We start from the raw sequence: 57671 nt of genomic DNA on the forward strand, positions 1-57671 counted from the left end.
TCAACCAATCCCTTAATTGTAGTTGTTAACGACAAGTTATTATCAGATGATTTTTATTCTGCCTCAGCAAGTCAAGGGATGGTTCAATTTCCTAATCTTAGCCAACTTAAAAGGTTGATTCAACATCTAGGATTAACTCCATATGTGATTGGGATAAGTAGTAAACAGGCACGATTAGATGATTATAATCGTAAAGCAAATAATGAATTAATCATGTTAACCATCATAACAGTTTTATCACTGTTCCAACTATCCTTCATTATTTTATTCGTGAGTTCAACTTTCTTGCAAAGTCAACGGCAAAAAATGGCAATTTATCGAGTATTTGGTAAATCGAATACCAAACTTGTTACTTCGTTCTTATTTATCAATCTAGGATGTGATTTGTTAATCGTTACCTGTATTTTGATAAAATTAAAGTATTTAACTTTGATGCCAATAGCTTTAACATATCTTTTATTAGAAGGTTTAATTATCTTATTAATGTGGCACTGGGCGGAGAAAAATTTATTAATTACGCTTAATCATGGGAATTAGGAGTTACAAAATGCTTGAAATCAAATGCCTTACTAAAAAATTTAAAGAAAAGACCATTTTTGCAGATCTTACTTGCCGTTTAGGAACTGGTAAAAGTTATGCAATTGTTGGTAAAAGTGGTGCCGGCAAAACGACTTTTTTGAATGTTTTAAGCGGATTAGAACCACCAACAGCAGGTACGGTTAGTTTTAATGACATAGTAATCAATTCCAAAAATCGAAGAAAATTATACCGTGAAGATTTTGGATTTATTTTTCAAAACTTTGCCTTAATTGATACGCAAACAGTTAAGAAAAACTTGCTACTTGGTCTGGCAAACCAAAAATTGGCTAAAGCTGAAATAGATATTAAGATGAGACAAGCTTTAGAACAGGTTGGTTTAGACAAGTTGCCACTTAAGCAAAAAGTATACACGTTAAGTGGCGGTGAACAGCAACGCGTAGCATTAGCACGAATCATTTTGAAAGAACCACAGGTGATTTTTGCTGATGAACCGACTGGGTCACTAGATTCAGAAAATAGTCAAATTGTTTTAAATACTTTGTTAACTGGCTTTGATCCCAAAACAACGATTATGATTGCGACACATGACCCACAGGTTTGGCGGCAATGCGATTATGTGATTAAATTAAATAATAAGAAAATTGAAATTGATAAAAGTGAGGATTAAAAATGAAAAAAATAGTTTTTTCAATTATTGCTAGTTTAGTTGTTTTATTTACTTCTCCATTTTTTATTCATAACCAATACACTGACTATCTTAATCCAATGATTAAGATGAGAGTTGATTATGCCAAGGTTCCTAAGAATACGCAAAAATATTACAATGTACAGGCGATTGACAAGTCGGGCAAAAAATTACCTTATAAGATAATTTATGTTGGCGGTTATGATCCAACCATGCAGTACATTGCGATTCATCATAAAGGGCAATATGTCAAAGTAATTGATTATATTGCTAAGAAGAAAATGCCCAAATTAACTGCTGTTAATAAATAAATTAGAACTTAACAAGTTACTGATATTGCTAAAATCTTACATTTTATTTTGAGGCTTATTAGCTTCTTTTATTTATTACCTATGATATAATCCAATGATAAAAGTTTTATTAGGAGACAAAACATGAAAAGTAAAAAGATTTTAACTGTGTTGGCAGCTACCACAATCGGTGTATCGACCGCTTCTAGCTTAATTGCTACAAAAGCACAAACTTTGCAAGCAGCTAAAATAAAACAAGGCAGAAGAAGCAAAGTAAATAAACGTACCAAAGCAGTTAAGGTTGCTTTTGGAAAATCCTATACATTCCCAGACTCATTGCAAGGTAAATGGTATAGTAAAAATTTATTAAGAATGGAACCATTAGATTTTCATCAAACCGGTTTGGGATTGCCTACTAGCGGAGAATATGTTAATGCAGTTGTCAGTGGTAAATTAAAGGGCATCAAAAAATCTCCTTGGCAAATGTCAAGAAAATGGCAGGAAAAGAATAAAGAAAAACTTGCTAAGTTCGTTCGCATCAGTGAAAAGAAGATAAACGGTGATAACTGGATTATTGTTACCCCAGTAAGTAACAAAACAATTGATAATAGTTATGCCTTTACTTCTAAAGTTGAAGAAATTGATGGTAAGAAAGAAACTGTAGTTTTTGAAGGTAATCCGCAAGCTGGTACAGTAATCAACCAATACTTTCGAACTAAAGAGCTTTCTGATAAATATGATCAGAAAAAGTTTGATGATATGACTTATAGCAAATGGATATTATTAAGAAGCGATAAGTAAATTTAATAGTTAAAGCCACAGATTGTAAAACAATCTGTGGCTTTATTTTGTAAGTGGAACTAATTGAAATAGCTTTTATTCAAAATCCAAATTTAAATCAACCAATATTTGAAGGTTAATGTTGAAAATAAAGTTTAATACTAGGTTTATTGGGACAGATAGCTGGATGCTTTTGTCATTAAGTAATTGAGCATTAAAATTTACAATTTTAGCTAATTGTCATATACTTATTATAGTTTACAAATGTAAACATAAAACAAAAATTAAGATAAAAAGGAGAAATTATCATGATAAAGATTATCATCTTACTTGCTGGAATAGCTATCATTTCTTTTATTGCATGGTGGTTTTTCGGAAAGCATACAGTGCAAACAAAAATGGCTGAAGTATCTAAGAATAAGCAAAGTGTTGATATTGCTGTCAAGGGCGGTTACTCTCCTGAAAAAGTGATTTTGAAGCGTGGGATTCCTGCAACATTAAACTTTAAGCGACTTGATTCTGCTAGTTGTCTTGATCATGTAATCTTCTCCGATTTGGGAATTAATCAAAAATTGCCTGAAGGAAAAGTTGAATCAGTTAAGATAGATACAACCAAAGCTGGTGAGTACAATTGGCAATGCAGTATGAATATGTTTCATGGCAAAGTTATTGTAAAGTAAATTTGCGGGAGATTTAATATGAAAATTACAACACGATTTTGGACGTCGTTAATCCTATCAATACCAATGTTGTTAGAAATGATCATTTATCCCTTCACGGGTTGGATGCTCCCGGGTGGTAATTGGACAATGTTTGTGCTTACAAGCATTATTATGTTTCTTGCTGCTGGTCAATTTATCACAAGTGCTTGGGCTTCTTTTTTAAAGCATCATGCCAACATGGATACATTGGTTGCGCTTGGGACATTAACGACTTACATTTATAGTGTTTATGCAATGTTGACGAAGCGACCGGTCTTCTTTGAAACGGCCGCTTTTGTTATTACATTCGTTTTACTAGGTCAAGTGTTAGAAGAAAAAATGCGTAGCAATGCTTCTAGTGCTATAAGTAAACTAATTAACTTAAATGCAAAAAATGCTCTTGTTAAACGTGGGCAAGATTTTATCCAAATTCCCGTTAGTCAAGTCGTTAAAAATGATTTAATACAGGTAAAACCTGGTGAAAAAATTCCGGTTGATGGAAAGATAATTTCAGGTTCATCAAATATTGATGAGTCAATGATAACAGGTGAAAGCATGCCTGTGACAAAGACAGTTGGTGACAAGGTAATCGGAGCAACAATCAACCAAACAGGCTCGTTTGTTTTTACAGCTGAAAAAGTTGGTAATGATACAATGCTTGCTCAAATTATTGCAATTGTCAAAAAGGCACAAAGTAGTCATGCTCCAATACAAAAATTGACAGATAAAGTTGCCAATATTTTTGTACCAACTGTATTAATTATTGCTATTGCTACTTTTGTTGTTTGGAATGTCTTCTTAGGACAAGACATTCCAACTGCACTTAATTATGCCGTTAGTGTAATGGTAATTGCCTGTCCTTGTGCCCTAGGCCTGGCTACACCAACTGCTTTAATGGTTGGAACTGGCCGGGGAGCCAAGATGGGAATTTTGATCAAAAATGGTGAAATTCTTGAAGCTGCTAATCATATTGGAACAATGGTTTTTGATAAAACTGGCACGTTGACCGAAGGTAAACCTGAAGTAACTGATCTAATTGGTAACAAGCAACAGGTAGTGCCAATTGCTGCTGGATTAGAAAAGTTATCGGAACATCCACTGGCGGCTGCAATTATTACCTATGCCAACAAAGAAAAGATAGTACCTGCAGTTGTTAGTGACTTTCAAGTTCTAGAGGGACGCGGCGTTTGTGGTAAAATTGGGACTGAATCTGTCTACATTGGCAAATTAATATCTGCTGCTAATTTGAAAATTTCTGTAAGTTTGGCCAATGAGGCAGAGAGATTAGAGACAGCAGCTAAAACGGTTGTTGCTGTTTCAGTTCAAAATGAAGTCATTGGCTTAATTGCAATTCAAGATGCGCCAAAAAAGAACGCAAAAGAAGCGATTAGTGAGCTTAAACAAATGGGTTTGCAAACCGTAATGTTAACTGGTGATAATCAAAAAGTAGCACAGTCAATTGCCGAGCAAGTCGGCATAAATCGGGTAATCGCTGGTGTCTTACCCACCGATAAGTCAGATGTTATTAAAAAATTGCAAGAAAAACACTATGTGGCTTTTGTGGGTGATGGAATTAATGATGCGCCCGCATTAACACAAGCAAATGTTGGAATTGCAATGGGATCCGGTACAGATGTGGCAATAGATGCTGGTGGCATTATTCTAATGAATAATGATTTACTAGCAGTTGTTCGTGCACTCAAGTTGAGTCGGAAAACTTTTCAACGAATAAAACTCAACTTATTCTGGGCATTTATTTATAATGTTTTAGGCATTCCGATTGCCGCTGGAGTTTTTGCCGGAGTTGGTTTGGTTTTAAGTCCAGAGATTGCGGGTTTGGCAATGGCCTTTAGTTCATTATCAGTTGTTATTAGCTCGGTTTTGTTAGGCAAAAGCAAAATATAAATATTTAAGTGATAATAAAAAGCGAATACTGTTAAAGTATCCGCTTTTTTATTAAGCCATTTTTTAGTTTAAGTTGAAAAAGTAATAATTTACTTAATTGTATTTATGATGTCTGGTCTTTAAAACATGTTTGCTTTGTACGATATAAGTTATAATTCCAATTATTAACCAAATTATCGTAACTAAAATACTACTGCGTAAATCAGCATATTTAAACTTAATTAAATTGATAGGACCATAAAAAGGGAAAAGTAGAGCAATTTTTTCTAGCCATTTGGGATAGGCCGAAATAGCCACCAAAATTCCGGCTACTAGACTCATCACCGAGCTGATAAGATTTGACAGAAAATATGGGTCATTCATTTCCCAACTAATGGCCCAGGCAGTAAAGCCTAAAATTATGCCAAATAAACATAATAATGGTAAAACCATGATAACGCGGTTAATAATTACAAGTGGTGCACCAAAAATTAGGGCAAGGGCTAAGTTAGATGTTGCTAGAATAAAGCCAACTATCAAAGCCACAAAAATTTTATTTGTCCAGTAACGAAAGCTAAAGGGCCGTTGAGCAATCATTTCATAGTCAATTCCTAAGTTGGCGTCGGTAATTAGTGATTGGGTCATGGTTGTCATTGAAAGATGAGTGGCATCAATGGCAATTGATGCCAAAACGATGGACCAGTCAAAGTGCCCAGTATATTGCGCATTAATTAAAACTAAAAGTAGCATATCAACAAAAGGCGTGATAAAAAAGTAGACTAGGATAGTGCGCCAATTTGCCAAAAATGATAATGATGAAAATTGTGTTTTAAGCATCAGATTAAATTTAATTCTCCCTTCTTACGTGCTAACTGGTTAATTTTTTTAACCATTAAGATTATTAAAAAAAACCAAATTATTAAACTAGAAAAATAAGCCGACCAATTAAGGGTTGAACTAGTACCAGTTAAAGCAGCAATTGGAGTTGTCATGGGAATAAACCACTGGGCAATTTTTATAAGTGGTCGCAAAAAAACAGGATTTCCAAAGAGTCCCGAAAGTAGAACAAGTGGTGTACCAATCAAACTTTCATAAGTAATTGCATTGGGAGTGAGGGTAAAGAAAGAGGCAATAAAAATTCCCATAGTTGCCATGGCTAGCCATAATAAAATAACAGTTAAACTAAACTTGAAAGTAATTGCGCCAGTTGTAACCCCTAAAAGTTGGGCAAGAAACCAAGCTAGCGGAAAAGCTGCTAAGCCATATGTTGAAGCTGGCAATAATAAGGCAATTAAAGATAAGCGTTCATCGTAAGCGTTATTAATTAAATAAGGCAAAGTTCCCTTGTATCTTTCAAAGCCGATACTGCCAGCAGCTGTGGTACAAGAAGACCACATGCCAAAGATTGCACTTTGTAACCATATACTAGTGTTGGTTAATTGATGATTGGCATAGGCGAGTGTGTATTGCACCAAAAAGATGGACAGGGTACTCGTCAAAGTCAAAGTAACAAAATATTGATCTGACAGATATTCTTTAAAGTGAAACCAAAACAGGCGGATAAATCTCATATTATTTCCTCCGCAATTCTGGTGCTAAGGCTAAGTATGATTCTTCTAAAGTGGCAGGGCGATCGATATGGGTGACCCGTGATTCTTTAACAATATCAGCAACTGTTCCAGTTGAAAAAATTCGTCCCGCGCCAATTAAGATAATTTGGTCGGCCAAAGCTTCCACTTCAGACATGGTATGGCTGGTTAGTAAAATACTGATTCCAAAATCAGAAAGATTTTTAATTGTATCGCGAATGCTTTTAGCAATTTCGACGTCGAGTCCGCTAGTTGGTTCATCCAGTAAAAGAAGATGTGGGTTACCTAAAAGCGCTCGCGCAATATGCAGACGTTGCGTCATACCTTTAGAAAATTGCCCGACCTTTTTCTTCGCCACGTTGCTTAAATTAACAATTTCTAGTACGCGAGTGATTTCAGCTTTTTGCTGGCGATACGGTATTCGAGCCAAATCGGCAAAGAAAGCAAGATTTTGGGCGGCGGTTGCCCGATGGTAAAAACCGAGATCACCGCCAAAAGAGACACCTATATGCGGGTGATGGGTTGTGCCAATAATATTTTGACCATTAAGCAATACTTGTCCCTCGGTTGGCAGTAAATAGCCACCAATAATTGAAACAATCGTTGTTTTACCAGCACCATTAGGACCAAGTAAAGAAACAATTTGTCCTTTTTTAATGTTAAAAGATATATCTTCAAGGGCGTGAAATTTTTCATTCTTGCTATGATAAATCTTTTTTAAATGTTTTACTTCTAAAATATTTTCCAAAATAAATTCTCCAAAATTAGTTGTAAATTTAAGTGTCACTATTAAGGAAGGGTGACATCATGATTTTACAGGTTAATTTGAAGATTTGTTGATGATTTACATTAAAGCTATGTTAAAATTATAACATAAAAATATTATTTTGCTATTTAAATTAAGCAGTTTTTTATTTTGAGGTTTTAAAATGACTTCTCTAAAATATTTACAGCAAGTAACCGTTGGTCAAGTTGACCAAAATCAGTCGGTTAAGCTGGTTAAATATAACAATAAATGACCCTAATTTTTTCAAATTGAAAGGGAAAAAATTCAACAAGCTTTAGGTTCGACGGCTTTAAAAATTGAGCATATTGGTTCTACTGCCGTTACGGGACTTATGTCTAAGTCCATTATTGATATTTTATTGGTTGTTCTTAATCCTAGTGCTGAAGCAAGTTATGCTTTTCAATTACAACAAGCTGGTTATACTTTACGAATTCGGGAGCCGGAATTTCAAGAGCATTGAATGTTTCTTGGCATTGATCCTGATGTACACCTTCATGTATATGGTCCGGATAGTCAAGAAGCTAAAGACTTAATCCTCTTTCGTGATTAGTTAAGAAAAAATGATACCAATCGGTTAAAATATCAAGAATTAAAACAAAAACTAGCAACACGACGCTGGCCAACGGTTCAAGATTATGCTGATGCAAAGGGACCATTGATATATAAGATTAAGCAACGAGCAATTAATAATTGTATGAAAGATTGAATGATATAAATGATGATTAAAATAAAGAAATATTAAAAGCCAGATCCTAAATTATATTGGATCTGGCTTTTAAAAACAACTTCTTTTCTTTTAAGCTTAATCAACCGATTTTAATGCGTCTAGCATATCAAGATTTTTCAGTTTACTATTCACTATAAAGCCTAGAATAATAGTGATAATACCAATGACACCTAAAGGCCATAAAAAACTTGAAGCAGAAAGTGCCGGATTAAACATGACATTGGCAGGTGGAACAACGTAAAGAATATAACGATAAAGTAAATCGCCAGTTAGATAACCTACTAAAATCCCTATTCCCGTTAGTAAAATTGTTTCTCGATAAATATACATCGTGACTTCTTTATCATAGAAACCTAAAACCTTAATTGTTGATAATTCGCGAATGCGTTCAGCAATATTTATATTGGTTAAATTATACAAAATAACAATTGCCAAAAGTCCTGCTACTACAATTAAGACCAACATAATCATGTTTAAAGATTGAACGACAACATCTAATTCTTGGCTAATAGCAGTATTTTGAACTACCCCGATAACACCAGTCAAATTCATAAATTTAGCTGCCATTTTCTTAGTATTCTGGCGACTACCGTCATTAAGCTTAACTAGGTGTGCATTTGCTTTGTACCTTGAGCTAAAAATTTTTTCGTACTGTGTTCGATCCATGAAAACAAAATGTCCCATGTACATTTCAGTGATATCTGCGACTTTCATAGTGCGCTGATGGTTATTTTTATCAGTTAAAGTAATGTGATCGCCTTTAGTGACATTTAATAAACTCGCCAAGCGCTCAGAAATAACAACACCATGATTTGTTAGTGAAATTGGACGTTTAGATTGACGATCGTCTAAATGAACATAATTTTTGAGTTGTTTACTTGAATTAGGAGCAATCAAAGTAATATCTTGCGTATCAGCATTTTCCCCCGCTACTTTAGACATGGATTCATAATAAACTGATATTTCAGATTTAATATTAGAACCATGCAATCTAGAATTGAGATCTTGTTTCTCTTGAAGCGTAAGTGGTGTTTTTTGAGCGACGATCATGTTGTAATGAATTAACCCAGAAAACTGCCGATTATTCATATTACTGATTGAATTTTTGACAGCAAAACCTGCAAAAAGTAAAGTTGCAGATCCGCAGACACCAAAGATAGTCATTAGCATTCGTTTTTTATACCGAAAAATATTTCGTGCGGTCACTTTATGCGTAAAACTTAAATGATTCCAGATAAATGGAAAATGTTCAAGTATAATTTTAGCACCTACTGCTGGTGGTTTAGGCAGCAATAAAGCTGCTGGCTTTTCACGAAATTCATTTTTAGCTGTCAAATATGCCGGTAAAACGGAACTAATCCATGATAAGATTAATGCAACTAAACTAATTTGCCAGTGGAAATGCTCCTCAATTGGAGGGATTGTAATCGATTTATAGTAGGCATGATAAACGATTTGGGGTAATAAAGTATGCCCCAAATATACACCAATAATTGTTCCAATTGTGCCAGAAAGAAAGCCATAACAGATAAACTTATTGATAATGACATAATCGTCATAGCCAAGTGCTTTAAGTGTACCTGAATTAATTCTTTCTTCATCAATAAAACGATTCATAGTGGTGAAAGTGACCAAGGCAGCAACAAAATAAAGAAAAATAGGGAAGACCTTTGCTAAATCTTCAACTACTTGCGCTACAGTGGTATACACAACATTGCCTTCACCGCCTGGAACTTCGCGCCTATTATAAACATTGTAAGATGGCAAATTAAGATTATTTAATTGTCTGTTGGTGTTAGCTAATTTTCTTTTACCAGCTTTAATTCTAGGCTCAACTTCAGCAGCTTTTTGATCAAGAATTTGTTTCTTCTTTTGTAATAGCTTTTCTTTTGCTATTAGCTCTGCTTGCACTTGTTGCATTTCTAATGAGGGGTTTTGTTTTATTTGAGCAGTTAAAGTGGCTTTTTGTTGCTTTAATTGGTTTTGAGCTGCGTCAAGTTCCTGACGCCCTAATTGAAATTTTTGTTGTGTATTATCTAACTGACTTCTTTTTAGTTGAAGTTCTTTTTCAACAGAAGTAATGATTCGACTCTTTCGCTTAGAGGCTTCACTTCTCAGGATACTCTGTAATTCTTTTTTATGACTGCTGACTTTATTAGTATAATCCTTGCCATAAGAGTCCAATCTATTTAAATCTTGATAGGTCAAGTTGGCAATTGTATATACCTTATGGTTAAATGCTGTAGGCATAACGACGCCAAAGCCTTTTAACTCTCCCGTACCACTACTACTTTGTCCCAAATTTACATTCGACAAGATTTGACTGGAGCGTACAAAACCAACAATTTTAAAACGTCTTCGTTTTAGTAAAGTAAAGCCAAGAATATTTTTCTTCTCAGAAAAAGAAACTATTTGACCTAATCTGAATTTATTTGAGTAATGATCAGCTAAAGCAATTTCATTTTTGTGTTTTGGTAAGTATCCCTTAGTTATCTGGTATTTTCCGATTTTACTTGGCTTAGAAAAAATCCTAAAACTGTCATCACTATTTTTCAAGACAGTGTCTGTCATATAGCCAAATTCGACATCTTTTAGTCCTTTAACTTGACGAATTTTCTTTGTGTCCCCTTGATCAAGACCATAGTTACTAATAACAGTTAAATCAGGAGTATTTAATTTTTGCGCGTAATGATTTCCAGTAGATCGCATATCTGGACCAGTAACAAATAAACCAACTAATGCAAAAGCACCAATCATCATAAGACCAACGATTGATAGAAATTGCCCCTTCGTATGAGCAATTGACTGCCAAAAATTTTTCCAAATTATTTTTTTCATAATTGATCATTTCTACCATTTAATATTAGCAATATTTTCTGGATGAGCATTGTGTTCGATTTTAGTAACTTGTCCATCGTGAAAGTGTATTACGCGGTCAGCAATAGGTGCTAATGCACTATTATGTGTAACAATTACAACCGTAGCACCGTTGTTACGACTCATATTAGCAATTATTTGGAGAACACTTTTGCCGGTTTGATAATCAAGTGCACCAGTTGGTTCGTCACAAAGTAGTATCTTGGGATTTTTAGCTACAGCACGAGCAATTGCCACTCGCTGCTGTTCGCCACCTGATAGTCCAGCAGGAAAATTATTGATACGATTTTTAAGACCAACATTGATTAATGTTTGAACTGGGTCTAAGGAATCAGATACAATTTCGGAAGCTAGTTCAACATTTTCCTTGGCAGTTAAATTTTGAATTAAATTGTAAAATTGAAATACAAACCCAATATCATTACGACGATATGCTGTTAATTGTCGTTTATTGTAGTTGGCAATATTTTTTCCATCAATTATCACGTCACCTGATGTATTAGTATCCATTCCGCCTAAAATATTCAGCATGGTTGATTTACCAGCTCCCGAAGCGCCTAAAATAATAGCTAATTCACCTTTTTCGATTGAAAAACTAACATTATTGTTTGCCAATATTTCTGTCTCACCACTATGATAGCGCTTGAAATTGTGGCGTACTTCGATATAATTCATGAAATTTGTCCTTTTTATCTTTATTAATTTATAGTTTAGTGTTTAGTCTGCTTGCTTTAAATAACTTTCTAACACTTGTAAGACACCCATTTCATTATTGCTTGGTGCTTCATATTTAGCAATTTTTTTAAGACGTTCGTCTGCATTTTCCATTGCGTAACTGTAACCAGCAAGTTCAATCATTTCCTGGTCGTTCATTCCGTCACCAAAGGCAATTAGTTCTTCAGGGTTAATAGCAAAGTAACGTAAGAAATATTTAATTCCTTGGCCTTTGTTAACATTGCTTGGCATTACATCGATATTATCAAATCCGCTAGTTGTACAATGAATTCTTTCGGGATTGTTTTGATTAAATTTTCGTTCAAGTTCATTAGCCAATTCTGAGGAGCATTTCAACGTGAGTTTAGTTAGACTATCACTGGTAGGAATATCCCTTAGATCCCCAATATCAATGGCATTGGGATAAAAGAAATGCATTAAATTTTTAAATTGAATTGGAGCTTTTTTGTTAACATATGCTCGTTCTAAGCCACTGGCTGCAATATTAATTTCTGGATAATTTGTCTCAATAAAATTAATCAACTTGATTCCAGTGCGGTAAGTAAAAACATGTCGTGAAATAATTTTATTGTCTTGAGTTAAAATTGAACCATTGTCAGCGACAATATCAATTCGATCTAAAAAATCATAAAAGTCTTGTCGTAAACGAGATAATGGTCTCCCGCTTGAAACAATAAAGTGAACATGATGCCTGCGCAAGTCAGTTAGAATTTTTTCAAATCTTTGATGATCAAATTCTTTTTTATCATTTTCAAAGGTTCCATCCATGTCAACTGCTACTGCTTTAAAAGGAATTTTTGTCATTATATGCTCCTTATTACTTTTAAATATATTATGATGAATTTTTTGTCTAAATGCAAAAAAACAGAGTCATTATGATGAATCTGTTTTTATTTTATACACTTAATTTTTATTTTTTATTGGATTTCTTTTGCCTACTAGCCAGCATATCAGAATAGCAAATACAGTTTCTAAAATAATTAAAATGATATTAATTCCCACTTTAATTTGACCTATATTGATATTAGAAGAACCAAAAAGCTTGCTATTTCCGCCTAAATATAGGTCAAAGACAATAGATCCAATAACTAATACAAAAATTGTTATCCATTGCTTACGATTAAAAGCGATACCGTATTCTTCTTCACGTTGCCTGATGCTTGGTAGTATTACTCCGAGACCAATTAAAACAACTACAGCAATAATATTAATAATCAATTCATACCACCAATAGCCGCTGAACTGCTTTATGTCTTGTGGAGCAATCCCTAAAATTGTGGCAACGGCAGTAACAATAAACAAGAATAGTCCCGCTAAATAGCCGATCTTGTCATTTTTCAAAAAAACATAATCAGACGGGAATTTTTGAGAATTTTTCCTTATTTGCATAAAAGAAAAGAAAATCCAGCAGGTAACACCTGGAGAGATGATCCCATTGAGGTTGAGCAACCAGTTAAAGATATCATTCATATCTGGTAGGAAAATCCCTAGGAGCATTATAAAGGCCGATAATGTCACGGTTAAGATATAGCCATTGATTGGTAAACCATTTTTATCTTTTTTCTGTAGAAAGTGCGGCATATATTTGTCGCCAGTATCTGAGATTAACATTCTGGTCATTGCATCAAGTAAAACGGCAAGTAGCGCGGCATTGTAAAAAACAGATGTCCAAGCCCAAATGTATAGCAAAGACTTACCCCAACCATATTGTTGACCAACCATATCGAAAACATAGTAAGCTCCGTTCATTTTTAAGTCGTTGGGAATGTGGTAACTATTAAAGTAAATTCCAAGAGCAAATGAACCAAATACAGTTAAGAAAATTGTCATAAGTGCGAGAGCTACCATTGCCTTAGGAAAATCGTTTTTAGGCTTTTTCATTTGTGTTACATAAGGAGCAACTAATTCACAACCGTTGAGTGCATAAATTAGCATAGCTATTGTGGTCCAATAGTGCATATCAAATTTAGGAATCAAGGTATGCCAGGTGAATGGTTGTGTTGCCATGTGACCACCTGATTTAGCTAATCCTAAAAATGCCAAAAAGACAAACATTAATGTCATGATTAGCATTAATCCACCGCCAATCGTTGATAAAACTTCCATTGACCGTGAAAAATAATGTTCAACAAAAATAAAAATAATAAACATGGCAAAAGTCATTAATGCAAACTTGGTATTAGAAATTTGGTTTTGAAATTTCTCTGATCCAGTTAAAGCCCAACCAAGGTCAACAATAATTTCATTAGCCGAGTCTACTGCATAGGGGATTGAAGCTGCCCAATATGTCCAAGCAGTAAAATAGCCAAGAAATTCTCCGTTTGTTCCGCGAACCCAAGAAGACAAACCACCGCCTTCTTTATTAAAAACAGAACCTAACTGACCAACCATTAATGAGTACGGAATAACATAAAAAATACACATAATAATCCAAGAAGTAACGACTGGCATGCCCTGATTTTGGAAATTATACATGATATCATCAAGACCGATTACCGTACAAAAGGCCATTAAGGTTAAAATTGGCCAAGATATATATTTTTTATTTGAATTTATTTCCTCCACTAGTTTATCTCCTTCTAAAAACCATTATTTTTATTTTACTAATTAATCTTGTTATTGACTAGATAAAATCTGAAATTATTATTAATGGTAGCTCTAATCCGCAATTGTGAAAATAAGCAGAAATGATTGCTACTATTGAATTTTATCAGTGTATGCGTTAAGATTAATTCATTAAATATGATGAAAAAGAGAAAGAAGGATTCTTATGTCAGGACATTCAAAATGGCACAATATTCAAGGCCGCAAGAATGCGCAAGATGCAAAGAGAGGGAAGATTTTCCAAAAGTTATCTCGTGAAATTTATATGGCTGCAAAGAATGGTGGTCCTGACCCTTCCGGAAATCCTAATTTGCGAATGGTAATGGATAAGGCTCACGCAAATAATATGCCTAAATCGAATATTGACCGCGCACTTAAGAAAGCTGAAGGGAATTCGGATGAGCATTATGATGAAATTACCTATGAAGGCTACGCACCAGGAGGTGTAGCTATTTTTGTTGAAGCTTTAACTGATAATAAAAATAGGACTGCCTCGTCTGTTAGAGTTGCATTTACTCGTAATGGTGGTTCATTAGGTGCTACTGGGTCAGTTGCCTATATGTTTAATCGAAAAGGATACATTGTAATTGATCGTTCAACTACTGATGCTGATGAAGAGCAAATGCTGCTTGATGTTATGGATGCTGGTGGTGAAGATCTTCAGACTAGTGATGAAGCCTATGAAATTTATACAGATGCTAAACAGTTTGCTCAAGTTAGAGATGCATTGGAAAAAACGGGTTATAAGTTAGCGGATGCTGAATTAACAATGATCCCAGAAAACACAACTGAAGTTCCTGAAGAGAAAAAGGAGCAATTTAATAACTTGGTTGAAGCATTAGAAGATGATGATGACGTTCAGAATGTTTACACTGCTGCTGACGAAGATTAAGCATTAAAATCAAAATTATTTTAACCCACATTTTCGTTAATAATTGATACTGAGAACCTATGAAATTATTACAATTTCATAGGTTTTTTGTTTGTCTTAAATAATTTGTTGAATGATAACAAAGCTGAATATAAATTTTTTTGAGGAAAAAATTTGCCTTTTTTGCGTATTTAATATTGGCAGCAAAAAAGGAGGTTTTTATGCGGATTAAAGAAGTGGTTAATTCTCTAATTGAGTCAGCGATTGATCTACATGCAAGCGATGTTTTTTTCGTAGTGGGTGTCGATGAAATGATTGTAAATTTTCGATTAGTCGATGAACTAAAAAAACAGGCTACTCTTTCAATTAACGAGGGTCGAGAACTTATTAATTTTTTAAAATTTGGTGCTCAAATGGATATTGCTGAACACCGTCGCCCTCAAGTTGGCGCACAGGTTTATGTTTATCACAATCAAAATTACTTTCTCAGATTATCTAGTCTAGGCGATTTTACCAATAATGAATCTCTAGTTATTAGAATCATATATCAAATTGCGGATAGTAATTATTTTTTTGAAGAGCAAATTAATCAGTTGCAACAGTTAGCCTATCAGCGAGGGCTAATTATTACTAGTGGACCAACAGGATCTGGCAAAACGACAACAATGTATAAATTGGCTAAAACAGTTGGGCATAATCAAATGGTAATGACAATTGAAGATCCTGTCGAAATACATGAGGCAACATTTTTGCAGACACAAGTGAACTTAGAGGCTGATATCACTTATTTGAGTCTATTAGAAGCAGCATTAAGGCATCGACCTGATATTTTGATTATTGGTGAAATCAGAAATGCTGCAACTGCTCGTTTGGCAGTTGATGCTGCTTTAAGTGGACATTTGGTTTTTGCAACTGTTCATGCTAAAAGCACGCTTCAAACAATTTCACGTCTTGAAAGTTTGCACATAAATTTAAATGAATTAAGTAATTGTTTAACAGCCGTTTGTTATCAACGCTTGCTTCCAACAATTAAAGGGCCGTCGTGCTTGATGGACATAGCTAGTGGAGAAATTTTACAATCACAAATTAATCTTAAAAAGCGGAGTAATTTTATTAATTGGTCTAAGCATCTTGCTAAATTAAAGGAAAGAGGTGAAATTAGTGCGCAAGTATATCAACAATTTGAAAAAGGATAAGTTAACAGCTCAAGAACGATTAAATTTTCTTGATTATTTGCAGAATAGTTTAAATAATGGTTTTTCTTTGAATAATAGTTTGGAGATAATGCCTGTTTTGTGGCCAAGTCGGCAAAAGTTAATTCAAAAATTAAGCAGTGAAATAAAAGCGGGCGTAAGTTTGAGTAATGAAATGTTACAATTAGGGTTTTCCAAAACTGTTGCTACGCAAGTTGATCTAGCAATGGAGCAGGGAAGTTTAATTGAATGTCTTTCACAATTAGCAACATTAAATCGCTTAAAAATAGAACAAGAAAAAAAACTAAGAACTGAATTATCATATCCAATTGTGTTAGCTATGATGATGATTGTATTGTTGATTTTTATGCAAACATTTGTATCTAACCAGTTCGCTAATTCTGGAGAACATACAGGAGACTTAATGTTAATGGGGATGCTTCTTTTGGTATTTTTACTCCTTTACTATTTGGTTAGAGTATTGACATTACTAAAAAAACAAGATTACCAATCTCTTCTTCGGTTAGCGCATTATCCAATTATCGGTCCGTTAGTTAAGTTATATGTTAAATATATCTTGATTTATGATGTGGGCCTATTGCTTTCAGGAGGATTTTCATTACAGAAAATGTGTGAATATGCTTCTAAACAAGAAAAAGGTTCATTACAAAATTATATTGGACATAAAATTGGACAACAACTAGCAGACGGGAAAAATTTAAGCAAAATAATTAAAGCAGAATATTTTTTACCTGATGAATTACTACTACTTCTACAAGCAGGCTTAAAGAAAGAAGATATGGGTAAACGGTGTTTACTGCTAGGGCAAACATTATTTGCGAATTTAACACAAGAAATTGAAAAAGTAATTGTTGATATTCAACCATTCTGTTTTATTTTAATTGGATTATGTATTATTGGGTTGTATTTAAAATTGTTGCTGCCAATGTACGCCATGATGCAAAGTATTTGAGGAGTGTTAATAATGAAGAATTTTTTTAAGAAATATATATTAAATCTTATTGCTAAAACAAGTAAGGCTCAAGGATTTACGTTAATCGAAATGGTAGTAGTAGTTGCAATTATTGTTATGTTAATTATAATTATTGCTCCTAATTTAACTAGACAGAAACAAAAGGCAAGTGATCGAACAGAAGATGCTTTTAAAACCACATTACAAACTCAAGTTGAATTATATGAGGATGATAAGGATAGAGATGGAAAGGATGTAAATTTCAATAATATGTTTAATGATGGTTACTTAACTAAAAGGCAGTTAGATAAGTCTAAAAATTATCGGGTAACTAATGGTGTGGTTGAAAAAAATTAACAAAAAATCATCGGGATTCACCTTGGTTGAAACAATGGTGACATTAATAATCGCTATTAGTTTGGTACTATTAGAAAGCGTTCAGCTTGCTACATATAATGAAAAATTACTTTTAGACAATACTACTAGGGAAGTTAAAAGTTCTATTGAACAGGCCGCTAGAATTTCAACTATTCGGCATCAACCTGCTGTTATTAGATATTATGCTTCGATTAACAAGCTTACGATTTGGGGAAATGGTTACTCACGAACTTTAAATATTGATAAGCATATAAAGATTTATAATCTTTCCACTATCAATCTTTCGGCCAAAGGTTCGATGCCAGCTCACACAGTTAAAATTACCGATCGAAAAAACACTAAAATTATTAAATTACAAATGACCTGGGGGCGCGCAATTGATAGTAATGCGTAGATTAAAAGGCTTTTTATTAGCAGAAAGCATGGTTGCTTTAATCTTAGCAATCATGGGGGTTTCCTCAATGGCATTAATAGTTAGTGATACTAGGACAACGGAACGAAAGATTGAATTGAAAACAGACCGAATCTATGCTTGGCGTGTACTAAAGAAAAATAATCTTAAAAGTATCATGGTTCATGATCAACTTTATGAGTTGCGGGGTGAAAAAAGTATATATGATATATCCACCAAAGAAACTTATTACATCAAAAAATAAGGGGTTTATGCTAGCAGAAGCAGTTTTTTCGGTCATTGTAACTTTGCTTGTAGTTTTAACTTTACAAAATTTAATCAAAACTGTAACGGTTTCTAATCGAATGTTTCACAAAACTGATGATGTTGTGTTTGCATACGTTCAATTGAATCGGTTTTTGCATGAGGATAAGGTCAAAGCAGCTTATACACTTCCAGAAATATCCAATTCAAGACAAGGGGCATTTGTTAAGGTTGATGAAGACGGTCAAAAAAAGACCTATTTAGTTTCTCAGTATAAAAATATGATTCGTGTAACAACATCTGAAGGTGGGCATATGCCACTTTTATTGAATATAAAACGAGCGAATTTTCATACAAAAGATTGTTTAATGGAAATTCATATCACTGAAAAAGATAATCGTAATTCTGATTTAATTTTTAAATTCGGTGCTCAGCCTAAGAAGAGAGAAAAAAATGAATTTAGCAAAAAGAAAAAAATTAAAATTGAAAGCTAGTGCCTTATTAAGTAGTGTACTAGTATTAAGTACATGTTTAATTTTTTTGCAATTTTATCAAGAAATCTATCGCAATGATATGAAAAACAATTATTTGATAATTGAATATCTGCTTAATGAATGATTTGCTTGCACTGGTTCCCTTTATTCTATTAAAATGATTAGAAGATAAGGGGAATAGTAATGGATAAAATCGAAAAATTATATAATGAATTTTTGAGTTGTGTAGAATGTTTGCAAGATGCACTAAATGTAACTTTTGGGGAAGCATTGACTGAAACATTTGATAATCTTGAAAATGATCAAATTAAGGTTGAAGTTGGAGCACCAGATCCGGAAACAGTCAAGCTATTAAGTCAAAAATATTCACAACTACATTATAAAAAGCTTACCCAACAAGTAAAGGTACAAATTTATACTTACTTATTGCTTAAAGATGTAGAAGAAGATGGTCTTAATGCTAATCAGTTGCCTACACCACTTACAATTTCAACTATAATTGCAATGTTTATGCAAAAGTTACTTCCGAACAAAAGTTTACTTTTGGCTGACCCTGCAATTGGAATGGGCGATCTAATGTTTTCGGTTGTTAATCAGTTAAAGAGTGCAAATCATTCTAAAGTAAACTTCAAATTAATTGGAATAGATAATGATGAAACAATGCTTAACTTTACTGATATTGGCGCACAGTTAAATAAACTTAAGATTGATTTATACTGTCAAGATGCGCTTACACCATGGTTATTTAGTAATCCTGATGTAGTTATTAGTGATTTGCCAATTGGTTATTATCCACTGGATGATAATGCGGTAAACTTTACAACTAAATCTGAAAAAGGACATTCTTTTGCTCATTTGTTATTTATTGAACAAATCATTAAAAATTTACAACCTGGTGGTTATGCTTTCTTGCTAGTACCGCAAGCAATTCTTTCCGGTAAAGGAGGAAGCGACTTCATGCCATGGTTATCAGAAAAAGTTGCCCTTCGAGCGATTGTTGAATTACCAGACAGCATGTTTAAAAATAAGTTAAATCAAAAGGCTGTTTTAGTATTTCAAAATCATGGAAATGATGTCCATACTAGTGAAGTTTTTCTCACAAAGTTGGACACTTTAAAAAAAGAGAAAGACCTAATAAAGCTTAATGTTAAACTAAATGAGTGGTATACTAAAAACATTGATTAATTTGTGAAAAAGTCAAAATTGTCTGTATGGAAGGATTAAGTTTATGAAAAAAGTTTTAGCAATTAATTCAGGTAGCTCTTCTTTTAAGTATAAGTTGTTTGCTTTACCTGAAGAAAAAGTCTTGGCAGAAGGAATTGCAGATCGGGTAGGTATTGAAGGTTCATCTTTTGAAATTAAATTGTCTAATGGTGAAAAGCATTCTGAAGAAGTCACTATTCCGGATCAAGAAACAGCAGTTAATTTGTTGCTAAAAGCTTTAAAAGAATACAAAGTGGTTGAAGATTTAAGTGAGATTGTTGGTGTTGGGCATAGAATTGTTGCCGGAGGAGAAGAATTTACTGATTCTGCAATTATTGATGAAGAAAAGTTACAAAAAATTTACGGACTGAAAGAATATGCTCCCCTGCATAATCCTGCTGAGGGCAAAGGGATTGAAGCTTTTATGAAATTATTGCCAGGTGTCCCAGAGATTGGTGTTTTTGATACGTCATTTCACCAAACATTAGATCCAGAGCATTATATATATTCAATTCCTTATAAGTATTATGAAAAATATGGTGTTCGTAAATACGGGGCACATGGTACATCCGTTCGTTATATTATGGGGCGAGCAGCAGAAATGTTGAGTAAAGAAGCAAAAGATTTGAAATTGATCGTTTGCCACTTAGGATCAGGTGCTTCAGTTACAGCGGTTAAAAATGGCAAGTCCTACGATACCTCTATGGGCTTTACTCCACTTGCTGGTGTGACAATGGGGACTCGTTCCGGAGATGTTGATCCATCGGTTTTGCAATATATTATGAACAAGGAAAATATTGATATTAATGAGATGATCAAGATATTAAATGATCAATCTGGTTTGCTCGGAATTTCTGAAATCTCTTCTGATATGCGTGACTTAGAAAATAATTCTAGTTCAAGAGCAAGTTTGGCTCGTGATATTTTTGTTAATCGCGTTAGACAATATGTTGGTTCATATATTGTTGAAATGGAAGGCGTTGACGCAATTATCTTTACTGCTGGTGTAGGTGAGCATGATGCAGGAGTTAGAGAAAAGATTATGCAATCATTTGAATTTATGGGCTTAGAACCGGATTATGAAGCTAACAAAGTTAATGGTGAGAAGTTCATTTCTAAAGCAAATTCTAAGATCAAAGCAATGATTATTCCGACTGATGAAGAATTAATGATTGAACGTGATGTTGTCCGTTTAGCCCATTTAAATTAATCACAATTTAATATATAATAAAGATCGTTAATTTTTAACGATCTTTTATTATATAAATATGGAGTTTTTATATGGGCAATTGGCAAAAAGATCGAATTACTGCAGCAATAAATGGGACTAATCCAATGGTTATGGCCGAATTAGAGGGTGGTTATGCTGCTTTCGGTGATACCCAATTTTTACCTGGTTATTGTGTGTTGTTACCAAAAAGGAATGTTGCATCTCTGAATGAATTAAGCATTGTGGAAAGAACAATTTTTTTACGGGATATGAGTATATTGGGAGATGCCATTTTACACGTTTGTCATGCTGATCGAATTAATTATGATATTTTAGGTAATACTGATAAGTTTTTACATGCACATGTTTTTCCAAGATATAAATTTGAAAATCCAGTTAAACGTATTAAACCAGTTTGGCTATATAATACAAAGTATTGGACTGAGAAGAAGTATCAATATAATTCTCAAAAACATGGTGAGTTAAGAGCAGCGATAACCAAATAATAGCAAAAGCAGGGGATAAAACTGATGATAAGACTAGTAGCAATTGATGTTGATGATACACTGTTAAATAGCCATGGTAGATTACTCGAATCCACTAAAAAAGTTGTTAAGCAGGCACTAGATCGAGAAATTAAAGTAGTTCTTTGTTCTGGTAGGCCGTTAGCTGGGGTTCAACACTTTTTAAGTGATCTTAAAATAACTGGAGATGATCAGTATGTGATCACTTTTAATGGTGCAGTGATTGAATCACTTGGTGGGAGTAAGCTTAAGGATGATAGATTATCTCAGACAACTTATAAACAAATAGATCAATATGCCCAAAAGCATAAAGTTGCATACAACATTGTTGATGCCGATAGTCAGATTATTACTAGTAATCATAATGTTAATCGAATTACAGTAATTCAAGCTTGGGAGAATGATGCTGGAATTTTAATTAGAAAACCAGAAGAATTATCAGAAAATCATCATATCATCAAAGCAGTTTTTGCTGATGAAACAGAAAAGCTGGATCAAATTGAACAAGATGTAGTTGCTAAATTTGGACAAAGAAATTATGTTGTAAGGGCGGCGACAAATTTTCTTGAAGTAATGCATAAAGATGTTAATAAAGGTGTTGCCCTCGAATTCTTAGCTAGACAACTGAGAATTGATGCGAATGAAATTATGGCAATTGGAGATGAGAGAAATGATATTCCAATGCTTGATTTTGCTGGTATATCTGTTGTAATGGGAAATGGTTCTAATCAGGCAAAAAAGCATGCAGATTATGTTACCTTAACAAATGATGAAAACGGAATTATGAGAGCCTTCAATAAATATGTATTATTGTAATTACACTTTTAAAAAATGCTAAAGAAAAAAACTTAGACTTTATTTAGAATATGTTGAACAAAGAAAAAATAATTGATTGATACAATTCAGATACCTTAGCCAAGTAAAAAGCCCTTAACTATAATAGTTAAGGGCTTTTTAAAATGGAGATGAGGGGAATTGAACCCCTGTCCAAACGCATTCCGTCACTAACATCTACGAACATAGTTATACTATTTGAATTTCACTAATTCAAAACGCCGTATAACAGGGCAAGAATGAACTAGCTAATCTGAAATGACTCTTTTTAACTATTCAGATGAGGTAGTTAAACGTAACTCACTAAGTTGATACTTCAAACTAGACGCGAGTAATCAAGTAAGAAGCAACACATGTGCCTAAATTAGGCAGCTAATGCGTAAGAATTTTGTTTGTTTGCAGTTATAAAACTGTGACGTTTTAACGTAGACGTGACCTACGGATCGCAGTCAATGCGAATCTACGCCTGTCGAATCCCAAAACATCCCCTTTTTGATAATAATATTATAGCATAGTTTATGTTATAGGACCACTTGGTAATTTTGTACAAGGTTAACCAGTTATATTGAGTTAATTTTGAATAAGGTTAAAAATAATGTAATTGCCTTTTCCTTTTCTATTCCAATACCAATGTTTCAGTTTTATTCTCATATCTAGATAGTATTATTACTTAATATGCAAGTTAGTTTAAACGATAATCTAAAGTTAATGATTAGAGCAAAATAAACAAAACAACTTGAATATTACAATAAAGTTGGATAGGATAAAGTTTCGTTTTTTTATAATTGGTTATTATAATTAAGTTTAAACAAGATTGTAAAAACTAACAGTTCCCAATAAAAGCTAAGGATATTTCTTTAAAAATTGCTAACAACTATAAGTTGATAGCTAACGTGGATTTTTGTACAAAGTAAAAATCAATGTTCAACTTAACTAAATTAAAGCTAAAATATAACAACTTAAATGATAAAATAAAAGTCTTTAAATTTTGAACAAAATATTAAGAAAGAAGTTTTTTGATTTTAAAATTAAGAAATGGTTTTAAATTTTTGTGATAAAAGTTTACACTTAGTTAGAGGTGATAAAATATGGAACCTATTTTTTTAAAACCTTACTTTAGACCTAAAATTTGGGGTGGACGTAAGTTAAAGGAAATTTTTAATTATGATATTCCTGCTGGCAAAGTTGGTGAGGCCTGGGTCATTTCTGGTTATAAAAGAGCTGCTTCAGTAGCTGTTAATGGTGTATTTAAGAACCAGAGTTTGCGAAAAATTTATCGTGAAAATCCTGAACTTTTTGGTAATCCCAAAAGTTCAGAATTTCCACTATTGGTTAAATTTCTTGATGCCTGTGACAACTTATCGGTACAGGTACATCCAGATGATTCATATGCTCATAAAATTGAAAATGATAGCGGTAAGACTGAAAGTTGGTACGTTTTACAAGCTGATCCTGGATCGTACTTAATTTATGGTCATACTGCTAAAAACCGTGATGAATTAGCAGAAATGATCCACCATGGAGAGTGGGATCAACTTTTACGTAAAGTACCTGTTAAGGCTGGTGACTTTTTCTATGTTCCGGCGGGAACTATCCATGCTCTAACTAAAGGAATTATGGTGATTGAAACGCAACAGTCTAGTGACATCACTTATAGACTCTATGACTATGATCGAATAGATCAAAAAACAGGTAAAAAACGTGAATTGCATACGCAAAAGTCAATTGACGTAACCAAAGTACCTTATGTTGATCCTAAGCTTAATATTAATGTAAAACAAGAAAAAGATGCTACTATCAAAACATTTGTCACACCGCCTGTGTCACCACATTTTTATTTATGGCAAGTAGAACTCGATGGGGATTGGCAAACTGGTCTTGTAAATCATCCTTACATGTTAGTTACTGTGATTTCAGGAACAGGGGTAATAAAAGTAGATAGTAAAATTTATAATATTTCTATTGGAGATAATTTTATTATTCCAAATATGATTAAAGAGTTTTCTTTCTCTGGAAAGATGAAAATGATAATTTCTGCGCCTGGAAGTGACAACTAGTTTACAAAAGGGATGGTTAAAATGATTTATATTGCTTGTGGCTCGATTATAATAACTGTAGGACTATTATGGTTAGTTTATCCTGCCAAACACCCTAATCATTTTTATGGCTATTTTTCATATTTAGCACAAGTCAATAAGCACAGTTTTCATTTTGCTCAAGTACGTGCAAGTCTGAATTTTATTTTTTTCGGGTTAATTCAATTATCACTAGGGGTTGGAATTCGACTTTTAAATTGGGATAAATATTTTTTCTTATGGTTATTAACATTCTATTTATTCTTGATATTTCCAATTATGGCAACTGAAAAGAGCCTAAAGAAATTTCTTCTTGACCGTCATGAACTACCTGCAGATTATATTGATCCTGACGATGTACGTCAAGGTAGAACTAAAGGATTTAAAAATCGAAAATGAAACTAAGAATTTTAATAATTGAAGATGATACTTCAGTTGCAGAAATGATGGAAATGTTTTTTGCAAAAGAAGACTGGATTAGTAGTGTCGCTACTGATGGTATACAAGCTGTTGAAATGTTTAAGAAACATCCGGATCGATATGATTTAATTACCTTAGATCTTAACTTACCTAAAAAGGATGGAATTCAAGTAGTTAAGGAAATTCGAGTAATTTCGGCGAAAATTCCTATTATCATGTTAACCGCACGAAATAGTGAGACAGACCAAATTTTGGGATTGGATGAAGGAGCTGATGATTACATTTCTAAACCATTCAGCCCATTAGCACTAATTGCACGAATTAAGGCTTTGCAACGTCGAGTTTCAATAGAAGACAACCAAGAACTGATAAAATTAGATAAAAATCTTGAAAATTATAATGTAGATACTTATGATATTGTTACTAACCATATTAAAATTTCTAAGGCTAGACGAGAAGTGTTATTTGATGAAAAAGTAGTTGAAAATATCACACCCAAAGAATTTGAAATGCTCTATACAATGACCAAAAAACCGAAGCAAGTTTTTTCACGCAATCAATTGCTCGAAATGATTTGGGGTTATGACTATTTTGGTGAAGAGCGGACTGTTGATGCCCACATTAAAAAGCTCAGGCAAAAGCTTGAAAAAGTAGGAGCCAATGTTATTCAGACTGTTTGGGGTGTAGGTTATAAGTTTGATGACACACAGGATCAAAAATGAAGCTAATATATCAGTATATGCTTAACTTTCTGTTAATCATTTTGACAACGATAACGATTATTGGTTGTTCAGAGATAACTTATGTGACTAATCAATCATATTCTCAAAATTATCAGAGAATGGAAGATTATGCGTCTGCTTTAGGCTCATTAGCTATAACTGATCAAAAAAGTGGCACACTAATCCTTAATTCAGAGTTTTTATCGCAGTTACAGTTTGTTTTGCACAGTGATGATCTTTATCTAAGGGTTTTTAACGCTCACGGAGATCAGGTTTATCCTAAAGCAGGAAAAAATTTGTATTTAGCAAGTGATGTTTTTGCAATTCTAAAGCAAGGACAAGAAATTAGGATAAAGAATAATAATGATACGCATACTTACATTGGCCATACGAAAAAATCTTATACTGGAGTTTTATTACCTTGGATGAATGGAGACAAGCTAATCGGCGCAATTTGGTTGGGAGAAAAAATTGAGAACGTAGAGCAGCCAATTAATATGTCTAAACATAATCTTATCAATGCCTTGATTACAGCTCTCAGTGTTGGTTTAGTATTGAGCTTTGGATTATCGTATTATGCTTCAAGTAAAATTAAACGTTTATCTCAAGCTACCAAAAAGGTTACTGCGGGTGATTTTGATGTTCACCTTGATTATAAGGGCAATGATGAAATTGATCAGTTGTCAGGTAACTTTAATCGAATGGTTCAAGCATTAAAAAAATCAAATGATGTAATAAAAAATCAAGAAAAAAGACGTGATCAATTTATGGCTGATGCTGCTCATGAAATGAGGACGCCACTTACTACAATTAATGGGATCTTAGAAGGTTTACAGTATGATGCAATTCCCCAAGATGCAAAACCAAAGTCAATTTCATTGATGAGACGTGAAACTGAACGCCTAATTCGTTTAGTCAATGAAAATTTGGACTTTGAAAAAATTAGAAATAATCAGATTAATTTAGTTAAAACCAAATTTAATGCTCGAAATATATTGGAAGATGTATGTCTTCAGCTTAAACGTAATGCAAAAGAGGAAAATGACCAACTTAAAATTACTGCACCTAGTGATTTGCCGATTTATGCTGATCGTGATCGTTTCAAGCAAATTATTGTTAATTTAGTTCAAAATGCAATTCAGTTTACCCAAAATGGCATGATTATACTTGGTGGTCGTAGATCAAATCATAGTACTGAAATTACAGTTAAGGATACTGGAATTGGGATGAATGAAGAGCAACTGAAATATATTTTCGAACGCTTCTTTAAGGCAGATCCTTCAAGAACTCGTTTGGGTATTGGGGAATCGGGGTTAGGTTTGTCAATAGTCTTGTCATTAATTAAACAACATGGCGGTAAAATCAGTGTCAAATCTAGTATAAATAATGGTGCTACGTTTACCATTACAATTTTTGACAAGGGATTTGAACAATATCTTCCCGAAAACTAATAATTTCAAGAATTGAATATATGTATTGAGAAAAGTAAAAACTCAGTTCATCATGAATCCTGAAGCTAATCGTTTTGGGATATTTAATAGATGAACTGAGTTTTTACTTTTAGTGAAATTGATTATTCAGAATTATTGCTACTCTTTTTGACGTTAGTTTGATTTTTCTTATTAGTTAATTGATTTTCTAAAACAGAGTCAGGAACTTTTTTAATTTCTTCTTGTCGTTTTTTAAGCTCCGGAGCATTAGTTTTATATAAAGCTGTGGTGGATTTATGGTATTGACTAATCAGGGCAGTTGATTTCCGTTTTAGACTATTGAGTAGATCTTCCATTTGTTGAAAATTGGTTAAATAATCAAAATCAGATGGATTAACAGGTTTAAGCCCTGAAGGTGTATAAAAGCGTAATAAATTGTGATTATTAAGTAAATCAGAATATTTAAGCGATTTTTTTCCTTGACGAGCAAGATATTTAATTTCGACTTCTTCTTGGTGGGTAAAATTAATAATCTGCTTGCCAGTTTTACGATCGTAAACCAAACCATGTATTCCCTTGTTCCCAACGATAATATATTTTTGACTAACAATAGTACCATTTCTGAAAACTACCCAGGGTTGATACTTAGAAGATAGTAAGTCGTTACCGAATTGTAGGTAAGGTCGATTAGAAATTCCAAGTAAGTGAAGAAGGGTTGGTAAAACATCAATTTCTCCGGCTACTTGTTGTTTAATTTTTCCTTTTAATGACGGAGAGTAGATCATAAATGGTACGCGCTGCATTTGAACATTGTTGTAAACGTTCCATGTATCAGAGCTTTCACCAACAATTGGAGCAAGAGTTTCGTTTTCGGAATTAGTTAAGCCATAATGATCACCATAAATTACTATTAAACTATTTTTAATAAGACCAGATTTTTGGAGATAATTAAAGAATTCATGGACAGCCTGATCTAAATAATGGGCAGTTTCAAAGTAATTATTAATTGATTTATCACTGGTTTGTGCAGTTTTAAAATCTGGATCTAAGTCTTCACTATCCATATCAAATGGGGTATGGTTAGTAACTGTGATGAACTTACTATAAAAAGGTTGTTGCATTCGTTCCAGATATTTTATGCTTTCAGCAAACATTAGCTTGTCTTTTAATCCATAGCCAATATGGTCATTTTTGTCATGACTAAAGTAATTTTGATCAAAAAAATAATTATAGCCCAAGTTCTTGTAAACATCATCTCTATTCCAAAAGGTACCTACATTTCCATGAAAAACTGCGGATGTATAATTGCCTTTTTGCCTGAGAATTTGTGGAGCAGCTTGAAAAGTATTAGTGCTACCTAAAGCCGTGAAAAGTGAACCATCAGAGATACCGTAAGTCCCAGTTTCAAGCATAGTTTCTGCATCACTTGTTCTTCCAATTCCTACCTGATGATAGAAGTTAGCAAAACTAAGAGAATGTTGGTTGTGGTAAATTGAATTAAGAAATGGTGTAACCTCTTTCCCGTTAACTTTTAAGTCAATTAAGAATTGCTGAAAACTTTCAAGGTGAATAATAATTACATTTTTACCTTTGGCTACACCAAAATATTTTTGATTAGCTGGTGATTTGTTTTGTCGAGTAAAAGTCATAATCTTATTTAAATCGGCGGTATTGGCATTACGATTAACTTGTTCTGTTTGTTCATTTTTAATGCCGTCATAAATGGTATAAGTATCAATTCCCAAGTATTTAACAATATAAGAACGGTCAAAAGTGGTACGTAAAAGTCTTGGTCGAGATGATTCTGCTAAAAAGATGTTTAAAATCAGTATAAAGATGCCAAAAGTTGTGATTGTAAACGGAGTGAGTAATCCATATGCTTTTTCTTCAATTATAATTTTTTTACTAATTAGCAAAAAAATTATAATTAGTAAATCTAGCCATAATAATAGATCAGTTGGTTGCAAAAGTGCAACGGCGCTTTTACCAAGACCTGGAGCAACCTTGCTGGCATTGGTAATTGTTTTGACAGTAATGAAATCCGAGAACTGCCGATAATACAATATATTTGCAAAAAGTAGCCCTGTATTTGCAATATCTAATATTATCATTACACAATATGAGATAATTGGTTTAGTAAAATAAAATCCAATACTAAAAAGTAAAATTGCGGTGGCGATAGGACTAAGCCACATAATAATATGTTGATAAGGATCCGAAATACCTAAGTTAAAGTCATGATAAGCAGCAAAAATATATTTAATTGTAAATAAAATGACTAAGAGGGAAAAAAATCCAGTTCGGGTTTCAATAAAATTAATCAGATTCTTTTTTTTCAAAGTGAACGCTCCTTATCAGACTATTTTAAAAGTTTATCTAGTTTTAGACAAATTTTTCAGCATTGTTAGTCATTTTTTAAGAAATGATCAATTGATTTTAGATATAATTTAGAAGAACTTTATTTTATAGGAACTGATTAAACATGATTTTTTTAGGAACATTATACAATTTTATTGCTCAACTTTTAGCTACTAGGGTAAATCATTTTGCTCTGATTAAGCTAACCATGCTAGCACTTGATAAAACAATTTTTTATTTTTTGCTTTTTATTATATTACGTTTAATCTGGTTATTATTGATTAAACAGCGTAGAACTATTAAATCTGAGTTCATGGTCTGGTTATTTGCTTTTTATTTAATTTTATTATTGTCTTTAACAACTTTTCGTAATACATATTTTCCTTGGGAGCTCACCTTTAATTTTAATCGCTCCTTGAGTGACATTAACCTTGTCTTTTTTAAAAAAACCTGGAAAATGATTTATGCAAAAAGTAGAATCGATTTTATTTATAATTCTTTGGGGAATATACTTTGTTTCATTCCATTTGGGTTCTTAATGCCATTTGTCTTTTTAAAAAATAATAGTTTTACTAAGGTTTTTGGTGCAGGAGTTTTACTTTCAATATTTATTGAAAGTATGCAATTCTTGCTTGCAACAGGTATCAGTGACATTGATGATGTTTTCTTTAATGCTTGTGGAGCAGCTGGTGGATATTTGTGTTATAAGCTGATAAATCGAGTATGGCAAAGTTATAAAACTATTTAAAAACACTGGTATTTGAAGCTTAAGATTGTTAAAATATTCTTGTGAAATAAATATTTAATTCAGTAAGGGAAGCGTATTTTATGAGTTTAGTTAAATTTGACAGCACTAAATTAAAGCCATTTGTTCATGAAAATGAGTTAAGTGAAATGCAGGCGATGGTTGACGCTGCAAGTAAGGAATTGAAAGATGGTACTGGTGCGGGAAGCGATTTCTTAGGTTGGATTGATTTACCAGTTAATTATGATAAAGATGAATTTGCTAGGATTAAAAAAGCTGCCCAAAAAATTCAAAATGACTCAGAAGTTTTAGTTTGTATTGGTATTGGTGGCTCATATCTTGGTGCCCAAGCGGCAATTGAATTTTTAAACGGTGCGTTTTATGGCAAAAGTAAGGAAAAATATCCAACAGTTGTTTTCTGTGGTAATTCTCTTTCGGGCTCATATTTGCATGACTTAATTGCTTGGCTTGGTGATAAGGATTTTAGCATTAATGTCATTTCAAAATCAGGTACAACAACTGAACCAGCTGTTGCTTTTAGAATCTTTAAAGAGAAGTTAATTGCAAAATATGGTCAAGAAGAAGCAACTAGAAGAATTTTTGCTACAACAGACCGAGCTAAGGGTGCATTGAAGACCGAAGCTGATGCTGAAGGCTACGAGGAATTTGTTGTACCAGATGATATTGGTGGTCGATATAGTGTTTTGTCAGCTGTTGGGTTGTTACCAATTGCTGTTTCAGGTGCAGATATTGATCAATTAATGAACGGTGCTGCAGATGCAAGAAGTGATTACAATGATACTGACTTAACTAAAGCAACGCCATTCCAGTATGCTGCTTTGCGTAATATTCTTTATCGTAAGGGATATACTACTGAAATTGTTGAAAACTATGAACCAACTTTGAGAATGTTTAGTGAATGGTGTAAGCAATTAATGGGTGAATCAGAAGGCAAAGATAATAAGGGGATTTGGCCAGCAAGTGCTAATTTTACAACTGATTTACACTCTTTGGGTCAGTACATTCAAGAAGGTTTACGTAATCTATTCGAAACAGTCATTCGTGTAGAAACTCCTGCCAATGATGTTGAAATTCCATCAGATGATCGTAATTTGGATCAGTTAAACTTCCTGGCTGGCAAAAGTTTGAACTTTGTTAATGAGCGCGCTTATGAAGGCGTGGTTTTAGCTCATACTGATGGTGGTGTTCCGGTGATGACTGTTAATATTCCTGATCAAACTGAACACACTTTAGGCTATTTAATTTACTTCTTTGAACTTGCCATTGCGATTTCAGGATATTTAAATGGGATTAATCCATTTAACCAACCAGGTGTTGAGGCATATAAGCGAAATATGTTCGGTCTTTTAAATAAGCCTGGTTATGAAGAATTACATGATGATCTTTCAGCTCGCTTTAACGAGAAAAAATAACTATTGATACAGAATCATCCTGTACATTTTAATTTTATAAGTAAATTCAATTATGGAAAGGGTAAAAGTTGATAACTTTTTACTCTTTTTTGATTATCAAAGGAGGATTTATGAACGAAAAAAGCAATTCAATTAAGCATGTGTTAGCAATCATTAGTTGTGCCTTAATGGCTTTCGTTACGATTTTAACTGAAACAAGTCTTAATGTTACATTTCCAACATTAATGAAACAATTTCACATTGGTTTAGGATTAGTACAATGGACTACAACTGGATATTTATTGATGATTGCCATAATTATGGTTTCAAGTTCATATTTAAATGAACGTTTCTCGGCACGACAATTGTTTTTAACAGCAGCAGTTACTTTTATTGGTGGCTCACTCATTGCTTCTATAGCTACGAATTTTTGGATTTTGTTGATGGGACGTTTAATTTCTTCAGTTGGTGCTGGGCTATCAATTCCACTAATGTTTAATCTTGTAGTTGAATTAATGCCACAAGAAAAATGGGGTTTTTATATGGGCATAACTGGTCTAGTGATTATCTTGGCACCAGCTTTAGGGCCGACATTTGGTGGTTCAATTGTTTATTATTTTGGCTGGCCCTTAATTTTTCAAATAGTAGCTGGTCTTGCTTTTATTATTTTGTTATTAGGTATTTCAGTGATTGAGCAATATCATGAAAAAACAGATCCGGCTTTTGACTGGGTAAACTATGCAATTATCGTTATGGCGATGGTAATTTTCAACCTAGGTTTTAATCGAATTAGTAATGGTTTAGGCGATGCTGGGTTCTGGGTCAGCATGATAGTTGTTGCTATTTTAATTGTGATTTTTATTAAACTTTCGCAAACAAGTAATAAAAAGTTAATTGATCTTAAGATTTTCAAAAACAAACCATTCATTTTTGCGATGATTTCATATTTGCTTTTACAATTCATTAATATTGGTACTAGTTTTATATTGCCAAATTATGTTCAAATTGTTAATCATGAAAATTCGCTTATTGGTGGATTAGTGCTTTTACCCGGATGTATTTTAAGCGGGCTTCTAAACCCATGGTTTGGTGATATTTATGATAGAAAGGGTGCTAAAGTGCCGTTATTAACTGGTACGATCTTTTGTTTTACGGCAAGTGTATTGTTTGCTGCTTTTGGATTAAAAATTTCAACTTTAATGGTTGGCATTTTTTATGGCATTATGATTATTGGAAGACAAATGGCTTTTAATAATACGATGGCTGAAGCCTCGAAATTGCAGCCTGAAGAATTACATACTGATGCAACAGCCGTTTTCCAAACCGGTCAGCAATATGCAGGTTCAATGGGAACGACTGTAATGGCTACGATTGTTTCAACCTGGCAGAAAAAATCGGGTAATTATGCGATGTTGACTGCGCAAGGTACTCAAATAGCTTTTGTAGTAATGGCGATTATTAGTGTAATAATATTATTGAGCTACCTCAATTTGTTCAGACTAGAAAAAGAAGAATAATGTTATTGTTGTCTAAAAATTGAAATATCAAGTTAGGGAAATAGAGTATACTTCTTTTTTGTTTTATCAAAATATACATAAGTAATAGATTTTTTTAATAATTATGATAAAATAATAAACAATTGTTTAATGATTATTAATATGCTTTTATGAAATTGATAATCTTTATCGGAATATAAAGGAGTATGTTATGGCAAGTACAGGGAATAATAAACTAACTGCTAAAAATTTTTTCAATAATATTTTATCCGGTACAGCGACTGGGATCATTGTTGGCTTAATTCCTAACGCTGTGATAAGCGCAATTTTAAAATTATTTGGTCAAAATCTAATTACAATTCAAATTGGTCATGCATTGTTGATGTTTCAATGTGCTACCCCATTACTAATTGGTGCTCTAATTGCCATTCAGTTTAAAATGATTCCTTTAGATGTTGCAATAGTTGCAGCTTCTGCTTATGTTGGTTCAGGAGTAACTAAATTTATTCCTCAAATTGTAAATCCAATTACTAAGACTCAAGGATTATTTGTGTCAGCAGGTACTGGCGATTTAATTAATACAATGATTACAGCTGCAATTGCAGTAGGTCTATTGTTAGCGGTAGGTCAACATTTTGGTTCAGTCAAAATAGTCGCTGCCCCAATTTTAATTGGGGGTGGATCTAGCTATATTGGTATGTTGATTTTACCATATGTTAGTAAGATAACAACTTGGATAGGTGATGTTATCAATTCATTCACAAATTTACAACCTATTTTAATGTGTATTTTAATTGCTTGCATGTTTGCGATCTTGATTATTTCGCCAATTTCTACAGTTGCGATTGGTATGGCAATTCAATTAAATGGTCTTTCTGCTGGTGCTGCTGCGATGGGGGTTGCTGCTACCACCATCGTATTAGTTGTTCACTCTTGGCATACGAATAAATCTGGTGTAACGATTGCTATTGCTTTAGGAGCAATGAAAATGATGATGCCAAATCTTTTTCGCCATCCAATTATTTTGTTACCAACTTTGATTACTGCAATTATTTCTGCAATTCCTGTTGCCTTGTTCCATGTTAGCGGAACACCCGCTTCAGCAGGCTTTGGGTTAGTAGGATTGGTTGGTCCGTTAGCTTCACTAGATGCTGGTAAGTTGAGTATTAATATTGTGATGGCAATTATTGTTTGGATTATAATTCCAGCTGTTGTTGCAGTTGTTTGTCAATTTGTATTTGAAAAATTATTTAAAGTTTATGATGAAAAGGTAGTTTTTGCTTATTTAGGTGAATAAAGCATCGCTGAAGTTTGACGTAAAAGTAAAAAGGATTTAGCCACAATAATTCCCCTAAATTTGTCCTAATTTTGGGGATCATATCAGAATGAGGTTGAATCCTTTTTTGTTTAAATTTTTTTAATTTCAAATAGTAGAGCTTAAGCTAATTAAATTTTTTCCAGGCAGTTTCTATTTGGTTATAGTTTAAGGCTGAAGTATTTGGAAATAGCAGTTTTGCTTCTCCCAGCTCATTTTTGGCACCAACGCCAACAGAAAGTGCACCTGCACTATTTATTGCTTTAATACCGGCGATCGAATCTTCAATTCCAATACAATCTTTGGGCTCTACATTGATAGCAGATGCAGCTGCTAGAAAAATATCTGGGGCAGGTTTTCCAGACATTACTTTGCTTGGATCAGCAATTGCATCAAAAACAGAATTTAATTGCAGTTTTTCTAAAATATAAGGGCCATTAAGACTGGCTGAAGCTAGTGATAATTTAACATTATGTTGTTTAAATTGGGAGATTAAATCAGATATTCCCGGAAGAATATTTTGTGGTGTTAAACTAGCAAGTAATTTACGAAAGACGTTATTCTTTTCGTCAGTCATTTCTTGAAAATTCGCATCACTAACTTTAATATCAAGATAGTTTAAGATTGCTGTTAAAGAGTCCTTACGACTAACTCCTTTAGTTTGTTTTTCTAATTCGTCAGGCAAATCACGGTTAAAATGATCTTTAATTAACTTGCGCCATGCCTGAAAGTGGTAAACGGATGTATCGGCAATTACGCCGTCAAGATCAAACAGTACGCCTTTCATTTAAGAACTTCCTTTCACTTGATAATGGTGTTTGTACCATGATTTCTTTGATTTTTGCAAAATCATCATCTGAAATATTGATAAATGGGAGCATTACGTTCATCTCGGTTAAAGAACTGCCACCAAAAGTCTCCAGATTCTTAGGATCTTTCAAAAAGCCAAATACGTCGTTGATTGGTTCTAATTTTTTAACTAATTCTTGATCAGCCATAATTTGTTTAGCTGGCATTGCCAAATTGTAATATTCAATGTAACTAGTTACTGGTTGGTAGCTAATAGTATATTTTCCGCCGGTGAGGGTCAATGGTAAGCTTTCATTAACGCCATTGACTTTCACTTGACCGTTATTCCGAGGCAATTTAACCGTTACTGTTTGTCCAAATGGAATAGTTAAGTTAATTTCAATTGTATGCTTTTCGTCTTTTTCAAGTTGATATTCAACTTGGAGATCACCATATGAGCTTTCATAATGGCCTTGAACATGTTTGAGACGATAATCAAATCGTGGCGCAAACTCAACTTTTTGATAGCCGTTTTGTTGTTTATGGAGTCCAAGAACTTGTTGATAAACCCACTGCATGATTGCTCCGATAGAGTAATGATTTAATGAATTCATTCCTTCAGGATTCATTGAACCGTCAGGTAAAACTGAGTTCCAACGTTCCCAGATGGTAGTAGCCCCAAGGTTAACGGCATAAAGCCAACTTGGAAAATCTTCGTTTAAGAAAATTTGTGTAGCCAGTTTATGCTCACCGTTTTCTGACAATACTTGACAAATCAATGGGGTACCCACAAAGCCAGTCTTTAGATGATTATTATCTTTGCCAAGGCGCGTCACCAAATCACTTACGACACGCTTTTTCTGTTCTTCAGGGATCAGATTAAAGCGCAGTGCTAATGCATAAGCAGTTTGTGTGTCGATTGCTAAGCGCCCATTATGCGTGATATATTCAGATCTAATAGCCTGCTTGATAGCTTTAGCCTGTTCAGCGTATTTGTGAGCATCTTTTTGATGACCTAAAACTTTAGCGGCGGCAGCAACGATTGAACTTGAGTAGTAATAGTAAACGGAGGCAATGAAGTCTTCATCAGTTTTACCAGTAGGCATTGCCGGATTTTCACCATCAAGTGATAGCCAATCACCAAATTGGAAGCAACCTGTCCAAAGATTTGGCTTTGAGGTCGATTGACTAATCCAGTCAACCCAAGCTTTCATACTAGAATAGTTTTGCCTTAAAATTGCTGGATCACCGTATGCTTCATAAACTGTCCACGGAATGACAGTCGCAGCATCGCCCCAAATAGCGGCTCCACCACTGTCGTTACCCATTGCTGGGGCATACATGGTAAGCATTCCATCATGATTATTTTGCTCGATTTGCATGTCACGGGCATACTTCTTAAAGAATGCGTATGCGTCCATGTTCAAGATGGCAGTGCCTGAAAAAATGTCCGCATCCCCAGACCACCCAAGACGTTCATCACGCTGCGGACAATCTGTTGGCACGTCAAAGAAATTACTTTTTTGACTCCACATTACGTTAGCTAACAGGCGATTAACCTTGGTATTATCTGTCTTAATGGCCCCGGTAGTTTTCATATTTGAATAGATTACTGCTGATCTAAAATCTGCCTTAGTTAGTGGTTTAGTATTGCCAGTAACTTTGACATAGCGGTAGCCATAATAAGTGAAGTGGGGACGCACCCATTTTTGTTCACCATTTGAAGTATAATGGAATGCTGCTCGGGCTTCCCTTAAATTGTCACGGTAAAAATTACCATTTTGCAGGATTTCGCCAACCTGTAATTTAAGCGAAGCGCCGGCATTTTCCCGGTTAAAGAATTCTGGCCATCCAGCATGATTTTGACCAAAATCTAAGACCGTTTCACCAGCAGGTGTTTTAATTATTTCTTTAACTGGAAGATATTCATTGACCTTAAGAGGCAAACTCAAACGATCATGTAGAATTTTCTTGGAATAATCAAGTACGGTTACTGGCTGCCAATCAGCTATTACATGAGTATCATCATAATCTTCACCGTAATAGATAGCCGACTTAGTGATTTTACCTGAAGTAGTTTTCCAGGAAGCATCACTTAAAATTGTTTCCGTTGAATTATCAGCGTATTGAACATGTAATTCGACAATAGCCATTTGGCGATTGCCATAGATGTTTTCTTGTCCGCCATCAAAACCAAAGTTGCCTTTATACCAACCATCACCAAGAGAAATCAGTAATTCTTGGTCAGAGGATTTTTGGAGAAGTCTAGTTACGTCATAAGTTTGCACTTGAACCAATTGGTCATAGGCGGTTACACCTGGGGCTAATATTTCATTGCCAACTTTTTCCTTATTCAAGTAGGCTTCATAAACTCCCAGGCCAGTAATGTAAAGACGAGCACTTTTTACCGGCTTTTTTAACGCAAAGTTCTTTGCAAGCAAAGTATTTTGAAGATCTTTATTAGAATTGCCAATCCAACTAGCAGTGAACGGCTCAACCATTTTACCTGTTTCAAAGAAACTATTTTTACTGCTTTCATCGTTATCATTTTTTACAGAAACGGTTAATTCGTAGCGCGTTCTATGCTGCAAGTTAATCGCAAAATCAAAAAAGTTATTATTATAATCTTGCCAGTCTGAATCGTAAATTTCTTTATCAGCTTTAACAACGATTCTTTTCTTTGTGTTTTGCATAGCGGCAGAACTAGTAAGATTAAATTCAACCCGTAAATGATTATCTAAATCATAACCAAGTGGCTCGGTCATATGATTAATTGTAATCTGATTAATTTCAATCATTATTTTACTCTCTTTCTATAGACGGGTATCGAAACGACCGCAGAAAGGATCTACTGGGTTTTTACCGAGAAATTTTTCTTGACCCATCATTTTCTTCAATAAGGCATCAATAGTAACATCGTTGCCAGTATAAGCATTAACGTAAGTTGAAACCATCGGAATATCAAAGAGGTGGTAAGGATTGCAAGTGGAAACAAAGACAGTTGGGATGTCCTTCATGAACCATGGTGCATCTGCGGCCATCAAGTGAATCCAATCTAATCTAGTGGTAGTTTGGTTACTTGCAGTTTCAACGTTGGCAACGTAAAAGGCAAGGTCAAAACTCTTCTTTTCAAATTGGACGCCACCTTCAAAAACTTCTTGGAAATCTAAGTGCTTTCGATCAAAGACGGAAACCTGGAATCCTTTTTCTTCAAGTTTTTCTTTAAATTTGGCTGTTACTTTACCGCCTTCTTTAAAGCCACCATCATCTGTATCACCTAAAACGACAAGCCGAACTCGTGGATATTTCTTTGGTGTAATTGGCAGTAATTGATCACGATCCTTAACAAGAGTAACTGATTCTTCAGCAACCTTAGCAGCAAGCTTTTCGTGTTCTGCCAGCTTTAAATCAAAATTACTTGATGAAGGTTCACAAAGTTCACCTGCGGTATTCATCACGCCTTGTGCTACCTTAGTTGCGATAATTCTAGTAACAGCTTCATCAACGCGTGACATTGGAATGGTACCGTTAGCTACGGCATCAGTAATAAATTTGTAATCTTCGTCAATATCTTTATTAAAGAGAATCATGTCAATACCGGCATTGATTGTTGCAGGTAAGGCTTCTGACCTCTTCATTGTTGCGTTATAACCAATCATTGGCGTTGCATCAGTAATGGTTAAGCCGTTGAAGTTCAAAACTTTCCGAAGTAAGCCGTTAATTAAAAGCTTAGAAGTTGAAGCTGGTCTTAAATCTTTATCTTCAATTCCTGGCTCAAGTCGGCGTTCCCAAGCAGGCTGCATAATATGAGCAATCATGATACTTGGCAAACCATTATCAATTAAGTGGTGATAAATTTCTCCGTAGGATTTCATCCATTCATCAGCGGAAAGCGAATTAATCGAACTTAATAAGTGCTGGTCACGTTCATCGACACCATCACCAGGGAAGTGCTTGGCAACAGGAATAACGTGGTTAGCATTTAGTCCGGCAATTTGAGCGTCAGACATTCTAATTACTCGTTCTTTATTACTGCCATAAGTTCGGACATTCATAATTGGATTACGAAAGTTTTGGTCCAAGTCGACGATTGGTGCAAATGACATGTTGCCACCAACTTGTTTTGCTTCGTAACCAGAGACATCTCCTAAATTATAAGCGTTTTGAGCGTTATCGGTTGCAGCAATCTGCAATGGGCGGCCAAACCATGTACCACCATTTACAAGCCCATTACCGCCGGCTTCAAGATTAGCTGCAATTAAAAGTGGAATGTCACTTGCTTTTTGTGAAGTTGCAATTTCGTGTTGCAGTTTTTTGGCATCATCAGGACGGTACATAATTCCACCTGGTTGATATTTTTCGACAAATGCTTTCAAGTCCGTGTTTTCTTCGTCTTCGCCGATGACAAAGAAAAGTTGACCAATTTTGGCATCGGTTGACATGCTTGCTACTTTTTGCTTAACAAAGTCAATTTGCGCAGCAGACAAGTTATAAGGTTTTTTAGATAGGTCTGTCATATTTTTCCTCCGTGTGCTATAAATATAAATTGATTTAAGATTTATTTTAATCTAGTGTTAGTGGTTCTGCTATTGCCAAAAATCATAAATATTGTGTTGATTTCACAGATTTTATTTTGAAACAGAGATTAAAGTTTAAATAAACAGCACACTACCAACGAAAGAAAGGAGTAAGCATTTTGAAAGAAGAAGTATTGAGCCTATTACGAAAAAATAATTCACCCCGAAATTGGTCAGATGTTCTTGCTACGGTTGAAAAAAACGGTAATCTGACAAAAAAAGTTGGACAAATCGAGAATGAACCAATCTACCGTTTCTTTGATACCTATTCGGATGATCTAACACTTAATAGCAGTTCTATTTCGATTGCAGTACAACCGACTAATTCTTTTATTCCATATCATATTCATGATTATGTTGAAATAATGATCCCACTAATTGAAGACTGTGTGGTGGTTTTAGAGCATTCCGAAATTAAAGTTAAACAAAATAACTTGATTTTTATGGGAAACAGAACTATTCATAAAGTTAAGCCAATTAGTAAAAAAGGAGTGGTTGTTAATATTGCATTACGAAGTTCAGCTTTTTCTTTAAACGAGCTTGACTATTTAAACCATCGCGAAAATGGCTCTAACATTTCTAATATCTTATTTTCACTTTTATCCAATGAGGAATATGGTGAGGGTCGTTATAGTCTATTTGAAGTTAACCATGATGTTAAAATTACTAATTTAATCTATGATATTATTTCAGAATACTATCACCCTGATATCCAGTCCGATCAGTTGATTCGGTTGGAAATGTTAACGTTATTTTCGCTATTAATTAGGCAAGCAGCTAACGCTGAAATCAAGGTAAAAGATTTTCGAAAGAAAAACAATAACTTACTATCACTTCTTTTATATATTGAAAAACACTACAGTAACATTACATTGCAAAAAATGGCCACCCACTTTGGCTTTAATCAGAATTATTTATCGGACTATCTAAAAAAGCATACTGGTAAGACCTTTATCCAATTAGTGCATTTGCAACGAATCAATGTTGCAGCCGAATATCTAACTTATACGACAGCGCCAATTGAAAGGATTGCTACTAGGGTAGGTTACGAAAATCCTTCGTATTTTTATAAAATTTTCAAAAAGTATTTTGGGATTTCACCAGCTGAATATCGTCAAAAAAATAGTTAAAAAAATGACTAGTAAGGCAATTTACTGGTCATTTTTATTTTTTGTTATTCATTAAAAACTGGGAAATGGATATAGTTTCTCTGTTTTTTGAATATGGTCACTACTCCTTATGGATAATATACTTTTAAATGAAATTTGAAAGCGAAACCAAGTAAGGAGAAGAATCAATGAATAAAAAACAAATATCTAAAGCAATAGGTATTTTAAGTATGAACCTATTGCTAATGTTGGCAACAGCAGTAACCTCCGCTATTGCGGCAATTGCTAAGTCATTTTCTAAGGAGCCTATTTCTAAGGTACAGTTAATTGGCTCTATCCCACAATTAGGTCAAATTATTGCTACGGCATTATTTGCATATTTAACTTTTAAGATGACCAGAAAGAATTTAGGACTTTTAGCAGTTGCTGTTGTCGGAATTGCCGGCGTTTTACCAGCAATCTATAGTAACAGCTTAAACTTAATCCTAGCTTGTATGGTTTTAGTTGGTTTTGGGACAGGTACAATTACTAATGTTGTTCCCGTATTATTGCAGGAAAACTTTGAAGGTGAAGCAAGAGCTACAGCAATGGGTTGGGCAACTGGTGTAACTAATATTGGGATGATGGTTTTTACGGCTTTAGGTGGTTTTTTAGGTAGTACCAATTGGAGAAATCTTTTCTGGGTTTATGCATTAGCTCTAGTTGTTTTCATATTGGCATTTATCTTAATTCCACAAGATACTAAATTGCAAAATACAGATAAAAATAAAGAGGGTGGCAAGAAAGAAAGCTTTTGGACTTTGTTAAAGCAAATGAACAACCTAGTATATGTTTTATATCTAGTTAACTTCATGCTTTCTTTAGCAATGATGACATTCTTGTCTAATCAATCAATTGTTTTGGCTGCGCAAGGAAAAGGAACTGCTTATGTTGCCATGGTAACTGCTTTAGGTAATGTAGGTGGCATTATTACCGCGACATTCTTAACTTACATTAGAAGGTTCACTAAGAAAGATACAATTGCTTGGGGCTTTATTGCCTTTGCACTTTCATTTATTTGTATTGTCTTTTCATCAAATATTGTAATGCATATCATTGGTAATGCCTTTTCAGGAATGGGAATCGTCTTAGTTAACGCTACTGCACCATTTGAAATGTCAATTTTAACAGACCAAAAGCAATTTCCATTAGCAATTTCAATTAATACTTTGTTAGGTTCAATTGCTGGTATGATTGTGCCGATGTTATTAGCAGCTGTTAAAATTGCGCCAGGACGTGATTCATATATTGCCGGAATAGTTATTTCTGTAGTAACTGCTGCATTATTATTTATCACTCGTTTTGGTTCTAGAGTTGAAAAAGAACAAGGTAAAAACAAATAATTTTTAATAGAGAATAAAAGATTCGGGGATGTATTATGAAGGTTGAACAATATAGCTTAGATAAAGATTACTCTAATGTTACTCTTACTACCTATGTTTTGGATGATTCACCAGAAACACTAAATGGCAAGCCAAGACCAGCAATTATTATTTGTCCTGGAGGAGGTTTCTTTAGTTGTACCGATCGTGAAGCAGAACCTGTCGCTATGTATTTTGCATCAATGGGTTATCATAGTTTTGTACTGCGTTATTCAACTTACTTTAGTCATGGTTTAGAAATGCCTGATTTATCAAAGCCCTTGCCGTTAAAAAAGGAAACAATATATCCTAAGCAAATTCGGCAATTAGGGCAAGCGATGCTTTTAGTTAAAAGAAATGCTGAAAAATGGCATGTCAATCCTGATCAAATAGGTGTGTGCGGCTTTTCAGCTGGTGGTCATGTTGCATCGCTGTATGCTACCAGGTACAATGAGACTGTGTTAACTGATTACTTGAATGCAAGTAGTCAACAATTGCGACCAGCATTTGCGATTATTGGCTACTCTCTTACTGACTATCATTTGTTAGACCAGCAATTGCGCGCTAAGAAAGATTCGCCTGGCGAATATGCCTTTATGAAAGCTTCTAACGTGGCTTATGCTGGTGTTGAATTTCCAGATAAAAAATTGGAAACTGAAATCAGTCCAGTTGATCACGTTGATAGTGAAACACCGCCATTCTTTATTTGGACAACAGCAGCTGATCCATTAATTTCTCCACTTAATTCATTACATATGGCATCCTGCTTAGCAGAAAATAATATTCCGTATGAAATTCACGTTTTCGGAGAGGGAACTCATGGCTTAAGCTTGGCAACGCAAGCTGTGGCTGATTCCAAGTCACAAATTAAACCAATTGTTGGCCAATGGACAACTCTATGTACAAAATGGTTAGAAAAACGCTTTGCCTTAGACTTGCCCGCAAAGAGTCCTTTTGAGGAAATGAAGGACAAGGAAGAAGGCAATGCTAAAAATTAAGTAAATCAGATCGTCATGATCTGATTTTTTGTTTACTTTTAGAATTATTTGCAAAAGCAACGGAAAAAATGTTGGTAAAAAACTGTGAAAACGACATGCTTTTCCTGGCTTTTCGCTATAGTAGAGAAAAAATTTAACTCATATACTTAAATTACTAATGTAATCGCATTAATCAGTGCAGTAAATATAATAAGTTTTTTTAACTAAGTAGTTCAATATTTGGAAAGAAAATAGCAAAGCAATTTTTGCTTGATAAAGATTGCTAATGGCATGTAATTGCATTATTTTTGACAAGATTAGGAAGGAAAATTTGATTATGACCAGTGGGATGAACTCTGTTGGTCAGTAAAATCAATCCTGATTTGCGCACACGATCAAGTAAAATTAAGACACCAGTAAAGCAAGTATGAAGAGTTGAAAAAAGGCCGGCAGATCCACAGTCGCTTCCCAATTGCTGTGCTTTGGGATCATGAGGTATTCCTTGTAAAACTTTTCCATTAAATAAAGCTGTTGGTACGCAAGCACTTTTTGTGGGATGAAAAGTGGTATTTGCTAATTTCATAACATCAATTAATTCTGTTTGACCAACTTCTTGGACGGGTTTACCAAAAATCTTTTTAATTACTAAGCCCAATAAAATAAAATTAGTGTCAGCGTAACGCATTTTATGTTCAAATTCATTTGTAACTGGAAGGTGAATAATTGCGTCTAAAAGTTTATCATGGCTAAGTTCATCTCGGTGTTCTATCCATCCACGAATCCCACTTGTATGAGTCATTAAGTGAAAAAGTCTCACTCGCTCATCGGTGAATTCAGGAATAAATTGGTGAAGTGGTTCGGAAAAATTGAGTTCATTTTCTTGATAAAGTTTTAATAAAATATTTTCTGTAATTAATACTTTGGTTAAACTTGCTAAATCATATTCTGCAAATGGACTGAGTTGAGTTACGGTGGGGTAAATACTTGCAAAACCAATTGTTGATGTAAAAATTTGTTCATTATTAATAAAAGCGTAGTTAACACCGGGGACTACACGTTCTGAGACCATTGATTCAATTAAAGTTTGTGTGGCTGAATAATCAATCATAAAATTTGTCCTTAATTAAAATATTTTTCATTCTATATATACAATTACAAAGGTATTTTATGGTTTATAGTTATTAAATCTAGTCAAAAATGAATGTTAAGACCTAAAGTTGTCTTTAGTCGCAAATTTGTTAGTAAGTTTAACGTTAACTCGTAAATGTTAAAAAAATTATTTTATGATGTTTTTACTAAAAGCGCTTGCAGGTGCTTATTGATGATGCTATATTAACTTTAATAAAAGAAATACGTGATTTTGACGCGTTACTGGTAGAGCAGGCGAGATCAAATGTACAAAATATAACCATAATTGATGGTGTTATTTTACGTACGTTTGATCTTTTTTTATTGAAAGAAAAGAAGGATTAATATGAATGAGCATCAGATTGCTGAACAAATCTTAAGTGAAGTTGGTGGAAAAAACAATGTGTCTGGATTAACGCATTGTTTTACTCGACTTAGGTTTGTGTTAAAGGACTATAAAAAAGCGAATAAGAATGCGCTTAGCCAGATTGAAGGAGTGATTCAGGTAGTTGAGGCTGGAGGGCAACTTCAAGTTGTTTTGGGTAATAAAGTCGAACAAATTTATGACCAATTAATGCCTTTATTAGCTGAAAATGTAAATGACGATCAATCTTCATCAAAAGTTGGTTGGGGCACAAAAATTTTAAATGTGGTAACTGCAATTTTTACCCCGACTGTGCCAGCTATTGCTGCTTCGGGAATGCTTAAAGGTATTCTAGCAGTTGCTGCTTTAATTGGTTTAAATGCATATCATACCGATGTTAAAACTTTTAATACGTATATCATTTTAAATGCTGCTTCAGATGCACTTTTCTACTTTATGCCAATTATTTTGGCCCGTTCGGCTGCTAAAGTTTTTAAAACGAACGATTATATTGCTATGACTTTGGGAGCTACACTTTGTTACCCAACGATTGTAGCTTTAATGACTGGTAAAACTAATGTGACGCTTTTTAGCATTAGTATTACCAAAGCCAATTATGTTTCGTCTGTTGTTCCGATAATTATCGCTGTTTTTGTCTTGTCATATGTCGAAAAATTTATTAAGAAAATTATGCCAGACGTTTTAAAAGTTATCATGGTTCCAACATTATCACTTGTAATTATGGTACCGGCAACTTTAATGGTTTTTGGCCCGATTGGGATTTACTTCGGTGATTTCATTAATTGGGCATACCATTGCATTATGAATTTGAGCCCAATCTTACTTGGTGCATTTATTGGCGGTATCTGGTGCATTTTAGTCATTTTTGGTGCTCACCGAGCTATCATCCCAATTGGGATTAACGATGTTGCCAAAACTGGCCGGCAAAATCTTTTAGCCTTTGCAGGAGCGGCTAATTTTTCGCAAGCTGGAGCAGCATTAGGCGTTTTCTTAAAAACCAAAAACAAAAATCTGAAAACTGTAGCAGCTTCGGCGACGGTTACTGCTTTGTTTGGAATCACGGAACCAGCCATTTACGGTGCCAATTTACGCTTGAAAAAGCCGATGGCTTATGCTGTTATTAGTGGGGCGCTGGGCGGCGCTCTGATGGGCTGGGGCGGTTCATATGGTAATGCCTTTGCCAATCAAGGAATTTTAACCATTCCCGTGTATGCATCAGCTGGAATTAAAGCCTTCATTTGTTACGTTTTAGGTTGTCTAATTGCTTTTGGTGGAGCGTGCTTCATGACCGTTATTTTTGGCTTTACTGATTTGCCAGAAAAAGATGCTGGAAATTCAGGTGAGCAGACAATAAATGGTAGTGAAAACACTATGATGCCAAAGCAGGGGCAGTTAACAACAATTAATCAACAGCTAGTTTTACAAGATTGTGACTTAATGATCGCTTCACCGGTCCAAGGGAAAGCAATTCCGCTTGCTCAGGTAGCTGACGAAGTATTTGCTTCCGGCGTTATGGGTAAAGGAATTGCGGTGTACCCCGATAAAGGGGAAATAGTTGCTCCTGCGTCTGCAACTATTAGTGTTTTATATCCGACAATGCATGCTTTAGGATTGATTCTAGATAATGGTGTTGAAGTGCTAATTCATATTGGAATTGATACGGTTAAGCTGCAAGGTAAGTATTTTAAAAAGTATGCTGAGGTGGGTGACCACGTCGAGAAAGGCCAGGTAATTATTACTTTTGATCAAAAAGCGATTGAACATGAGGGGTATGATTTAACAACATCAATCATTGTTACGAACTCTAAAAAATATGCTGCAGTTGGAGCAACAAAAAAGAATTACTTAGAGGAAGACAGTCCTTTGCTCTATCTCTTAACTAATAGTTAACATACTGCAAGCTTTAATTTTAAAAAGGAGAAACGAATGAAAAAATTTGCGAAAGACTTTCTATGGGGCGCATCATCTTCTGCCTTTCAAATTGAAGGCGCTTGGAATGATGCAGGTAAGGGCGAGTCAGTAGCTGACTTTAACTCTTTTAAGCACTCTACAGAACAAGCAGATACTAAAATTACTAGTGATTTTTACCACCACTATCGAGAAGACATTAAGTTAATGAAAGAATTAGGATTAAATGTTTATCGTTTTTCCATTTCATGGTCAAGGATCATTCCTGATGGTGATGGCGAAGTGAACCCGGATGGAATTAGATTTTATAATCAAGTGATCGATTATTTACTGGAAAATGGCATCACACCTTTTGTTACGCTATACCATTTTGATTTGCCATATGCGCTAGTTTTAAAGTATAACGGCTGGCAAAATAGAGCATGTGTTGCTGCATTTAGGCGGTATACGCAGATTTGCTTTCATGCTTTTGGTAAGCGGGTGAAAAATTGGCAGGTAATTAATGAGCAAAATTTAATGATTAGGGTCGATGAACGCATGAACATGGATCATGTTCCGACTAAAGATAGGGAACGAATTAGGGCGCAAATGGATTATCACATGTTTTTGGCAAATGCATATGCAGTTAATGATTGTCATGCGATCATCCCAAATAGCAAAGTTGGACCAGCTATTTCGGCCACAATGACGTATCCGATTTCTAGCAAGCCTAAGGATGTATGGGCCGCCAAAATGAATGATAATTTCAAAACTAATTATGCTCTGGAAATGTATTGCTTTGGCCGCTATCCTGGATATTATAGGGAGTACTTAACTAAACTGCACATTTTACCACAATTTGAAACCCAGGATCAGATAATTTTAAAAAAAGCCCGACCGGATTTTATTGCAGTAAATTATTATCGTACTTTAGCCGCAAGTTATTTTCCATCTAACGAGAAGTATCCTTTAGGAAGTCGCAAAAATGATGTTGACTTTGATTTAGCAGGCTATTTTAAAATTGAACAGAATCCTAATCTTAAGTCAACTGAATATGGTGCACAAATTGATCCATTAGGATTGAGAATGGTTTTAAATGAATATTATCATCAGTTTCGTCTGCCATTAATTATTACTGAAAATGGTTTGGGTACAAGTGATCAGTTAACTGATGACGGTAAAATTCATGATCAATATCGCATCGCATATTTGCATGATCATATTGCTGCTTGTTATGCTGCTATCCAAGATGGAGTAGAGCTAGTTGGGTATTGTCCGTGGTCAGTGATCGATTTATTAAGTTCACATCAAGGATTTAAAAAGCGTTATGGCTTTATTTACGTCAACCGGACGGACGATAATTTAAAAGACATGCAGCGTATTCCTAAAGATAGTTTTTATTGGTATCAAAATGTTATCAAGAATAATGGCTTAACAGACTAAAGAAGATAAGGCGCAAGGTTAATGCAAGTATTGAAAGTCCTGAATAATTCACTTATTTTGGCGCTCGACCGGTCAGGCAATGAATGTATTTTAATGGGGAAAGGAATAGGCTACCATAAGGCCATCGGTTGTCCTATTCAAAAAAAGGAAATTCAAAAAGTTTTTGTCCTTACCGATAATAAGAAGTTAAAGGAATTTGTTAAGTTAGCAAATAATATTCCTGATCAGTATTTGAATGTAGTTAAGGAAATTATTGATTTTGCTGCCAGTCAATATCAGATTAAAGTGCGCGATTACCTCTATTTGTCACTGGCAGATCATATATCATTTGTAGTTAAACGAGTGCAAGCAGGTGAAAGTGGTACAAATTTTAATTATCCGGATGTAATGGTGCACCATCAAGAAGAATATAAAATTGGCAAGTTTGCTTTAAGCCTAATCAAAAAGGATTAAAAAATTGAATTGCCTAAAAGCGAGGCAACAGTTATTGGGCTGCATTTTATCGATGCTGAATTAACTACCTTAAAGTCAAATAAAAATAATAACATTGCCCAACTTGTATCTAATTTAGAAAAAATAGTTAAAAGGACGGTTGGTAGACCAATTAATACAAATACAATCACTTACATGCGCTTTTTGACTCATCTTAATTACTTTGCCGAGCGTATTTATGATCAAAAATTATTTCCTGAAGAAGATCGGGAGAATCTATACCAAGACCTTGCTGACAAAATGCCATTAGAAGTTGAAATTATTAATCATATTGCTAGCTTTATTGCTCAGAATTACCATCTACAAATTACTAAACAAGAAAAAATTTATCTTTTAATTCATTTGCACAAAGTTGTTGATGAAGAGATAAACAAAGAATAGCTCAAACTGTAGTGTGGTGTGAACCCCAAAATTAGGACACTCTATTAGCTGTTAACTGAGGACTAACTGCCGATATTCAATCGAAGTTAGTCCTTTTAGTTTGATTATAATTCTTTTCTTATTGTAATACTCAATGTAGTCCCTGATTGCGTCTTCTATTTCATTGAGATTTTAAATTGCTTTTCAAAAGAGAATTGCCTTTGCGTGACATTGATTAGCTAATGCCATGGTTTTTCAGCTATGCTTGAAACTGAGCATTTTGGTATTGCCAACCTTGATCGGTGTGGAATATCAAGCCGTTCAAGGCAGGATATTTGCGCCAGCGTTTACTGACTATGCCAAACAGCTTTAGCTTGTTCATTAAGCGCTACACCTTTTTATAATTAACTAATAAACCGCGACGTCTTAATTCCCAGGTAATGCGGCGATAGCCATAGCGGTGCTTGTGTTCTTCATAAATAGCTTTGATTTCAATCATTGTTGCCCTGATCTTTATCCTTCTTCAAAGTGTAGTAATAGTTACTGCGAGACCGGTGGGGCAGTTGCGGATTGGCATTAATGGGTATCAAGAATGAAAGTTACGCTGACTTTAAGTTCGCGTCCTAATTGGGCAACATACCGTAACTTTTCAAGCCGAAATCTAGTGCTACTTGATAGAGGTGCTCCATGCTCAACTATGATCCGCTTAAGGGCCTGTTCCTTAAAATCGTTGCTATAAATAGTGTAGGGCTGGTCTAAAATAGCCAGGCCGTGACGTGCAATCAATGCCAGCAAGTAATCAATATTAGACCTTATAGCCTGATAACGCCGACTTAATTCAGTAGAACGAATTTGATGATCATGCCAAAGATGATAGCTTGTAATTTTATCTTGTTTAGATAATTTAGACATAAAAATATGACCCCAAAATTGTCTTAATTTCAGGGTCATATCAAAATTTTAATTAGTCTGTAATTTGTGAAATTGCCATAACTGCCCCGACATTTTACTGAATGTATATTGATGAATCGCTAATATATTTGCAGATAAATGAAATCGATTAAATAATTTAAAGAGTATTAAAAATTAAAAATATTCAAATAAATTATGACAAAATAAGGTTTTGCAGAGTATCTCTTCTGGATGGTAATGGTTTTACCTGTCACAATTGGAGCATCATTTTTCAATGTTTCCTATTTACCTATTAATGAGTGAATAAGACTAATTAAATATTTAAAAAAACTGTGATTTGAGCATAATTATACTGTTTTTTGACTATAGCAAGAAAATTTTCGAATCAATATACTTAATTATGCGAAAGCAATTTATATAAAGAGTAGAGGAAAAATTTATGTTAAATTTTACAATTGATGAAAATAAAAAAACAAATTTCCCCCATTATTGGGAAACTTGCGTTGGAAGTTGTCATGCTTATACAGCATTGCGGGAAGATTACCGTAAGCAGTTAATCAAAGTTCATAAAGAATTAGGATTCAAGTATGTTCGCTTTCACGGTATTTTCGATGATGAAATGAGTGTTTGTGTAGAAAATTTTGACTTTAATGGCAAATCTCAGGGAATTACATATAATTTTATTAACATTGATAAAATTTTTGATTTTTTATTAACAATTGGTATGAAACCCTTTATTGAATTGAGTTTTATGCCTACTTGTCTTGCTTCAGGAAAGAATAGGATCTTCCCATATGGTGGCAATAATACAATGCCAAAAACGGATGCTATGTGGGAAGAACTTATTAGTCGTTTTATCAGTCATTTGATTGAGCGATATGGTAAAGAAGAAGTTGAATCTTGGTTTTTTGAAGTTTGGAATGAGCCTAATCTACCATTATTTTTTGCGGGTAATCAAAAAGACTATTTCCACCTATATCAAATTACGGCCTTAGCAATTAGGAAAATTGATTCTAAAATTAAAATTGGGGGGCCAGCAACTTCATTTAATTCATGGATTTTAGAAATGATTACTTTTTGTGAAAATAATCATGTGCCTCTTGATTTTATTACGACTCATCATTATCCAACAGATGATCCTTTATGGCAAAGTGGTTTAGGGATTGAAGAGTTTTTCAAAAACTCAGATCAAGAAAAAACCGATTACCACTGTGGTATCTTGAAAGAAATGACTACTAAAACAAGACAGCAAGCCAAATCCTATCCCCTTTATTATACTGAATGGAATGTTTCTGCAATGGTAGGTGATCAAATTCATGATGAACCATACGCTGCTGCAATGGTAGCTAAAACATTAGCCGATAATGATGGTCTAGTTGAGGGCTATTCATTCTTTACTTTCACTGATATTTTTGAAGAACAATATCAAAAACCGGGGGTATTTCATGGCGGCTATGGCTTGCAAACTGTTCAGGGCATTGAAAAACCTGTATATCGTATTTTTGAAATTTATCATCAATTGGGCATGCAACGACTAAAAGTTATAGATAAGAATCAGGGAACAGCTGAGGTATTGGCAGTTCAAAAGCAAAAAGATTTGCAGGTACTTGTATATAACCATAATGTACCTAGTGGAAAAATAGCGTCAGAAAAAGTGGTAATAAATATTGCTAAAAAGAAGAAATATAAAGCTATTTTACAAAGAATAGATCAAAATCATGCTAATTCTTTTGGAAAATGGCAAGAAATAGGTAAGCCAGAATATCTTAAGCAAGCAGAGGTTGATGAGCTACGTAAATCTTCCGAGCTTCAAGATCAAGAAATCGAAATTGGAAAAGGCCAGATTGTTTTGGAAATGCCACCGCATTCATGCGCCTTTACCACTATCCACAATTATTTTGCCTAGAAAAAGATAAATTGCTTTTTAAGTGTAATATTTTGTGGCTTTAATCATAATTAAATTACACAACAATAAAATTAATCAAAATTGACAAATCTAGCTGATAAGTTTAGGAAAAAGTTTGTTAATGCTTACGTTTGTAAACATTATACAATAATAACAAATTTTCACATTAAATTCAGAAAGAGGTAAATTTGGGGATTAAATAACCTGAAAACCAATCATTTTTCACTCGAAAAACGGTATAATTGGCAAAGAAGAGAAAGGAGTTTTTTACTAATGATGTGTGATAATTTGTTTTTTAAGATTGTTTGGGTAATTGTCTATGGTATTACTGCTTACTTTACTTTTACCGACAAGATGATGATGGCAATGTACTGGATGGCTGGGGGAATGTTTGCTCAAGCCGTTGTTGACCTTATTTATCATTTTTGGCCTAAAAAACAGCGTAAATGCTAAAAAAGACAGTCTGAAGACTGCCTTTTTTATTGGTCATTTTCTTTTAAAAAACTTTGAATTATTTTTTCGCGAATAGTTAGGAAAATTTGATTATGACCAGTGGGATGAACTCTGTTGGTCAGTAAAATCAATCCTGATTTGCGCACACGATCAAGTAAAATTAAGACACCAGTAAAACCAGTATGAAGAATAATTGGATAATGGTATAGGGGATCGAAACGAAGGTCCCAACCCCAAGAGCGCGGTTTTAATCCTGCTTTATTTTTGTTATCGAAAAGTTGAGCAACGATATCTTGACTAAAGGGTAGGATATCACGATCGATACCAAGATAGCCTTTACAAATTTTTACTATATCATTTAGAGTTGAAAAAAGGCCGGCAGATCCACAGTCGCTTCCCAATTGCTGTGCTTTAGGATCATGAGGTATTCCTTGTAAAACTTCTCCATTAAATAAAGCTGTTGGTACGCAAGCACTTTTTGTAGGATGAAAAGTAGTATTTGTTAATTTCATAACATCAATTATTTCTGCTTGACCAACTTCTTGGACGGGTTTACCAAAAATCTTTTTAATTACTAAGCCCAATAAAATAAAATTAGTGTCAGCGTAACGCATTTTATGTTCAAATTCATTTGTAACTGGAAGGTGAATAATTGCGTCTAAAAGTTCATCATGGCTAAGTTCATCTCGGTGTTCTATCCATCCACGAATCCCACTTGTATGAGTCATTAAGTGAAAAAGTCTCACTCGCTCATCGGTGAATTCAGGAATAAATTGGTGAAGTGGTTCGGAAAAATTGAGTTTATTTTCTTGATAAAGTTTTAATAAAATATTTTCTGTAATTAATACTTTGGTTAAACTTGCTAAATCATATTCTGCAAATGGACTGAGTTGAGTTACGGTGGGGTAAATACTTGCAAAACCAATTGTTGATGTAAAAATTTGTTTATTATTAATAAAAGTGTAGTTAACACCGGGGACTACACGTTCTGAAACCATTGATTCAATTAAAGTTTGTGTGGCTGAATAATCAATCATAAAAAAAGCTGCTTTCTCGTTAAATTGTTTTTCTATTTATTATAGCGAAATTTAACGAAAAAGTAGCACAGGTGATTAAGAAGAGGCCCGCCATTTGCCTTGCCAGATTTATTGGTGCAGCTTTTTGTTAAGTGACTTAACGATTAACTGCGCTCTAAGCATACTAAAAGACCAAATAATGAAGTAAATAATGATAAATTCAAGAGTTGCTATTAAAATTGTCTGTTGAGTAAGTTTGAACCAGCCGGCTAAGACAGTAACGAGAATAAATGAAAAATACGTTGTACAGAAATGGACTAAAGTCTGTTTGGTAATACTCCAATATTCAATCCTAAAAATTAAACTACTGCAGCCAAAAATTATCCCGATGAGCGCCCAAATAAATAAGTCAACCAAATTTACCGAAACAGAATTCTGAAAAAAGTGTTCAAAGTTTGATAATGAAGAGAAAGGATTGAAAGAAGGACTAAAAATAAGGTATGAGAGTATGCCAATATTGACTCCAATTGGAGCGGACCAAAGAGCTAACTTAAAAATTTTTTTGCAAAGGTTCATGATAAAAACTCCTTTTTGATTTTTTGCATATAACGGCGTGAACTATAGGTTGTATGACCATTTTTAAAAATAATTTGATAAATGCCATTACGTGTAAGAGCAAATTCTTGAATGCAACTAAAATTAACAATTTCAGAACTTGAAACTTGAATGAAGACTCGTTGAGGTAGAATTGATTTAATTTCATATAGTCGCTTTTTTAAGCGATAATTTCCTTGATTAGTCTCGCAGATAACTTTCTTATCTTGTGTATGAATAGAAATTACATCATAAAGGGCAATTACCTTTTGGCGTCCATCTTGATAACCGATTAAATTTTGATCATTGACAAAGTAAGACAAATTATCTTGTAAAGTAGTACTGCTTTTATCAATTTTGGGTGTATTAACAGTGATTGATAGATCGTATGCATTGGGATCAATTTTTTGATTAACGAGCATAAATGCATCTCCTTTCTGTTTTTTAAGATAGCAAAAGTAAACGTGGTTAACAATAATTTAAAGATGAATGGTCATTTTTTTAGGATAAGTGGTAGGATAAACTATTAGAAAAGCAATTACCTGCCAAGTTAATTAAAAAATACTTTTTCACGATAAAAAGTGCTTGACTTTACTTCTAGCTTCAAGCATAATAATTAATGTTGATTTTGCCCGTTGGTCAAATGGTTAAGACGCCACCCTCTCAAGGTGGAGTTACGAGTTCAATTCTCGTACGGGTGATTTAACACTGGGATATAGCCAAATGGTAAGGCACAGGTTTCTGGTTCCTGCATGTTTCGGTTCGAGCCCGGATATCCCAATTTTTTTGATTTGTCTTAGTTTCAACTAGCTTAAAACGTTGATACTAAGGCATTTTTATTTTTTCTGATTTTTTGAAATTACCTAAAATTAGTCACTTAGGTTACAACATTCGGTTACAACATTTTCGCAAAGGTAGATTAATCAAAATGTTCTAAAATTGGTCTAAATGTAAAAAAGTGACCTGAAAAATGTTATAATAAGTATGTTCAGCATTTAAATAGTTTATAGCTTAATACCTCAAGAAAGCCTTTATATTGGGCTTTCTTTTTGTTTACCTTTAATTAACATAGGTCAGATTTTACTTACTAAAAATCGGTGACAACATTTTATTTTAGGTGACAACTTTTTTATAATTTACTCAATTAAAAACATAATTTTCTGAAATTAGGTTACAACATTGGTTACATCCCTTTTAAGTGAATAATTATTAAAAGGGGTTTGCTATTTTACACAGACCCTATAGGTCAAATCGCCCTAAGCCGTGTGGAGTAACGATACGTGACGCCATAATAAAAATCCTTTGCTTGTATTTCTACAAAAAGGATTTTTTAGTGGTTGCCTAAAGTAACCAAGTTTATTAGTAAAACGTCTTAAGTAATTCAGTAGTGAATTGCGACAGTATTAAAGAAACTCTTGATTTAGGCTTAAGTATTGGGATGCAGAATAAACTTGTTTAAAAAGGTGGTAAGAATAAGAGTAAATCATTAATTTTATCGTACTCGGAGTTTGCGGAGTCTATAAAAAAAGATGTTTATATATCAGTCTAAATCTTTCGAGAGAATGCAAAAACCAGCGAATTACTTTGTTTTTGCCTTTTAGGTATACTAATACTAAAACGAAAAAGATTGCTTAGAGGATGTATGAAAGATAATAAAAGCGTTAATTTAAAAGCAACTTCAAGAAGTGTTAAACGGTTTCTAAGTAACTATTTAAAAATGTTTTGTTTAAGAACGGGACTAAAAACGACTGATCTAAATAAGAATTTCAGTCAAAAAGACTTCACATTATTAACTAGTGACCAAAACACGGCTTTAGGCTTATATATAATTTATCAAGCTATCAATAACTGTGATGCAAAATACCAAGCTATATTGAAGAAGCTATACTTTGATAATAAACGGCAGTTGGACGTAATGAATGACCTAAGCATAACTCATAATACGGCATGGAGATGGCGACTAGAGGCTTCTAACCAGTTTGCTGCTAACTTAATTAAGCTACAAAAGCAGTTTGGTATTAATGATTTAAAAGATTTACGAGTATTTGAAGAGCAGGGCGTGAAGATTATGCTTAACTGATTAAAGACGCTTAGAACGCAATAATAGGGCATATCAAGGAGGCAATAAATGGAAAAGGTAAAGGTGTTCCTCAAACAAGACTTAGATAGTTTAGTAGCACATTCTGGTAGGCATAGAAGAGACTTAGCAGCTGATAAAGTCGACCACCTTACCACGCTTGATAAAACGATAGCATCTAAAGAAATAACCTTTGCTGAAAATGTTACTTGGTGCGTTGGTAAAGCCATTCAAGAGTGCTCTGATAAATCACGAAAGATACTAACAGATGCTTATTTAAAAAGGCAGCTAGATAAAATAACCATGGTTGAAATGGGCTATGGTTCAACACGATATTATGAATTAAAACAAATAGCTTTAACTGAATTCATGGAGAACTTTGCTAAATACCAGAAACAGATAGGACTAGAACCAGCTTTTAAGTTGGTCAAATAAAAGGAGGTCGTGTTTTACGACACCCTTTAAAAAATTTTAGGTTTTTTAAGGTTTTAGACAAATGCTAAGCCGTGAAAATAACGGTTTAGGTTTATAACAAGTTTATCTGTAAGTACAGTTGTTAATAAGGATATGCGCTAGCAAATTCGAAGTCTTTCAAAAGGACCTAGAATTTTACAAGTGTACCTGCAGGTACGGTTGTATCTTAACAAATACTAGCATTTACTAGGGTATTTATTAAACAAAAAACAGTCTAAAGTGTTGACCTAGAGCCTGTTTCTTCACTATACACCTTTTAAATTATGTGCCCCCCTCTATTATTAATTGTTTTCAGAAGTTGAACTATTATCTGTTTGCTTTTCATTATTTGATGATTTTTTAGATGTATTGGATTTACATTTTGTAAATATAACTACAGCTATTATTACAACTACACTAATTATAAACTGTGGCCAAATAGTTAAATTCCAATTACTAGCTAGAAATGTAAATACTAAACCAATCATAAACATTGCTGATATTATAGCTAACACTGAAATAGTTAATAACGGAGGCAGATTATAGCCCTTTTTAGTTATCTTAGCTATACCAGCAAAAAGTACCGTAATAATTCCAAATAAAACTATACCTAATACTGCTGCACCTATTAGCAAATTGCCTAAATTCTGTGGGCTGTTAGAAGAAATATTTAAATTGGACGATATAGAGTTAATTGTGTTTATCCCGCCAAAGATAGCAAAAGTTATAGCTGTGAATATACCTAGAATTGTAATAAATTCAGAATAGACACCATCTAATTTCTTAGTATATTTATCTAATTTCTTAGTATATTTATCTAATTTCTTAGTATATTTATCTAAATTACCTTCTTGCTCAACTAGTTTATCTTTTTGATCATTTATTTTTTTAGATAATGGCTGCTGTTGTTTTTCTACCACTGTAATAAGATTTTCATTTACAGTCTTTTCTATTAATTTTCGCTCATTTTCAGAAAAAGGAAGGTCTTTAATAGCGTAAAAGAGTCTATAATTATTCCACTTCGCTATTCCAAATAAAATTATTAATTTATCAAAAAATTCTTTATGTTTGGATTTTGTATAATCATCAAATTTTTCTAGGTCAAGATTTTCCCATGGTTCGATGTTGTTTAGCATAGAACTATATATGAGAGAAAAAACTTCTGGGCTAACCTCTGGGCTATATAGTTTATCTATAACTTTATTA

General features: G+C 33.9%; 57 protein-coding genes, 2 tRNA genes and 1 other RNA gene (2 of these 60 only partly in view). 40 read left to right on the forward strand and 20 right to left on the reverse strand.

What is annotated here, in order from left to right:
* The 6 genes from F5ESL0228_RS03005 to F5ESL0228_RS03030 form a co-directional block, all read left to right on the forward strand.
* Positions 1 to 537: the 3' portion of a hypothetical protein gene (locus F5ESL0228_RS03005; protein WP_122022803.1), read on the forward strand. It extends 1479 nt beyond the left edge of the window; 537 of the gene's 2016 nt are visible here — the last part of the coding sequence; its start codon lies beyond the left edge, outside the window; the stop codon is at positions 535 to 537.
* A gap of 10 nt (positions 538 to 547) precedes the next feature.
* Positions 548 to 1207: an ATP-binding cassette domain-containing protein gene (locus F5ESL0228_RS03010; RefSeq protein WP_122017995.1), complete on the forward strand. Its 660-nt coding sequence runs from the start codon at positions 548 to 550 to the stop codon at positions 1205 to 1207.
* Positions 1208 to 1209: 2 nt separating this feature from the next.
* On the forward strand, positions 1210 to 1536 hold the full coding sequence (locus tag F5ESL0228_RS03015; protein WP_122017996.1) for a YxeA family protein: 327 nt from the start codon (positions 1210 to 1212) through the stop codon (positions 1534 to 1536).
* A 123-nt stretch (positions 1537 to 1659) separates the two neighbouring features.
* The gene (locus F5ESL0228_RS03020; RefSeq protein ID WP_122017997.1) at positions 1660 to 2316 is read left to right on the forward strand and encodes a hypothetical protein; all 657 of its coding nucleotides are present in this window, start codon (positions 1660 to 1662) and stop codon (positions 2314 to 2316) included.
* A 287-nt stretch (positions 2317 to 2603) separates the two neighbouring features.
* A complete protein-coding gene (locus F5ESL0228_RS03025; RefSeq protein ID WP_122017998.1) occupies positions 2604 to 2975 on the forward strand; it encodes a cupredoxin domain-containing protein in 372 nt (123 codons plus the stop codon).
* A gap of 18 nt (positions 2976 to 2993) precedes the next feature.
* Positions 2994 to 4901: a copper-translocating P-type ATPase gene (locus F5ESL0228_RS03030; protein WP_122022804.1), complete on the forward strand. Its 1908-nt coding sequence runs from the start codon at positions 2994 to 2996 to the stop codon at positions 4899 to 4901.
* Positions 4902 to 4994: 93 nt separating this feature from the next.
* Here the strand turns inward: F5ESL0228_RS03030 and F5ESL0228_RS03035 are convergent, their stop codons facing one another.
* Genes F5ESL0228_RS03035 through F5ESL0228_RS03045 form a run of 3 tightly spaced genes read right to left on the reverse strand, consistent with a single transcriptional unit; the run spans position 4995 to position 7217 of the window.
* A complete protein-coding gene (locus F5ESL0228_RS03035) occupies positions 4995 to 5717 on the reverse strand; it encodes an antibiotic transporter permease (protein WP_122022805.1) in 723 nt (240 codons plus the stop codon).
* Positions 5717 to 6451 carry an ABC transporter permease gene (locus tag F5ESL0228_RS03040; protein ID WP_122022806.1) on the reverse strand — a complete coding sequence of 245 codons (735 nt, stop codon included), beginning with the start codon at positions 6449 to 6451 and terminating at the stop codon, positions 5717 to 5719. The genes F5ESL0228_RS03035 and F5ESL0228_RS03040 overlap by 1 nt, the downstream gene beginning before the upstream one ends.
* 1 nt (position 6452) lies before the next feature.
* On the reverse strand, positions 6453 to 7217 hold the full coding sequence (locus F5ESL0228_RS03045) for an ABC transporter ATP-binding protein (RefSeq protein ID WP_122022807.1): 765 nt from the start codon (positions 7215 to 7217) through the stop codon (positions 6453 to 6455).
* A 286-nt stretch (positions 7218 to 7503) separates the two neighbouring features.
* Here F5ESL0228_RS03045 and F5ESL0228_RS03050 point away from each other — a divergent pair, with 286 nt between their 5' ends.
* Positions 7504 to 7716, forward strand: coding sequence for a GrpB family protein (locus F5ESL0228_RS03050; RefSeq protein WP_122018003.1), 213 nt, complete (start codon positions 7504 to 7506; stop codon positions 7714 to 7716).
* Positions 7717 to 7806, forward strand: coding sequence for a GrpB family protein (locus F5ESL0228_RS08420; protein ID WP_147441034.1), 90 nt, complete (start codon positions 7717 to 7719; stop codon positions 7804 to 7806).
* Between the two features lie 252 nt (positions 7807 to 8058).
* Here the strand turns inward: F5ESL0228_RS08420 and F5ESL0228_RS03060 are convergent, their stop codons facing one another.
* The 4 genes from F5ESL0228_RS03060 to F5ESL0228_RS03075 all read right to left on the reverse strand — a co-directional run bounded on the left by F5ESL0228_RS03060 (position 8059) and on the right by F5ESL0228_RS03075 (position 14106).
* On the reverse strand, positions 8059 to 10821 hold the full coding sequence (locus tag F5ESL0228_RS03060) for an ABC transporter permease (protein ID WP_122022808.1): 2763 nt from the start codon (positions 10819 to 10821) through the stop codon (positions 8059 to 8061).
* A 12-nt stretch (positions 10822 to 10833) separates the two neighbouring features.
* Positions 10834 to 11535: an ABC transporter ATP-binding protein gene (locus tag F5ESL0228_RS03065; protein WP_122022809.1), complete on the reverse strand. Its 702-nt coding sequence runs from the start codon at positions 11533 to 11535 to the stop codon at positions 10834 to 10836.
* 42 nt (positions 11536 to 11577) lie between these two features.
* Positions 11578 to 12399, reverse strand: coding sequence for a Cof-type HAD-IIB family hydrolase (locus F5ESL0228_RS03070; RefSeq protein WP_122018006.1), 822 nt, complete (start codon positions 12397 to 12399; stop codon positions 11578 to 11580).
* 99 nt (positions 12400 to 12498) lie between these two features.
* Complete coding sequence (locus tag F5ESL0228_RS03075) at positions 12499 to 14106, reverse strand: APC family permease (protein ID WP_369916842.1); 1608 nt, start codon at positions 14104 to 14106, stop codon at positions 12499 to 12501.
* 259 nt (positions 14107 to 14365) lie between these two features.
* On the opposite strand from F5ESL0228_RS03075, the gene F5ESL0228_RS03080 reads away from it, so the two are divergent.
* The 11 genes from F5ESL0228_RS03080 (at position 14366) to F5ESL0228_RS03125 (ending at position 22516) form a co-directional block, all read left to right on the forward strand.
* Positions 14366 to 15091, forward strand: coding sequence for a YebC/PmpR family DNA-binding transcriptional regulator (locus F5ESL0228_RS03080; protein WP_122018008.1), 726 nt, complete (start codon positions 14366 to 14368; stop codon positions 15089 to 15091).
* 200 nt (positions 15092 to 15291) lie between these two features.
* Positions 15292 to 16266 carry a competence type IV pilus ATPase ComGA gene (comGA, locus tag F5ESL0228_RS03085; protein WP_122018009.1) on the forward strand — a complete coding sequence of 325 codons (975 nt, stop codon included), beginning with the start codon at positions 15292 to 15294 and terminating at the stop codon, positions 16264 to 16266.
* Positions 16232 to 17236 (forward strand): type II secretion system F family protein, encoded by a 1005-nt coding sequence (locus F5ESL0228_RS03090; RefSeq protein WP_122018010.1) that lies wholly within the window; start codon positions 16232 to 16234, stop codon positions 17234 to 17236. Before comGA ends, F5ESL0228_RS03090 begins: the two co-directional genes overlap by 35 nt.
* Positions 17237 to 17248: 12 nt before the next feature.
* A complete protein-coding gene (locus F5ESL0228_RS03095; protein WP_122018011.1) occupies positions 17249 to 17593 on the forward strand; it encodes a prepilin-type N-terminal cleavage/methylation domain-containing protein in 345 nt (114 codons plus the stop codon).
* Entirely contained in the window at positions 17571 to 18008 is a 438-nt protein-coding gene (locus F5ESL0228_RS03100; protein ID WP_122018012.1) for a prepilin-type N-terminal cleavage/methylation domain-containing protein, read from the forward strand. The genes F5ESL0228_RS03095 and F5ESL0228_RS03100 overlap by 23 nt, the downstream gene beginning before the upstream one ends.
* Positions 18001 to 18270, forward strand: coding sequence for a hypothetical protein (locus F5ESL0228_RS08240; RefSeq protein ID WP_147441035.1), 270 nt, complete (start codon positions 18001 to 18003; stop codon positions 18268 to 18270). The genes F5ESL0228_RS03100 and F5ESL0228_RS08240 overlap by 8 nt, the downstream gene beginning before the upstream one ends.
* 7 nt (positions 18271 to 18277) lie before the next feature.
* On the forward strand, positions 18278 to 18763 hold the full coding sequence (locus tag F5ESL0228_RS03105; RefSeq protein ID WP_158592476.1) for a ComGF family competence protein: 486 nt from the start codon (positions 18278 to 18280) through the stop codon (positions 18761 to 18763).
* 183 nt (positions 18764 to 18946) lie between these two features.
* Positions 18947 to 19948: a class I SAM-dependent methyltransferase gene (locus F5ESL0228_RS03110; protein ID WP_122018014.1), complete on the forward strand. Its 1002-nt coding sequence runs from the start codon at positions 18947 to 18949 to the stop codon at positions 19946 to 19948.
* 43 nt (positions 19949 to 19991) lie between these two features.
* Positions 19992 to 21176: an acetate/propionate family kinase gene (locus tag F5ESL0228_RS03115; protein WP_122018015.1), complete on the forward strand. Its 1185-nt coding sequence runs from the start codon at positions 19992 to 19994 to the stop codon at positions 21174 to 21176.
* Between the two features lie 71 nt (positions 21177 to 21247).
* Entirely contained in the window at positions 21248 to 21682 is a 435-nt protein-coding gene (locus F5ESL0228_RS03120; protein WP_122022810.1) for an HIT family protein, read from the forward strand.
* A 21-nt stretch (positions 21683 to 21703) separates the two neighbouring features.
* Positions 21704 to 22516, forward strand: a complete 813-nt coding sequence (locus tag F5ESL0228_RS03125; protein ID WP_122022811.1) for a Cof-type HAD-IIB family hydrolase — start codon at positions 21704 to 21706, stop codon at positions 22514 to 22516.
* 141 nt (positions 22517 to 22657) lie between these two features.
* Here the strand turns inward: F5ESL0228_RS03125 and ssrA are convergent.
* Positions 22658 to 23023: a transfer-messenger RNA gene (ssrA, locus tag F5ESL0228_RS03130) on the reverse strand.
* 599 nt (positions 23024 to 23622) lie between these two features.
* Between ssrA and manA the strand changes: the two genes are divergently transcribed.
* The 4 genes from manA to F5ESL0228_RS03150 are packed head-to-tail and all read left to right on the forward strand — an operon-like array spanning position 23623 to position 27202.
* Entirely contained in the window at positions 23623 to 24591 is a 969-nt protein-coding gene (gene manA / locus F5ESL0228_RS03135) for a mannose-6-phosphate isomerase, class I (protein WP_122022812.1), read from the forward strand.
* A 21-nt stretch (positions 24592 to 24612) separates the two neighbouring features.
* Positions 24613 to 25008 carry an SdpI family protein gene (locus F5ESL0228_RS03140; protein ID WP_122022813.1) on the forward strand — a complete coding sequence of 132 codons (396 nt, stop codon included), beginning with the start codon at positions 24613 to 24615 and terminating at the stop codon, positions 25006 to 25008.
* The gene (locus tag F5ESL0228_RS03145; RefSeq protein ID WP_122022814.1) at positions 25005 to 25751 is read left to right on the forward strand and encodes a response regulator transcription factor; all 747 of its coding nucleotides are present in this window, start codon (positions 25005 to 25007) and stop codon (positions 25749 to 25751) included. The genes F5ESL0228_RS03140 and F5ESL0228_RS03145 overlap by 4 nt, the downstream gene beginning before the upstream one ends.
* Positions 25748 to 27202, forward strand: coding sequence for a HAMP domain-containing sensor histidine kinase (locus F5ESL0228_RS03150; RefSeq protein WP_122022815.1), 1455 nt, complete (start codon positions 25748 to 25750; stop codon positions 27200 to 27202). The genes F5ESL0228_RS03145 and F5ESL0228_RS03150 overlap by 4 nt, the downstream gene beginning before the upstream one ends.
* A 122-nt stretch (positions 27203 to 27324) precedes the next feature.
* Here F5ESL0228_RS03150 and F5ESL0228_RS03155 read toward each other — a convergent pair whose 3' ends face one another.
* Positions 27325 to 29520, reverse strand: coding sequence for a sulfatase-like hydrolase/transferase (locus tag F5ESL0228_RS03155; protein WP_122018022.1), 2196 nt, complete (start codon positions 29518 to 29520; stop codon positions 27325 to 27327).
* 143 nt (positions 29521 to 29663) lie between these two features.
* Here F5ESL0228_RS03155 and F5ESL0228_RS03160 point away from each other — a divergent pair, with 143 nt between their 5' ends.
* The 4 genes from F5ESL0228_RS03160 to F5ESL0228_RS03175 all read left to right on the forward strand — a co-directional run bounded on the left by F5ESL0228_RS03160 (position 29664) and on the right by F5ESL0228_RS03175 (position 34489).
* Entirely contained in the window at positions 29664 to 30287 is a 624-nt protein-coding gene (locus tag F5ESL0228_RS03160) for a VanZ family protein (RefSeq protein WP_122018023.1), read from the forward strand.
* Positions 30288 to 30367: 80 nt separating this feature from the next.
* On the forward strand, positions 30368 to 31717 hold the full coding sequence (locus tag F5ESL0228_RS03165; protein WP_122018024.1) for a glucose-6-phosphate isomerase: 1350 nt from the start codon (positions 30368 to 30370) through the stop codon (positions 31715 to 31717).
* Positions 31718 to 31827: 110 nt separating this feature from the next.
* Positions 31828 to 33213 (forward strand): MFS transporter, encoded by a 1386-nt coding sequence (locus F5ESL0228_RS03170; protein WP_122022816.1) that lies wholly within the window; start codon positions 31828 to 31830, stop codon positions 33211 to 33213.
* A 190-nt stretch (positions 33214 to 33403) separates the two neighbouring features.
* Positions 33404 to 34489, forward strand: coding sequence for a PTS sugar transporter subunit IIC (locus tag F5ESL0228_RS03175; protein ID WP_122022817.1), 1086 nt, complete (start codon positions 33404 to 33406; stop codon positions 34487 to 34489).
* Positions 34490 to 34634: 145 nt separating this feature from the next.
* Here F5ESL0228_RS03175 and pgmB read toward each other — a convergent pair whose 3' ends face one another.
* From pgmB to F5ESL0228_RS03190, 3 genes are read right to left on the reverse strand one after another with little or no spacing between them, the layout of a single operon-like run.
* Positions 34635 to 35294, reverse strand: coding sequence for a beta-phosphoglucomutase (pgmB, locus tag F5ESL0228_RS03180; RefSeq protein ID WP_122022818.1), 660 nt, complete (start codon positions 35292 to 35294; stop codon positions 34635 to 34637).
* Positions 35275 to 38091 carry an alpha-L-rhamnosidase gene (locus F5ESL0228_RS03185; protein ID WP_122022861.1) on the reverse strand — a complete coding sequence of 939 codons (2817 nt, stop codon included), beginning with the start codon at positions 38089 to 38091 and terminating at the stop codon, positions 35275 to 35277. Before F5ESL0228_RS03185 ends, pgmB begins: the two co-directional genes overlap by 20 nt.
* 18 nt (positions 38092 to 38109) lie before the next feature.
* A complete protein-coding gene (locus F5ESL0228_RS03190) occupies positions 38110 to 39813 on the reverse strand; it encodes a glycoside hydrolase family 3 protein (protein ID WP_122022819.1) in 1704 nt (567 codons plus the stop codon).
* 179 nt (positions 39814 to 39992) lie between these two features.
* Between F5ESL0228_RS03190 and F5ESL0228_RS03195 the strand changes: the two genes are divergently transcribed.
* The 3 genes from F5ESL0228_RS03195 to F5ESL0228_RS03205 all read left to right on the forward strand — a co-directional run bounded on the left by F5ESL0228_RS03195 (position 39993) and on the right by F5ESL0228_RS03205 (position 43380).
* Positions 39993 to 41003, forward strand: coding sequence for an AraC family transcriptional regulator (locus F5ESL0228_RS03195; protein ID WP_122022820.1), 1011 nt, complete (start codon positions 39993 to 39995; stop codon positions 41001 to 41003).
* Positions 41004 to 41170: 167 nt separating this feature from the next.
* Positions 41171 to 42364: an MFS transporter gene (locus F5ESL0228_RS03200; protein ID WP_122022821.1), complete on the forward strand. Its 1194-nt coding sequence runs from the start codon at positions 41171 to 41173 to the stop codon at positions 42362 to 42364.
* Positions 42365 to 42399: 35 nt separating this feature from the next.
* Positions 42400 to 43380: an alpha/beta hydrolase gene (locus tag F5ESL0228_RS03205; protein ID WP_122022822.1), complete on the forward strand. Its 981-nt coding sequence runs from the start codon at positions 42400 to 42402 to the stop codon at positions 43378 to 43380.
* 262 nt (positions 43381 to 43642) lie between these two features.
* On the opposite strand, the gene F5ESL0228_RS03210 is transcribed toward F5ESL0228_RS03205, so the two are convergent.
* Positions 43643 to 44467 carry a serine hydrolase gene (locus F5ESL0228_RS03210; RefSeq protein WP_122022823.1) on the reverse strand — a complete coding sequence of 275 codons (825 nt, stop codon included), beginning with the start codon at positions 44465 to 44467 and terminating at the stop codon, positions 43643 to 43645.
* 366 nt (positions 44468 to 44833) lie between these two features.
* On the opposite strand from F5ESL0228_RS03210, the gene F5ESL0228_RS03215 reads away from it, so the two are divergent.
* From F5ESL0228_RS03215 to F5ESL0228_RS08430, 4 genes are read left to right on the forward strand one after another with little or no spacing between them, the layout of a single operon-like run.
* Positions 44834 to 46762 (forward strand): beta-glucoside-specific PTS transporter subunit IIABC, encoded by a 1929-nt coding sequence (locus tag F5ESL0228_RS03215; RefSeq protein ID WP_122022824.1) that lies wholly within the window; start codon positions 44834 to 44836, stop codon positions 46760 to 46762.
* A gap of 36 nt (positions 46763 to 46798) precedes the next feature.
* Complete coding sequence (locus tag F5ESL0228_RS03220; RefSeq protein ID WP_122022825.1) at positions 46799 to 48202, forward strand: glycoside hydrolase family 1 protein; 1404 nt, start codon at positions 46799 to 46801, stop codon at positions 48200 to 48202.
* 21 nt (positions 48203 to 48223) lie between these two features.
* Complete coding sequence (locus tag F5ESL0228_RS08425; RefSeq protein WP_233553516.1) at positions 48224 to 48655, forward strand: CAT RNA binding domain-containing protein; 432 nt, start codon at positions 48224 to 48226, stop codon at positions 48653 to 48655.
* A 9-nt stretch (positions 48656 to 48664) separates the two neighbouring features.
* Positions 48665 to 49075 carry a PRD domain-containing protein gene (locus F5ESL0228_RS08430; RefSeq protein WP_233553517.1) on the forward strand — a complete coding sequence of 137 codons (411 nt, stop codon included), beginning with the start codon at positions 48665 to 48667 and terminating at the stop codon, positions 49073 to 49075.
* Between the two features lie 51 nt (positions 49076 to 49126).
* On the opposite strand, the gene F5ESL0228_RS08435 is transcribed toward F5ESL0228_RS08430, so the two are convergent.
* The 3 genes from F5ESL0228_RS08435 to F5ESL0228_RS08445 all read right to left on the reverse strand — a co-directional run bounded on the left by F5ESL0228_RS08435 (position 49127) and on the right by F5ESL0228_RS08445 (position 49966).
* Positions 49127 to 49234 (reverse strand): IS3 family transposase, encoded by a 108-nt coding sequence (locus tag F5ESL0228_RS08435; RefSeq protein WP_255409564.1) that lies wholly within the window; start codon positions 49232 to 49234, stop codon positions 49127 to 49129.
* Between the two features lie 208 nt (positions 49235 to 49442).
* Entirely contained in the window at positions 49443 to 49553 is a 111-nt protein-coding gene (locus F5ESL0228_RS08440; RefSeq protein ID WP_233553519.1) for an IS3 family transposase, read from the reverse strand.
* 77 nt (positions 49554 to 49630) lie between these two features.
* Positions 49631 to 49966: a hypothetical protein gene (locus tag F5ESL0228_RS08445; protein ID WP_233553521.1), complete on the reverse strand. Its 336-nt coding sequence runs from the start codon at positions 49964 to 49966 to the stop codon at positions 49631 to 49633.
* Positions 49967 to 50405: 439 nt separating this feature from the next.
* Here F5ESL0228_RS08445 and F5ESL0228_RS03235 point away from each other — a divergent pair, with 439 nt between their 5' ends.
* Together F5ESL0228_RS03235 and F5ESL0228_RS03240 are read left to right on the forward strand one after the other, a co-directional pair.
* On the forward strand, positions 50406 to 51872 hold the full coding sequence (locus tag F5ESL0228_RS03235; protein ID WP_122022826.1) for a beta-xylosidase: 1467 nt from the start codon (positions 50406 to 50408) through the stop codon (positions 51870 to 51872).
* A gap of 273 nt (positions 51873 to 52145) precedes the next feature.
* Positions 52146 to 52325 (forward strand): hypothetical protein, encoded by a 180-nt coding sequence (locus F5ESL0228_RS03240; RefSeq protein ID WP_122022827.1) that lies wholly within the window; start codon positions 52146 to 52148, stop codon positions 52323 to 52325.
* Between the two features lie 26 nt (positions 52326 to 52351).
* Here the strand turns inward: F5ESL0228_RS03240 and F5ESL0228_RS03245 are convergent, their stop codons facing one another.
* The 3 genes from F5ESL0228_RS03245 to F5ESL0228_RS03255 form a co-directional block, all read right to left on the reverse strand.
* Positions 52352 to 53362, reverse strand: coding sequence for a serine hydrolase (locus F5ESL0228_RS03245; protein ID WP_122022828.1), 1011 nt, complete (start codon positions 53360 to 53362; stop codon positions 52352 to 52354).
* Between the two features lie 108 nt (positions 53363 to 53470).
* Complete coding sequence (locus tag F5ESL0228_RS08605; protein ID WP_122022829.1) at positions 53471 to 53917, reverse strand: DUF3021 domain-containing protein; 447 nt, start codon at positions 53915 to 53917, stop codon at positions 53471 to 53473.
* Positions 53914 to 54357, reverse strand: coding sequence for a LytTR family DNA-binding domain-containing protein (locus F5ESL0228_RS03255; protein WP_122018040.1), 444 nt, complete (start codon positions 54355 to 54357; stop codon positions 53914 to 53916). The genes F5ESL0228_RS08605 and F5ESL0228_RS03255 overlap by 4 nt, the downstream gene beginning before the upstream one ends.
* A gap of 207 nt (positions 54358 to 54564) precedes the next feature.
* Here F5ESL0228_RS03255 and F5ESL0228_RS03260 point away from each other — a divergent pair.
* From F5ESL0228_RS03260 to F5ESL0228_RS03275, 4 genes are all read left to right on the forward strand, one after another.
* Positions 54565 to 54636, forward strand: a tRNA-Glu gene (locus F5ESL0228_RS03260).
* A gap of 8 nt (positions 54637 to 54644) precedes the next feature.
* A tRNA-Gln gene (locus tag F5ESL0228_RS03265) sits at positions 54645 to 54716 on the forward strand.
* 861 nt (positions 54717 to 55577) lie between these two features.
* Entirely contained in the window at positions 55578 to 56015 is a 438-nt protein-coding gene (locus F5ESL0228_RS03270) for a hypothetical protein (protein WP_122022830.1), read from the forward strand.
* A 48-nt stretch (positions 56016 to 56063) separates the two neighbouring features.
* Entirely contained in the window at positions 56064 to 56447 is a 384-nt protein-coding gene (locus F5ESL0228_RS03275) for a hypothetical protein (protein ID WP_122022831.1), read from the forward strand.
* A 320-nt stretch (positions 56448 to 56767) separates the two neighbouring features.
* Here the strand turns inward: F5ESL0228_RS03275 and F5ESL0228_RS03280 are convergent, their stop codons facing one another.
* Positions 56768 to 57671, reverse strand: partial view of a hypothetical protein gene (locus F5ESL0228_RS03280; RefSeq protein WP_122022832.1) — the 3' portion only. 101 nt of this gene lie beyond the right edge of the window; 904 of the gene's 1005 nt are visible here — the last part of the coding sequence; its start codon lies beyond the right edge, outside the window; the stop codon is at positions 56768 to 56770.

Origin of the sequence: Lactobacillus sp. ESL0228, from assembly GCF_003692825.1 — a bacterium.
Taxonomy (GTDB): Bacteria; Bacillota; Bacilli; order Lactobacillales; family Lactobacillaceae; genus Lactobacillus.

What these genes read in the sequence shown, in the direction of transcription:
- comGA (WP_122018009.1), top strand. Translation starts at nt 15,292, where the DNA reads ATGCGGATTAAAGAAGTGGTTAATTCTCTAATTGAGTCAGCGATTGAT.
- F5ESL0228_RS03170 (WP_122022816.1), top strand. Translation starts at nt 31,828, where the DNA reads ATGAACGAAAAAAGCAATTCAATTAAGCATGTGTTAGCAATCATTAGT.
- F5ESL0228_RS03100 (WP_122018012.1), top strand. Translation starts at nt 17,571, where the DNA reads ATGGTGTGGTTGAAAAAAATTAACAAAAAATCATCGGGATTCACCTTG.
- manA (WP_122022812.1), top strand. Translation starts at nt 23,623, where the DNA reads ATGGAACCTATTTTTTTAAAACCTTACTTTAGACCTAAAATTTGGGGT.
- F5ESL0228_RS08420 (WP_147441034.1), top strand. Translation starts at nt 7,717, where the DNA reads ATGTTTCTTGGCATTGATCCTGATGTACACCTTCATGTATATGGTCCG.
- F5ESL0228_RS03145 (WP_122022814.1), top strand. Translation starts at nt 25,005, where the DNA reads ATGAAACTAAGAATTTTAATAATTGAAGATGATACTTCAGTTGCAGAA.
- F5ESL0228_RS03160 (WP_122018023.1), top strand. Translation starts at nt 29,664, where the DNA reads ATGATTTTTTTAGGAACATTATACAATTTTATTGCTCAACTTTTAGCT.
- F5ESL0228_RS03210 (WP_122022823.1), bottom strand. Translation starts at nt 44,467, where the DNA reads ATGATTGATTATTCAGCCACACAAACTTTAATTGAATCAATGGTCTCA.
- F5ESL0228_RS03025 (WP_122017998.1), top strand. Translation starts at nt 2,604, where the DNA reads ATGATAAAGATTATCATCTTACTTGCTGGAATAGCTATCATTTCTTTT.
- F5ESL0228_RS08445 (WP_233553521.1), bottom strand. Translation starts at nt 49,966, where the DNA reads ATGTCTAAATTATCTAAACAAGATAAAATTACAAGCTATCATCTTTGG.
- F5ESL0228_RS03040 (WP_122022806.1), bottom strand. Translation starts at nt 6,451, where the DNA reads ATGAGATTTATCCGCCTGTTTTGGTTTCACTTTAAAGAATATCTGTCA.
- F5ESL0228_RS03270 (WP_122022830.1), top strand. Translation starts at nt 55,578, where the DNA reads ATGAAAGATAATAAAAGCGTTAATTTAAAAGCAACTTCAAGAAGTGTT.
- F5ESL0228_RS03235 (WP_122022826.1), top strand. Translation starts at nt 50,406, where the DNA reads ATGTTAAATTTTACAATTGATGAAAATAAAAAAACAAATTTCCCCCAT.
- F5ESL0228_RS03115 (WP_122018015.1), top strand. Translation starts at nt 19,992, where the DNA reads ATGAAAAAAGTTTTAGCAATTAATTCAGGTAGCTCTTCTTTTAAGTAT.
- F5ESL0228_RS03020 (WP_122017997.1), top strand. Translation starts at nt 1,660, where the DNA reads ATGAAAAGTAAAAAGATTTTAACTGTGTTGGCAGCTACCACAATCGGT.
- F5ESL0228_RS03175 (WP_122022817.1), top strand. Translation starts at nt 33,404, where the DNA reads ATGGCAAGTACAGGGAATAATAAACTAACTGCTAAAAATTTTTTCAAT.
- F5ESL0228_RS08425 (WP_233553516.1), top strand. Translation starts at nt 48,224, where the DNA reads ATGCAAGTATTGAAAGTCCTGAATAATTCACTTATTTTGGCGCTCGAC.
- F5ESL0228_RS03065 (WP_122022809.1), bottom strand. Translation starts at nt 11,535, where the DNA reads ATGAATTATATCGAAGTACGCCACAATTTCAAGCGCTATCATAGTGGT.
- F5ESL0228_RS03060 (WP_122022808.1), bottom strand. Translation starts at nt 10,821, where the DNA reads ATGAAAAAAATAATTTGGAAAAATTTTTGGCAGTCAATTGCTCATACG.
- F5ESL0228_RS03255 (WP_122018040.1), bottom strand. Translation starts at nt 54,357, where the DNA reads ATGCTCGTTAATCAAAAAATTGATCCCAATGCATACGATCTATCAATC.
- F5ESL0228_RS08440 (WP_233553519.1), bottom strand. Translation starts at nt 49,553, where the DNA reads ATGATTGAAATCAAAGCTATTTATGAAGAACACAAGCACCGCTATGGC.
- F5ESL0228_RS03120 (WP_122022810.1), top strand. Translation starts at nt 21,248, where the DNA reads ATGGGCAATTGGCAAAAAGATCGAATTACTGCAGCAATAAATGGGACT.
- F5ESL0228_RS03150 (WP_122022815.1), top strand. Translation starts at nt 25,748, where the DNA reads ATGAAGCTAATATATCAGTATATGCTTAACTTTCTGTTAATCATTTTG.
- F5ESL0228_RS03075 (WP_369916842.1), bottom strand. Translation starts at nt 14,106, where the DNA reads ATGGCCTTTTGTACGGTAATCGGTCTTGATGATATCATGTATAATTTC.
- F5ESL0228_RS03220 (WP_122022825.1), top strand. Translation starts at nt 46,799, where the DNA reads ATGAAAAAATTTGCGAAAGACTTTCTATGGGGCGCATCATCTTCTGCC.
- F5ESL0228_RS03035 (WP_122022805.1), bottom strand. Translation starts at nt 5,717, where the DNA reads ATGCTTAAAACACAATTTTCATCATTATCATTTTTGGCAAATTGGCGC.
- F5ESL0228_RS03165 (WP_122018024.1), top strand. Translation starts at nt 30,368, where the DNA reads ATGAGTTTAGTTAAATTTGACAGCACTAAATTAAAGCCATTTGTTCAT.
- F5ESL0228_RS03095 (WP_122018011.1), top strand. Translation starts at nt 17,249, where the DNA reads ATGAAGAATTTTTTTAAGAAATATATATTAAATCTTATTGCTAAAACA.
- F5ESL0228_RS03205 (WP_122022822.1), top strand. Translation starts at nt 42,400, where the DNA reads ATGAAGGTTGAACAATATAGCTTAGATAAAGATTACTCTAATGTTACT.
- F5ESL0228_RS03200 (WP_122022821.1), top strand. Translation starts at nt 41,171, where the DNA reads ATGAATAAAAAACAAATATCTAAAGCAATAGGTATTTTAAGTATGAAC.
- F5ESL0228_RS03110 (WP_122018014.1), top strand. Translation starts at nt 18,947, where the DNA reads ATGGATAAAATCGAAAAATTATATAATGAATTTTTGAGTTGTGTAGAA.
- F5ESL0228_RS03030 (WP_122022804.1), top strand. Translation starts at nt 2,994, where the DNA reads ATGAAAATTACAACACGATTTTGGACGTCGTTAATCCTATCAATACCA.
- F5ESL0228_RS03140 (WP_122022813.1), top strand. Translation starts at nt 24,613, where the DNA reads ATGATTTATATTGCTTGTGGCTCGATTATAATAACTGTAGGACTATTA.
- F5ESL0228_RS03275 (WP_122022831.1), top strand. Translation starts at nt 56,064, where the DNA reads ATGGAAAAGGTAAAGGTGTTCCTCAAACAAGACTTAGATAGTTTAGTA.
- F5ESL0228_RS03070 (WP_122018006.1), bottom strand. Translation starts at nt 12,399, where the DNA reads ATGACAAAAATTCCTTTTAAAGCAGTAGCAGTTGACATGGATGGAACC.
- F5ESL0228_RS03240 (WP_122022827.1), top strand. Translation starts at nt 52,146, where the DNA reads ATGATGTGTGATAATTTGTTTTTTAAGATTGTTTGGGTAATTGTCTAT.
- F5ESL0228_RS08605 (WP_122022829.1), bottom strand. Translation starts at nt 53,917, where the DNA reads ATGAACCTTTGCAAAAAAATTTTTAAGTTAGCTCTTTGGTCCGCTCCA.
- F5ESL0228_RS03215 (WP_122022824.1), top strand. Translation starts at nt 44,834, where the DNA reads ATGAATGAGCATCAGATTGCTGAACAAATCTTAAGTGAAGTTGGTGGA.
- F5ESL0228_RS03105 (WP_158592476.1), top strand. Translation starts at nt 18,278, where the DNA reads ATGCTAGCAGAAGCAGTTTTTTCGGTCATTGTAACTTTGCTTGTAGTT.
- F5ESL0228_RS08240 (WP_147441035.1), top strand. Translation starts at nt 18,001, where the DNA reads ATGCGTAGATTAAAAGGCTTTTTATTAGCAGAAAGCATGGTTGCTTTA.
- F5ESL0228_RS03010 (WP_122017995.1), top strand. Translation starts at nt 548, where the DNA reads ATGCTTGAAATCAAATGCCTTACTAAAAAATTTAAAGAAAAGACCATT.
- F5ESL0228_RS03245 (WP_122022828.1), bottom strand. Translation starts at nt 53,362, where the DNA reads ATGATTGATTATTCAGCCACACAAACTTTAATTGAATCAATGGTTTCA.
- F5ESL0228_RS03015 (WP_122017996.1), top strand. Translation starts at nt 1,210, where the DNA reads ATGAAAAAAATAGTTTTTTCAATTATTGCTAGTTTAGTTGTTTTATTT.
- F5ESL0228_RS03080 (WP_122018008.1), top strand. Translation starts at nt 14,366, where the DNA reads ATGTCAGGACATTCAAAATGGCACAATATTCAAGGCCGCAAGAATGCG.
- pgmB (WP_122022818.1), bottom strand. Translation starts at nt 35,294, where the DNA reads ATGAAAGGCGTACTGTTTGATCTTGACGGCGTAATTGCCGATACATCC.
- F5ESL0228_RS03190 (WP_122022819.1), bottom strand. Translation starts at nt 39,813, where the DNA reads ATGACAGACCTATCTAAAAAACCTTATAACTTGTCTGCTGCGCAAATT.